The following is a 57,198-nucleotide window of genomic DNA, read 5'->3' as shown; positions in this document are numbered from 1 at the left end:
CGACATGACGATCCCGACTTCCAGCCCGACCGCCCTCATGGCCAACGCAATTCGCGCGCTCGCCATGGATGCCGTTCAACAAGCCAACTCCGGCCACCCCGGCATGCCCATGGGCATGGCCGAGATCGGCGTCGCGCTGTGGTCGCGCCATCTGAAGCACAACCCGTCGAATCCCCACTGGTTCGACCGTGATCGTTTCGTCCTGTCGAACGGTCACGGCTCCATGTTGCTGTACGCGCTTTTGCACCTCACCGGCTACGACCTGCCGATGAGCGAGATCAAGAACTTCCGCCAGCTGCATTCGAAGACGCCGGGCCATCCCGAAGTGGGCATCACGCCGGGCGTCGAGACGACCACTGGCCCGCTCGGCCAGGGCGTCGCCAACGCGGTCGGCATGGCGCTCGCCGAAGCGCTGCTCGCCGCCGAGTTCAACAAGGCCGACGCGAAGATCGTCGATCACCACACGTACGTGTTCCTGGGCGACGGCTGCCTGATGGAAGGCATCTCGCACGAAGCCTGTTCGCTCGCGGGCACGCTGAAGCTGAACAAGCTGATCGCCCTGTACGACGACAACGGCATTTCCATCGACGGCCACGTCGAGCACTGGTTCCACGACGACACGCCGAAGCGCTTCGAAGCGTACGGCTGGAACGTGATTCGCGCCGTGGACGGCCATGACGTCAACGCAGTCGATGCCGCCATCGCCCAGGCGAAGCAATCCGACAAGCCGACGCTCATTTGCTGCCGCACGGTCATCGGCAAGGGCGCGCCGACGAAGGCGGGCGGCCACGACGCGCACGGCGCGCCGCTCGGCGGCGACGAGATCGCGGCCACGCGCGCCGCGATCGGCTGGCAGTACGAGCCGTTCGTGATTCCGCAGGAAGTCTATGCAGCGTGGGACGCGAAGGAGCAAGGCGCGCGCGTGGAAGGCGAATGGAACAAGGCGTTCGACGCCTATCGCGCGAAGTACGCCGAACAGGCCGCCGAATTCACGCGCCGCATGAAGGGCGAACTGCCCGCCGACTGGAAGCAGAGCGCCGCGAAGATCATCGAGGACGCGAACCAGCGTGCGGAAACGGTGGCGACGCGCAAGGCATCGCAACAAGCTATCGAAGGGCTCGCCGCCGCGCTGCCGGAACTGCTCGGCGGTTCGGCCGACCTGACCGGCTCGAATCTCACGAACTGGAAGGCGTCGAAAGCCGTGCGCGCCGCCGGCGACGCGGAGAACGCCAACGCGGGCCACGCGGGCATCCAGTGGGGCAATCACATCAATTACGGCGTGCGCGAATTCGGCATGAGCGCGGCCATCAACGGCATTGCGCTGCATGGCGGCTTCCGTCCGTTCGGCGGCACGTTCCTGACGTTCTCGGACTACAGCCGCAACGCGCTGCGCGTCGCCGCGCTGATGAAAGCGCGCTCGATCTTCGTGTTCACGCACGATTCCATCGGCCTCGGTGAAGACGGTCCGACGCACCAGTCGGTCGAGCACGTCTCCAGCCTGCGCCTGATTCCGCAGTTGCAGACGTGGCGGCCGGCGGATACCGTGGAAACGGCCGTCGCATGGACGCATGCCATCGAGCACGAAGGCCCGTCGACGCTCATTTTCAGCCGCCAGAACTTGCAGTTCTCGCCGCGCAACGACATTCAGATCGGGAACATCGCGAAGGGCGGTTACGTGCTCGTCGACTGGAACGACGACATTCCCGCGCGCAAAATCATCCTGATCGCGACGGGATCGGAAGTGCAGCTCGCGTTGCAGGCCGTCGAGGCGCTCGCGAAAGAAGGCATCGGCGCGCGCGTCGTCTCGATGCCCTGCACGAACCTCTTCGACAAGCAGGACGCCGAGTACCGCGAGCGCGTGCTGCCGAAGGGCGTGGCGCGTGTAGCGATCGAAGCGGGCGTGACGGATTTCTGGCGCAAGTACGTGGGCCTCGAAGGCGGCGTGGTCGGCATCGACACGTTCGGAGAGTCCGCGCCGGCCGGTGCGCTCTTCAAGCACTTCGGCTTCACGGTGGAGCACGTCGTCGAAACGGCGAAGGCCGTTCTGGCCGCGTAAGCATCCGCGTGCAGCGAAGCAGGTTTTTTTAAGCCAAGGAGATAGACCATGACGATTCGCGTTGCAATCAACGGCTACGGCCGGATCGGCCGCAACACGTTGCGCGCCTTCTACGAGAACGGCAAGAAGCACGACATCGAGATCGTCGCCATCAACGATCTCGGCGATGCCAAGACGAACGCGCACCTGACGCAGTACGACACCGCGCACGGCAAGTTCCCCGGCGACGTGTCGGTGGACGGCGACTACCTCGTCGTCAACGGCGACAAGATTCGCGTGCTGGCGAACCGCAACCCGGCCGAACTGCCGTGGGGCGAGCTGAACGTCGACGTGGTGATGGAGTGCACCGGCTTCTTCACGACCAAGGAAAAGGCGAGCGCCCACATCAAGGGCGGCGCGAAGAAGGTCATTATTTCCGCGCCGGGCGGCAAGGACGTGGACGCGACCGTCGTGTACGGCGTGAACCACAACGTGCTGAAGGCATCGGACACGGTCATCTCGAACGCTTCGTGCACGACGAACTGCCTCGCGCCGCTCGTCAAGCCGCTGAACGACAAGATCGGCCTCGTCAACGGCCTGATGACCACGATCCACGCGTACACGAACGACCAGGTTCTGACCGACGTGTATCACGAAGACCTGCGCCGCGCGCGCTCGGCCACGCATAGCCAGATCCCGACGAAGACGGGCGCTGCGTCGGCGGTGGGCCTCGTGCTGCCGGAGCTGAACGGCAAGCTGGACGGCTACGCGATCCGCGTGCCGACCATCAACGTGTCGGTGGTGGATCTGTCGTTCATCGCGGCGCGCGACACGACGGTGGAAGAAGTCAACAAGATCATGAAGGAAGCGTCGGAAGGCGAGCTGAAGGGCATCCTCGGCTACAACGACGCGCCGCTGGTGTCGGTCGACTTCAACCACAACCCGGCTTCGTCGACGTTCGACGCGACGCTCACGAAGGTGTCGGGCCGTCTCGTGAAGGTGTCGAGCTGGTACGACAACGAGTGGGGCTTCTCGAACCGCATGCTGGATACGGCGGTCGCGCTCGCGAACGCGAAGTAACGTTCGGTCCGCTGAAATGACAAAGCCGCTCCTCGGAGCGGCTTTGTTTTTTGCGCGGCGTTATGCGAACCGCTGGCGCAGGAAAGAGATGACGTAAGGCGTCGCGGCGGCCGCAACGGTCGACGCCGTGCCGGGGTCGAGTCCCATGCGCGCGCCGATGGATTCCGCGATGCGCCCGGTCAGCACGCCTTCGCCGCCTTCTTCCAGCGACTTGAAGAAGCCGTCGCCGCGCACGAGTCCCGCCGCGAACGCCGCGAAGAAGCTCTTGCCGGGATGGTCGCCCAGCAAGCCCTGGCTCTGTTCTTCGGCGTGTGCGTGCGCCGTTTCCGCAGCCGTACTAAGCATTTGCTGACTGTCTTCCTGGCTGAAGCCCTGATCGGTCAGCGCCTGCGTGGCTTGCGCCCCGTGCGACGAAGACAGAAATTCTGATACGAGTTGTTGCACGTCCATTGACGTTACTCCTTTGACGTTCGCTAATTGCAGGTCCGCGGAAAGCTGATTGAAGCCACGGAGGGCTAGTGATCGCTGGCGGCCGGTGCTATGACCGCGGCTGTCGCGGGAAGTGCCTGTGTCAGCGGAGACGAGCGTCGTTATCGGAATTCGCCGCATAGGGACGAGAATGGACGAAACAAAACCGCCGTCCATCGAAGCCGATGGACGGCGGCTCATTTTGGTCACTATGCTTTCGCGCCGCCTCGGGCGCGGGTCGCTTAGTGCTTGCGGTGCGGGCAGTTTTCCTTGGTGCAGGCGCCGTAGAGCGCGAGCGCGTGCTCGTGCAGCTTGAAGCCGCGCTCTTTTGCGATGGACTGCTGGCGACGTTCGATTTCGGCGTCGAAGAACTCTTCGACGCGCCCGCAGTCGATGCAGACGAGGTGATCGTGGTGCGAACCTTCGTTCAGTTCGAACACCGCTTTGCCCGATTCGAAATTGCTTCGCGAGAGCAGGCCCGCTTGCTCGAACTGCGTGAGCACGCGGTACACGGTGGCGAGCCCGATATCGAGCTCTTCGTTGAGCAGGTTGCGATACACGTCTTCAGCGGTCAGGTGACGCACCGGACTGTGCTGGAAGATTTCCAGAATCTTGAGGCGGGGCAGGGTCGCCTTGAGCCCGATATTTTTCAGATCGGAGGGATTGGTCATGGCTAGGCATCCCTAGAGTACAATTCAAGGTTCTCATAGTAATGCGTTTTTCCGAATCCTGACATCTCATGCGGAAAGTACGCAAAACCGCGCGGAAGCTACGCAGAAGTCACGCAGTAGTTAGGCAGAAGCGCACTGAGAGCGGAACGAGAAGCGCGGCGTTGTCAGTGTCATCGGCGCTGTGCGCGAAAGGTGAAATGATCTCAAAATTTTTATCGAATTGCAGGGAGAGCCGTCGCATGCGGGGAACCATCATCGCAGCAACCCTCGCCGCGCTGCTCGCGGGTTGCTCGACGTACGACAGCGTCACGCAGAAGATCGCGCAGAGCATCACGCCATACCGCATCACGGTCGTGCAGGGCAACTTCGTTTCGCAGGAAGCGGCGAGCCAGATGCAGGTCGGCATGTCGCGCGATCAAGTCAGGCAACTGCTCGGCACGCCGCTGCTCACCGACATGTTCCACGCGGACCGCTGGGACTACGTGTTCTACTTCAAGCGCGGTTCCACCTCCGTCGTGCAGCAGCGTGACTTCATCGTGAACTTCGCGAGCGATCGCGTCGTGAGCTGGTCGGGCGGCGAGAATCTCCCGTCGAACCTCGAATTGCTCGCTGAAATCGACGGCGACCGGGGCTTGAAGGTTGCGAAGGCGCCAACGGCGCCCGCAGCCGTGGCGGCGGCATCGGCGGCGTCGGCGGCTTCGGCAAGCACAGTGACCGCGCCGCCCGGCGAGCCGTCCACGCAGCCGAACACCGCGGCAGCCTTCGCGGGCGACGCGAATCAGCAGGCCGCGCAGGCAGCGAATCGCGCGACGGCGCAAGTCGAAATGCCGACTGGCCGAACGCAATCCTCCGTGCGCCCGAACGTGCCGCAAAGTGCGGGCGCGGCGCCCGGCGCGGCCAGCGTGGGCGGCAACTCCCAGATCCAGTTGCAGCGCAAGCCGCAGACGATCACGATTCCGGACAGCAGCGCCGTCGGTCCCGCGAGCACGTCGCCGGCTCCGGCCAACGCGGGCGGACAAGCGCAGTTCAGCATGCCGCAGTAATGCTGCGAAGCATCGTCGGCAAGGCGCGCCGTTCGCGCCTTGCCGGACAGACCGGCGTCGCGGGCGCTCGCCGCGTGACGCCGCATCAATCAGCCGCGCTCGCCGCGCGGTCCAACACGAGACAGCCATGAAGATCGCCATCGCCGGGGCGTCGGGCCGCATGGGCCGGATGCTGATCGAAACCGTTCTCAACGACCCCGACGCGCAACTCGTCGGCGCGCTCGACCGTTCCGGCGTGCCGCAGCTCGGGCAGGACGCGGGCGCCTTCCTCGGCAAGACCACCGGCGTCGCGCTCACCGACGACATCGAGCGCGTGTTCGCCGACGCCGACTATCTGATCGACTTCACGCGCCCTGAAGGCACGCTCACGCATCTCGAAGCGGCGCTGCGTCACGACGTGAAGATGGTGATCGGCACGACGGGCTTCTCCGACGAGCAAAAGGCGCAGTTGAAGCAGGCCGGCGACAAGATCGGCGTGGTCTTCGCGCCGAACATGAGCGTCGGCGTGAACGTGACGCTCAAGCTGCTCGAATTCGCCGCGAAGCAGTTCGCGCAGGGTTACGACATCGAGATTATCGAGGCGCATCACCGGCATAAGGTGGATGCGCCGTCCGGCACCGCGCTGGCGATGGGCGAAGTGGTGGCCCGCGCGCTCGGCCGCGATCTGAACGACTGCGCCGTCTACGCGCGCGAAGGCGTGACCGGCGAGCGCGATCCGTCGACCATCGGCTTCTCGGCGATTCGCGGCGGCGATATCGTCGGCGATCACACAGTGCTGTTCGCGGGCATCGGCGAGCGCATCGAGATCACGCACAAGTCCGCGAGCCGTCTGTCGTACGCACAAGGCGCGCTGCGCGCGGTGCGCTTCCTCGCCGCGCACGACAAGGGCTTCTTCGACATGCAAGACGTGCTCGGCCTGCGCTGAGGCGTTCGCGGACGATGGCGGCAACGGGCGTTATCCACTATCTGCAAAGCGGCGATGCCGTCACGCATGCTGTCGCGGGCGTGCTGCTCGCCATGTCGCTCGCGAGCTGGTGCTTCCTGCTCGTGAAGGCGTGGGTGCTGGCGCGCGCCAAATGGCAGGGGCCGCTCGCGCTGCAACGCTTCTGGCAGGCATCGACTTTGAAAGACGGCATCGGCGCCTTGCGCAGCGCGGACCGCGAGCGCGTGTATCTGCCGCTCGCCGAAGCGGCGTGGCGCGCCTCCGAAGCCGAGGTGCCCGGCGCGCTGCTCGCCCGCGTCGAGCGCAACGAGCGCGTGTTGCGCGCGCTGCGCCAGGCGTTGCTGCGCTCGCAACGGCGGCTCGAATTCGGACAGGTGCTCCTCGCGTCCGTGGGCAGCACGGCGCCCTTCGTCGGCTTGCTGGGCACGGTCTGGGGCATTTATCACGCGCTCGGCAGCATTGCGGCGAGCGGGCAGGCGATGATCGAAAACGTCGCGGCGCCGGTGGGCGAGGCGCTCATCATGACCGCGTTCGGTCTGGTCGTCGCGATTCCGGCGGTGCTCGCGTACAACGTGCTCGGCCGCTACGTGCGGCAGATCTCCGAGGAACTCGACGGCTTCGCGCACGATCTGCACGCGTTCGTGTGCGGCGAGAAGGAATAGAAGCGCGCGATGGCCTTCGGCGGACTCGACAACAAGCCCAACGGCTCGCCCATGGCCGACATCAACATGACGCCGCTCATCGACGTCATGCTCGTGTTGCTGGTGATCTTCATCATCACCGCGCCGCTTTTCACGCATGCCATCCGGCTGGATTTGCCGAAGGTTTCGTCGCAGCCGGCGCGCGAGACGCCGCAGACCATCACGCTTTCCATCGACGACGCAGGCAAGCTCTATTGGAACGACGCGCCGATCAGCGCCGCTGACATGCGCGCGCGCTTCGCCGTGGCGGGGAAGGCGGCCGAGAAGCCGGAGCTGCATCTGAGGGCGTCGAGCGGCACGCGCTATGAAATCGTCGCGCAGGTGATGGGCGCGGCGCAGCAGGCCGGAATCGAGCGGATCGGTTTCGTGACGCAGCCCGTGCCGGCGCACTGAGACATTCGCATTCGGCCTATTCCGTTCGGCTGAATTGCCGGACGGCCGCGCGCCGCGCAAACTCGCAGCGAATGTTCCAGTGAATGCCCCGAAAAACGTGCGGCCAGCGGCTTTGCGAATCCAGGACACGGGGAGAGCGGACGGTATAATCGCCCTTTGCCCGTCCAACGCGTCCCGCGTCAATCAGAGCAGGCCCGATTCCGCCGTTGCATGGCGCGAGTCGCGCCGGCCGGTCGACCACGCAGCGTCTGGATTCGCCACCGCAAGCCAGCGGCCAAGCCCAACGAAGCTCGCGCCCGTTCACAGCATCAAGCGTAAAGCCATCACACCATGCACGATAAATACGTACCCGCCGACGTCGAATCCGCCGCGCAGAGCAACTGGCGCGCGAATGACGTCTACCGGACGACCGAGACGTCGGCCAAGCCCAAGTTCTATTGCGTCTCGATGCTGCCGTATCCGTCGGGCAAGCTGCACATGGGGCACGTGCGCAACTACACCATCAACGACGTGATGTACCGTTATCTGCGCATGAACGGCCACAACACGCTGATGCCGATGGGCTGGGACGCGTTCGGCATGCCCGCCGAAAATGCCGCGATGGCCAATGGCGTGCCGCCCGCGAAGTGGACGTACGACAACATCGCGTACATGAAGAAGCAGATGCAGTCGATGGGCCTCGCCATCGACTGGTCGCGCGAAGTCGCCACGTGCTCGCCCGAGTACTACAAGTGGAACCAGTGGCTGTTCCTCAAGATGCTGGAAAAAGGCATCGCGTACAAGAAGACGGGCACGGTGAACTGGGACCCGGTCGACCAGACGGTGCTCGCAAACGAACAGGTCATCGACGGGCGCGGCTGGCGCTCGGGCGCGCTCGTGGAGAAGCGCGAGATTCCGATGTACTACCTGCGCATTACCGATTACGCGGATCAACTGCTCGACGATCTCGAAGGCCTCGGCTGGCCCGAGCGCGTGAAGATCATGCAGCAGAACTGGATCGGCAAGAGCTTCGGCGTGAACTTCGGCTTCCCGTATGAAATCGACGGCGAAGCGAAGCTCCTGCGCGTGTTCACTACGCGCGCCGACACCATCATGGGCGTGACGTTCGCGGCGATCGCGGCGGAGCATCCGCTCGCCACGCGGCTTGCGCGCGACAACCCCGGTTTGCAGGCGTTCATCGAGGAATGCAAGCGCGGCGGCGTCGCGGAAGCCGACGTCGCCACGATGGAAAAGAAGGGCATGGCGACCGGCTTTTTCATCACGCATCCGCTGACGGGCGAGAAGGTCGAAGTGTGGATCGGCAACTACGTGCTGATGTCCTACGGCGAAGGCGCCGTGATGGGCGTGCCGGCGCACGATGAGCGCGACTTCGCGTTCGCGAAGAAATACGATCTGCCGATCAAGCCGGTGATCGCCGTCGAAGGCAAGACCTACTCCACCGCGGCGTGGGAAGAGTGGTACGGCGACAAGACGGCCGGCCGCCTCGTCAACAGCGGCAAATACGACGGCATGACCACCGAGGAAGCGATCGATGCGATCGCCGCCGACCTGAAAGCCAAGGAACTCGGCGACAAGCAGGTCACCTGGCGTCTGCGCGACTGGGGCATCTCGCGCCAGCGTTACTGGGGCACGCCGATCCCGATCATCCACTGCCCGAGCTGCGGCGACGTGCCGGTGCCGGAGAAGGATCTGCCGGTCGTGCTGCCGGAAGACCTCGTGCCGGACGGCACGGGCAATCCGCTCGCGAAGTCCGAAGCGTTCCTGAACTGCTCGTGCCCGAAGTGCGGCGCGGCGGCAAAGCGCGAGACGGACACCATGGACACGTTCGTCGATTCGTCGTGGTACTTCTCGCGCTACAGCGCGCCGGACGCGACGACGATGGTCGACGAGCGCACCGATTACTGGATGCCGATGGATCAGTACATCGGCGGTATCGAGCACGCCATTCTTCACCTCTTGTATTCGCGCTTCTGGACCAAGGTCATGCGCGACATGGGCCTCGTGAAGTTCGGCGAGCCGGCCAAGAACCTGCTCACGCAGGGCATGGTGCTCAACGAGACGTTCTACCGGGAAGACGCGAGCGGCAAGAAGACCTGGTACAACCCGCTCGAAGTCACCGTGTCGCACGACGACAAGGGCCGTCCGACAGGCGCGACGCTGATTGCCGACGGGCAGCCGGTCGTGCTCGGCGGCGTCGAAAAGATGTCGAAGTCGAAGAACAACGGCGTGGATCCGCAGACGCTCATCGACCAGTACGGCGCCGATACGGCGCGTCTCTTCGTGATGTTCGCGGCGCCGCCGGAGCAATCGCTCGAATGGTCGGGCGCGGGCGTCGAAGGCGCGAGCCGCTTCTTGCGCCGCGTGTGGCACTTCGCGCACGACAACGCCGAGGCGCTGCGCCAGCACCGCAAGCTGGATGCATCGAAGCTGAGCGATGCCGACCGCGCGCTGCGCCGCGACATATACACCGTGCTGAAGCAGGCCGATTTCGACTATGGCCGCCTGCAATACAACACCGTCGTGTCTGCCGCGATGAAGATGCTCAACGCGCTCGACAGCGCGAAGAATGCAGGCGAAGGCGTGCTGAACGAGACCTTCGGCGTTTTGCTGCGCGTGCTGTATCCGGTCGTGCCGCACATCACCTTCCAGTTGTGGTCGGAACTCGGTTACGCCGACGAGTTCGGCCCGCTGCTCGACGCGCCGTGGCCGAAGGTCGACGAAGCCGCGCTCGAACAAGCGGAAATCGAACTGGTGCTGCAGGTCAACGGCAAGGTGCGCGGCGCGCTGACCGTGGCGAAGGATGCAACGCGGGAAGCCATCGAACAGGCGGCGCTCGCGCACGAAATGTTCGAAAAGTTCTCGGAAGGCCGCGCGCCGAAGAAGATCGTCGTGGTGCCGGGGCGTCTCGTCAACGTGGTGGTCTGATGGCCAAAACCTGGGGATTCGATGTGAGCGTCAAAGCCGTCGAAAATCGCGCGGCGCGCGTGAGCCGGCGTACGTTCCTCGCGCTCTTGGGCGGCGCGGTCGCGCTGTCCGCGTGCGGCTTCCAGTTGCGCGGCGAGCAGGACTACGCCTTCAAGCGCCTGGCAATCAGCGGCGGCGCGCCGCAGATGGTCGGGCGGCTCGAACGCATGGTGCAGGGCGGAAGCGATACGGTTATCGTAAAGCCCTCGGAGAAGCCAGACGCGACGCTCTATCTCACGGAAGGCCAAGGCCTCAGCACACTCAGCCTCAATTCGCAGGGCGTGATCCAGGAGTACGAGCTCGTCTACAACCTGAGCTACACGCTCGTCGGCGCGGACGGAACCGTGCTGATCCCGCCTAGCGCCATCGCGCTGAATCGCGCGATGACCTATAGCAACCAGTACACGCTCGCAAAGTCGCAGGAGGCCACGCTGCTCTACAACGACATGCGCAACGATGCCGTGGATCAACTGACACGCCGGCTCGCGGTCGTGCGTTCGCTGCATCCGACGCCGGCCGAGCAGACGCCGGGCATCGCGCCGCGGGCCCCGTTGCCCACGCCGCCGCTGTAACGCGCCGCGCGACCGTTCACCATGCAACTGAAGCTCGACGCGCTCGAAGCGCATCTCGCCAAAGGCCTGAAGGCGCTGTACGTCGTCTATGGCGACGAGCATCTGCTCGTGCAGGAAGCGTGCGACCGCATCCGGGCCGCCGCGCGCGCGGGCGGCTTCACGGATCGCACGGTGTTCACGGTCGAGCGCGGGTTCGACTGGAGCGCGCTCATCGGCGCGACGCAGTCGATGTCGCTCTTCGGCGACCGGCAGCTGATCGAGTTGCGCATTCCGACGGGCAAGCCCGGCAAGGAAGGCGGCGAGGCGCTGAAGACGCTCGCCGCCGCCGACAATCCCGACGTCGTGACCTTGGTCACGCTGCCGCGCCTCGATTCGGCAGCGCAGAAATCCGCGTGGTTCACTGCGTTGATCGGCGCCGGTGTCGCGCTGAAGGTCGATCCGGTCGATCGCGCGCAGTTGCCGATGTGGGTGGGCCAGCGGCTCGCGCAGCAAGGCCAGCGCGTCGCCCCGGGCGAAGAGGGCCGGCGCGCGCTAGTCTTCATTGCGGAGCGTGTCGAAGGCAATCTGCTTGCCGCGCATCAGGAAATACAGAAGCTCGGGCTGCTTTATCCGCAAGGCGTGCTCACGTTCGAGCAGATCCACGACGCGGTGCTGAACGTCGCGCGCTACGACGTTTTCAAGCTGAACGAGGCGATGCTGACGGGCGACGTGGGCCGGCTTTCGCGCATGCTCGACGGTCTGAAAGGCGAAGGCGAAGCGGCCGTGCTCGTGCTGTGGGCGCTCGTCGACGAGGTGCGCACGCTTCTGCGCATCAAGCGCGGTGTGACGTCGGGCAAGCCGCTCGCCACGCTGCTACGCGAAAACCGCGTATGGGGACCGCGCGAGCGGTTGATCGGCCCGGCGCTTTCCCGCGTGACGGAAGACGCGCTCGAACGCGCGCTCTCGCTGGCGGCGCGGCTCGACCGGCAGGTCAAAGGGCTTTCGGGTAGTTCCGGCACGAGTGCGCGCGGCAGCGAGCCGCCGCCCGATCCGTGGGCCGGCATGTTCGAACTGGCGATGGCCGTGGCGCAAGGCGCGTCGCCAGCGCCGCGACCGCGTCGCTAAATACGCGGTACGGCTTAGAATGATTCTTTGCGCGTCGGGCCATGCAACCGACGCGACTCCATCTCACTGATGCCGCGCTTTCGCAGCCGGCATACGGAATGATCCAGATGAACATCAACCAGTACATGACCGATCTCGGCCGCCGCGCGCGCGCGGCGTCACGCGCGATGGCGCGGGCGTCGACGGCGGCGAAGAACGCGGCGCTCGTCGCGGTGGCGGATGCGATCGAGCGGGAGCGCGACACGCTCAAGGCCGCGAACGCGCGCGATCTGGATCGAGCTCGCGAAAAGGGCTACGACGCGGCGTTCATCGACCGTCTCACGCTCTCCGACAAGGCGCTCGGCACAATGGTCGAAGGCTTGCGGCAAGTGGCGTCGCTGGCCGATCCGATCGGGGAAATCAGCGGACTCAAGTTCCGTCCGACGGGCATTCAGGTCGGGCAGATGCGTGTGCCGCTCGGCGTGATCGGCATCATCTACGAATCGCGGCCGAACGTGACCATCGACGCCGCCGCGCTGTGCCTGAAATCTGGCAACGCGACGATTCTTCGCGGCGGTTCCGAAGCGCTCGATTGCAACACTGCGCTTGCCAGGCTGATCGGCGAGGGCTTGCGGGCGGCGGGTTTGCCGCAGGACGCGGTGCAGGTCGTCGAGACGGCGGATCGCGCGGCGGTCGGCAAGCTCATCACCATGACGGAGTTCGTCGACGTGATCGTGCCGCGCGGCGGCAAAAGCCTCATCGCCCGGCTGATGGAAGAGTCGCGCGTGCCGATGATCAAGCATCTCGACGGCATCTGCCACGTGTACGTGGACGACCGCGCCGATCTCGCGAAAGCGGCGGCGATCTGCGACAACGCGAAGACGCATCGCTACGGCACCTGCAACACGATGGAAACGCTGCTCGTCGCGCGCGCTGGCGCCGACGCCGCGTTGCCCATGCTCGCGCGTGCCTTTCAGGCGAAAGACGTCGAACTGCGCGTCGATGCGGCGGCGCGCAAGGTGCTCGAAGCGGCGCAGATCGGCGGGCTCGTCGATGCCACCGACGAAGACTGGAGCACCGAATATCTCGCGCCGATTCTGGCGGTGAAAATCGTCGATGGTCTGGACGAGGCCATCGGCCATATCAACACGTACGGCTCGCATCATACGGACGCGATCGTCACCGAAGACCACGACCGCGCCATGCGCTTCCTGCGCGAAGTGGATTCGGCGAGCGTCATGGTCAACGCGTCAACGCGCTTCGCGGATGGCTTCGAGTTCGGGCTGGGCGCGGAAATCGGCATCTCGAACGACAAGCTGCATGCGCGCGGCCCGGTGGGGCTGGAAGGGCTGACATCGCTGAAATACGTCGTGCTCGGTCACGGCGAAGTGCGTCAATAAGACGACCCGAAGAAAAACGATGCTCTGGATCAAATCGCTGCATATCGTGCTGGTCGCCTCGTGGTTCGCGGGGCTGTTCTACTTGCCGCGCATTTACGTCAATCTCGCGATGGAGAAGGACCCGGCAGCGACCGCGCGCCTGCTGCTGATGGCGCGCAAGCTCTTTCGCTTCATGACGTTCATCGCGGTGCCGGCGCTTGCATGCGGGCTGTGGCTGTGGCTGGACGTCGGCATCGGGCGCGGACAGGGTTGGTTGCACGCGAAGCTCGGCATCGTCGTATTGCTGATCGCCTATCACGCGTATTGCGGCGTTCTGCTGCGCACGTTCCAGCGCGGCGAAAATACGCGCTCGGACAAGTGGTACCGCATGTACAACGAGTTGCCGGTGCTCGGCTTGCTCGGCGCGACGCTGCTGGTGGTCGTCAAACCGTTTTGAGCGCTGAGGTGCCGCGGACGAGTCCCAGCACCAAGTCTCCAAACGCTTCCGGCCGTCCCTCGAAAAACCGCTGTACGGCGTTGCTTTCGAGCATCGAGGTGCTTATCGCCTCTCTTTCTTCCCGGTTCGTCGCGAGGCGGACTGCCGCCTCCACATAATCTTCTACCGTCTCGGTGACCAGCCAGGACGGCATCGACGCACGCGCTAACAAGGCGCCGTCGATATGCTCGAACACTTCGGGCCCGGTTTTGCAGACGCCCGGCAAGCCGGCCGTAAAGGCGTCCACGATGCCGTTCGTATTTCCGAAAGGGAATGGACTGAGAAACATGTCCATGCTGGCGAGCTTCTTCACGTATGTCGCGTATGGCGTGAACCCGTGAATCGTGTACGAGCCGGCGGGAAGAATCTGCCTCAGTTCGCATTGCAGCGACAGCAACGTGAATACATTGCTGCCGCTCATAATGAAGTGAAGATGAATGGGCGTCCGCGCCCGCTGCACGATTCGCTTGCACGCGGCCAGAAAAGCCGGGTTCAACTTCATGCAACTTGCCGCGATGGCGATGTCCGTGCGTCCGTTATCGTTCGGTGAGCGAGACGGAAGTTCTGTCAACAACGCCGACGGACGATACGGCTGCCCGTCTTTGGGAAGGCGCAGAAGTTTTTCCGTGAAGCAGGCGGGATCGCCGACGTAATCGTCTTCCACGCTGATGTAATCGATGCGGTCGGATCGCGTGGTCGCGGGGTGGCCAAGCCCGGCGATCTGTAAAGGCGCAAGGCGCATATTCGAGAGAAAGACGGTCAGGACCGACATCCCCACGCTCGGCATATACAAGACGGCGGGACGTTCGGTTTCGGCGAAATCCCTGATTTGCCGGAGCCATTGCGGAACGTGCGCGCCGTCCGGAAGGTCGACCGTCCGATCGAAGATTGCGCGCTGACTGTCGTCGATCGAGCGCGGTGGGCAAAACGCGACCAGTTCGAAGCGGCTTTTGACCGCGGCGAGCGCGGCCGAATGGGTGCGGACGATCGAATGTCCCGTATTGAAGCTTTCCGCTACGACTAACATGAGCGGACGTGCGTCTTTCGGAAAGGCGCGAGTCGTGCCGGTGACATCGACGTCGGCAAGTCCAAGATTGGCCAGCCCTTTGCGCACGAGCGCATTGATGCCTGACTTGACCGCGTGCCGGTTTCCCTCGGCGTAGCTGCAATGCATGTAGAGCGACCACAGACTGGTCAGGTCCTGCGGCGGCGTCTGATCGAGTAGTTCGATGACACCGGCCAGCCATTGCAGCAAGCGATTGCGTTTGCCCTGAGCAAGCGTGCTTGCGGCGAAACGCTCTGCCGCGATCGCTATTGCAAGGCTCAAGGCCGAAGCGCGGTCGGCGTTCCAAAGCTGCGTGATGTCGAGATCGGCCGACGATTCCGGGCTGTAGAGAAGGCTCAGCCGTCTCGCGGCATCCGAGCGGAGCGGCGCAGGACTGGAGGAATCGTCGAGCGCGGCGAGCAACGGGGCCACGAAATGGTCAGCGTTGCGAGGCGGCGTGGCCGCCATGACGCTCCAGATCAGCGGACGCAGCCGCTCCAGCCGTCCGAGTCGACCGTCCGTCAGCGTGAAGTCCGGGCTGGCAATCATGCTGACGGCGGCGTCGGACAGCCGGCGCGCGAACGACTCGTTGCAGCGATGGGCGTCTGCGCCCGACACGAACTGACCCAACCCGATGTACGGAAATCGGTCGAGCAGCTTGTTCAGCTCGAAAAGCATGTCGATCGCGTCGTCGTACTGCGCGCCTTGCACGCATCGGTCGAAACGTTCCAGAGAGAAAGCGTCGCTCATAGGTACAGCCTGACTTCGATTTCATTTGAACCGCACAGCGTCTTAGGAGCTTAGGAGCCGACTCTGCGTCCTTCCAGCACGTCCTTCGCCTCGGCGAGTTTTTCCGCCAATTGCGGTCCGCGCGCCAGTGCCAATCCCACCGCCAGAATGTCGCCGATTGCGAGATGCGAGACGCGCGATGTCATCGGCGAAAAAATATCCGTGTCCTCATCGACATTTGCGAACAGGCCGACGCTCGCCAGCCGCGCGAGCGGCGAATTGCCGTGCGTGATCGCGATCACTTTCGCCCCGCCATTGAGCGCGGATTTGCACGCATCCAGAATGTCCTTCGTGCGGCCGGTGTTCGAGATGGCGACAACCACATCGCCGGGACCGAGCAGCGCCGCCGACGTCGTGTAGGTATGCGGATCGGCGTAGGCGACTGACGGCACGCCGAGGCGGAAAAACTTGTGCTGCATGTCGAGCGCGGCGATGCCCGACCCGCCCGCGCCATAGAACTCGATGCGCCGCGCCTCCGACAGAATCGCGATGGCCGCCGCCACGCTGTCCGACGACAAGCTGTTGCGCACCGCGATCAGCGCGCCGATGGTGCGGTCCAGCACTTTCGCCGCGACGCCGGCGGCGGGCTCGTCGCTGCGGACGTCGCGGTAAACGGTGGGCACATCCCCTGCGACGCTTTGCGCGAGCCGGATCTTGAACTCCCGGAATCCGGAGAAGCCGAGCGCCTGACAAAAACGCGCGATGGTCGGCTGGCTCACGCCTGCTCGCGCGGCGAAATCGGTCATCGAAAGGTCGAGGACTTCGCGCGGCGCTTCCAGCACGTAATCGGCGAGCTTGCGCTCGGACGGGCGCAACTGCTCGCGCATTGCTTCGACTTGGGACAGCAACATCGGAAAACTCGCCTATGCTGGAATTTGCCTGCGACTATAGCCGATGAATCGGTTTGTACAAATACTACATGCTTCGACACTCTGTTCTAAGGGAATTCCCTGAGATGCCGGTCGTTAAAGGCGGTGACTTAGGCGTTCGCTGAATAAGAGAGCGTAGCCGATGCATTGTCACCATGTAGTTTTTCTACTAATATGACGCCAAACGGCCAGCCACATAACAACGACGCAGCCGCCGTTCTTCGCGATTGTCCAATCCACAACTCGACGGCACGCGCGCCGCAGTGAGACAAGGAGCTTCGATGGTTTCCCCGCATTCCCAACTCAAGAAGGTCACCGACCGCGTGATCGAGCGCAGCAAGTCCACACGCGCGGCGTATCTCGCGCGCATCGACGCGGCGCACGGCAAGTTCCCGGCGCGCGGCGCGCTGTCCTGCGCAAACCTCGCGCACGGTTTCGCCGGACTCGAAGGTCAGGAGAAGTTCGCAATCAAGGCGGTGCGCGAGCCGAACATCGGCATCGTGTCTTCGTATAACGAGATGCTTTCCGCGCACGCGCCGTACAAGAGCTTCCCGGACATCATCAAGCAGGCGGCGCGCGAACACGGCGGCATCGCGCAATTCGCGGGCGGCGTGCCGGCCATGTGCGACGGCATCACGCAGGGCAACGCGGGCATGGAGCTGTCGCTGTTTTCGCGGGAAGTCATCGCGATGAGCACGGCCGTCGCGCTCACGCACAACATGTTCGACGCGGCGCTGTGCCTCGGCGTCTGCGACAAGATCGTGCCGGGCTTGGCCATCGGCGCGCTGCAATTCGGTCATCTGCCGACCATCTTCGTTCCCGCCGGCCCGATGACGAGCGGCCTCACCAACGACGAGAAGGCGAAGGTTCGCCAGGAGTTCGCAACCGGCAAGTGCAATCGCGACGCGTTGCTCGAAGCGGAGGCCGCCGCGTATCACGGTCACGGCACCTGCACGTTCTACGGTACGGCCAACAGCAATCAGATGCTGATGGAAGTGATGGGCCTGCATCTGCCGAGCGCGGCGTTCGTGCATCCGCACACGCCTCTGCGCGATGCGCTCACCGCCGAAGCCGCGCGCCGCGTGCTCGATCTCACGCTCGAACGCGGGAACTACACGCCGATCGGCCATGTGGTCGATGAGAAGGCCATCGTCAACGGCATCGTCGCGCTGCTCGCAACAGGCGGTTCGACCAATCACACGCTGCACCTCGTGGCGATCGCGCGGGCGGCGGGCATTGTGATCGACTGGAACGACTTCGACGAGTTGTCGCAGGTCGTTCCGCTGCTCGCGAAGATTTATCCGAACGGCAAGGCCGACGTGAACCACTTCCACGCGGCGGGCGGCGTGGCGTTTCTCGTGCGCAATCTGCTCGAAGGCGGCTTGCTGCACGAGGACGTGCAGACGGTCGCGGGCCGCGGCTTGTCGCACTACACGAAGGAGCCGAAGCTCATCGACGGCAAGCTGCAATGGGTCGACGGCGCCGCCGAAAGTCACGACACGAAGGTGCTGCGCGGCATTCGCGAGCCGTTCCAGCCGGACGGCGGCTTGCGGCTGATGCAGGGCAAGCTCGGGCGCGGCGTCATCAAGATTTCGGCGGTGGCGCCGGAGCATCGCGTGGTGAAGGCGCCGGCCATCGTCTTCAATTCGCAGGAAGAAGTGCAGGAAGCGTTCGACAAGGGCGAGCTGAAGCGCGATTTCGTCGCGGTCGTGCGCTTTCAGGGGGCGCGCGCGAACGGCATGCCGGAACTGCATCGGTTGACGCCGCTTCTCGGCGTGTTGCAGGATCAGGGCTTCCATGTCGCGCTGGTCACTGACGGGCGCATGTCGGGCGCATCGGGGAAGGTCCCCGCCGTGATCCACGTGTCGCCGGAGGCGCTGTTGCACGGGCCGCTCGGCAAGGTGCGCACCGGCGATATGCTCGTGATCGACGCGCCGGCTGGCGTGCTCGACATCGAGATCGATGCACGCGAATGGGCGTCGCGCGAAGTCGAAGCGCCGGCGAATCAGGCGGAGAACGAAGTCGGCTTCGGGCGCGAGTTGTTCGGCGTGTTCCGCAGCGCGGCGTTGCCGGCCGAGGAGGGCGCGTCGGTGTTCGGTCCGCTGATCGGCGCGAGGACCGCGTCGACGGATGGCGGCGCGACGGTGACCGCTGGCCACGCCGATCGTCAAATGGTGCATGGACGCTAGCGAATCAAGCCACAGGTCGAACCTGAAGAAACCCGCGGTCCGACGACAGCGTCGCCGCACACAAGAAGGAGTCGCATCACATGAAGACGGTAAGCGAAATCGTGCGTCTGGGCCCGGTCATTCCGGTGCTCGCATTCGATTCGGTCGAGCAGGGCGAACATGTATCGCGGGCGCTGCATGCGGGCGGCGTGAAGGTGCTCGAAATCACCTTGCGCACGGCGGCGGGCATCGGGGCGATTGAACGCGCGAGTCAACTCGCGGAGGACATCGTCGTCGGCGTTGGCACGATTACGAAGCCGGAGCATTGCGAGCAGGCGAAGAAGGCTGGCGCACAGTTCGGCGTGTCGCCGGGCCTGACGAAAGACATGCATAAGGCCGCGCAGGACGCTGGATTGCCGCTGCTGCCGGGCGTGATGACGCCGAGCGACATCATTACCGCGATGGAACTGGGCTATGAAATCGTGAAGTTCTTCCCCGCGCAGCAGGCGGGCGGCGTTCCGATGCTGCAGGCGTTTTATGGGCCGTTCCCGAATCTGAAGTTTTGCCCGACCGGCGGTATTACTGCGGAGACGGCGTCGCTGTTTCTCGCGCAGCCGAATGTCGTCTGTGTCGGGGGATCTTGGCTGACGCCGAAGGCGGCGCTCGCTGCGCAGAATTGGGAGGAAGTGACGCGGCTAGCGCGTGCTGCGAGTGAGCTTGCACCGCAGAAGTAAGAAGGGTAGTGCGGGGCGGTCTCTCTGAACCTACGCGGTGAGATCGCCTCGTGTGGGACCCGCTACGTTGCGCTGGCGTTGTTCTTATGGCTAGATCGACGTCGCAACTCAATAGAACAAAGGCCTTGCGGGAAAGCTCGTGCGCTGCCCGGAATTCGTTGTCCGGTTCGGTTAACCCGAGCCGGACAACTTTATTACACCTTTAACGCGTGCCAGACCGGCTAGTGCGCTTACGGCGTTCAGGGCAGTATAGTTTGCGACGAGATGTTGATATTGACGGTTGTCGACGAAGTGGAACTGGAACTGCTCTTCGTGGAGCCGCCTGCCACCTGCGCTTGCGTCAACGCGCTGCGATCGATTTTAATCATAACGAGATTCCTGCTAATTAATAAAGGGAACAGCTTGCCTGTGACGGAACTTTAACTCGCATTCGGCGCTGAACTCCGATATGGAAGCTTCAGTTCCGGCGGTTATGCAAGATCGTTCCTGATGAAAATGAACATGACGAGAATTAACTGACTTTCGGTCAGTTGATTCGCTCATCCGGATTAACTACGGACGTCATGCTCGTCGCCATATTAGCAGTGGATGGTTATGTGCCGAATGACGACTATTCCGAATTGCCTAGATAAATAGAATGATAAAAAGCAATTGATTAGCGATTTAATTGTCCAGACGCAAAGATTATCGCCATTCGCCAAGTAATTGTCAGCCTTTGTCTGGCTGAAGTGTGCGGAACTCGGTGCCGCAGGCGGCAGTGACGCGTGCCGTGTACCGGAAGACCGCTACCTCTGCGCTCGAAGCGATAGCGTCCTGTCAAACCTTAACCAATTCGTTCCCTCCGTCTTCTTCTCGCGCACGTCCAGCGGCTGCGCTTCGCTTCCTTGCAGGATTCGAAACACTGGGACTACTCTTATAAATTTCTGGATCGCTGGGAAATTTCGACAATCTTCTATATATTCAAGCGGTAGGCTGCCCGTTCGTCCTTTAGACTCATTGATGCTTCCGCTCGTCCGTGGGGACTTCGGGCCGGGAATGTGTAATTCCGCGGCGCAGCCAAGCTTTGCCGATACAAAGCCGAAACATGCACGTTCATTTCAAAACACGCAGTCCCGCATTTCTGAGATATCAACTGTGACTATTCGAATCGGAATATCTGTCGTCACGCATCAAGGACAAAACATTTGGCAGAATGGTCTCGGCCAGAACGTTGTATTCCTGGGTGAGGCGTTGCAGCGGTTGCCTTTCGTAGAAAGCGTTTCACTCATCGACGTCGGTGATCAGAACATGTTGCCTCCGCAAGTGGATGCGTCGGCGAAAGGCATGCGCATCATGCGGACCCACGACGCGACGGATCACGTCGACGTCATCTTCGAGATGGGTGGCGCGCTCGACACGCAGTGGCTCGACCTGATGCGTGCGCGAGGCAAGAAGGTCGTGTATTACTGTTGCGGCCAGCCGTATGTGGGACTCGTCGAATCGCCGGTGTTCGACAAACCGGTGCACGTAATGCGGCCGGACCGTTACGACGAGATCTGGTTAATGGCCAAAGACCGTCTCTCCATTCCGATGATGCGCACGCTTCACCGTTGCGCTGTGCATCTCGTGCCCTTCATCTGGCATCCGCAGTTTCTGGAGCAGCGCATCGCGGAGGTCAGCGAACATGGACTTCATTACGGATATCAGCCGCGCGCCGAGGGGTCGCTGAATGCTCATGCGCAGCGGCAGGGCTTCCGCGTGTCGATCTTCGAGCCGAATATTTCAGTTGTCAAAACGTCGAGCATTCCCATGCTCGCCTGCGAAGAGGCTTACCGGAGCGATCCTTCCAGCGTGTCACACATGCATGTGCTGAACACATTGCACATGAAGGACCATCCGACGCTCGTGCAGATGGCCAACTCCCTGAATATCGTAAAAGACAGCAAGGCAACCTTCCACGGGCGCAACGATATTGCGGGCTTCATGGCGCAATTCTCCGATGCTGTCGTGTCGCATCAATGGGGCAACGACCAGAATTATCTTTATCTCGACGTGCTGTATGGCGGCTATCCGCTCGTGCACAACTCGCCTTGGCTCGACGCCGGGTACTACTACCCGGGTTTCGACTCGCAGGAAGGCGGGCGCCAACTGTTGCGCGCGGCGCGGGAACACGATGCGTCGCTTGCCGATTATCGAGCCCGCGCGCAGCGTGTCATCGACTCAGTGAATCCCTTCAATCAAGCGAACCTGGACAGCTTTGCCGACCGGTTACTGAACCTTTTCAAAGGTAGCGAGGCGAAGCTCGGCGTATGAACAAGCAAACACATTCCCGTATGCCGGAACGGCTCAATGTCGGCGTATCGATCTTTATCCGTAAAGGCGAGCAGTCGCTCTGGGAAAACGGCATTTTCCAGAATTGCCTTTATCTTGTGATGTTGCTGAAACTCTCGCCGCGCGTGAAGGCCACCTACCTCGTGACGGGCGGCGGAGACGGCGGTCCGGAAGACGCGAAGCGTTTTTTGGTGGATTCGCCGGCGCCGCTCATCGACATGGAAACGGCGATGACCACGCTCGACGTGATGATCGAGATGAGCGCGCAACTCAACCGCGAATGGTCGATCAAGTTCCGAGAGAAGGGCGGCAAGATCATTACGATGCGCGTTGGTAACGATTATGTGATCGACATCGAGCGCATGGTTTTCAATCTCCAGCACGCGTTGCTGATTTCGGGCGCGCCTTACGACGAAGTCTGGACGCTTCCCGAATACGAAAGCAGCTGCGCGCCGTATTTCGAGACGCTTTTCCGCGCGCCGGTCAAACTCATGCCGCATCTTTGGAGCCCGGTGGTGCTGGACCGCGAAGTCGCGAAGTTACCGGAAGGGCAGTCGTTCGGCTATCAACCTGGTCGCCGCCGCTGGCGTATCGGCATTTTCGAACCGAACGTCTGCATGGTGAAGACGAGTTTCATTCCCATGCTCTGCTGCGAGGCGGCGCATCGAGAGAATCCCGACATGATCGAGCGCATGTATGCATATAACACCTTCAAGCTGAAGGAGCATCCGGCGTTCGCGGGATTCGCGCAGAGCCTCGATCTGGTCAAGCACGGACTGGGCTTTTTCGAGGGCCGTTACCCGTTCGCGCAGATCGTGCCGGTGTCGGTGGATGCCGTGGTCAGTCACCAGTGGGAGAACCCGCAGAATTACGTCTATTACGAGGCGTTATACGGTGGTTACCCGCTCATTCATAACTCGCATCTCATCGGGAATTGCGGCTACCGCTATCACGATTTTGACTGCGAGGAAGGCGGGAAGGCGGGAAGGCGTTGCGTCGCGCTTTCACGGTGCACGATGAGAATCTGGCAAGTTACCGTGCGACAGCGAAAGCGTTTCTCCATACGCTCGATCCGGAGAACGAAGACAACGTGCGTATCTACACGCAGGCGATAGAGGCGGTTTACGCGAGAACATGATCGCAGAAACAATTGAACGGACAGCGCGGCACTGGAGTATCGGACGATGAAAAAGCTTCGTGTTGTAATTACGATCGGTCTACATCACGAGGCCGAGACTTTGTGGAACAACGGCATCAAGCAGAACGCGGTCTTTCTCGCTGAGGCGCTGAAGAATTGTCCGAACGTGCAAAGCGTGGTGCTCGTTAACACGACACACGTTCCGATCACGGACAAGCTGCCGTGGGACCTGAATCGCTGGCCGACCGTGACCTTCAGCGCCGCGAAGGACAACATCGATGTGCTTATCGAGTTGGGCGGGCAGATCGACCCGGGCGCGACCGAGTACCTGAAGCAGCGGGGCGCGCGGCTTGTTTCCTATTGTTGCGGATTCGAATATGTCCACACGATGGAATCCATTCTGTTCAACAAGCCCAGCTTCGGGGACAACCTGTTCGTCAATCAGCGTTACGACGACATCTGGATGATCCCGCAGGTCGCCAATATCAGTCAGCCCTATTTCGAAGTGCTGCGTCGACAGACAGCGCGAGTCGTTCCTTTCATTTGGAGCCCGGTGTTTCTGAACGCACGCACGGCTCATTTGCCCGACTCGGGTCAGTACCGTCCATACGGCGGTCCGCGGCGACTGAGCGTGATGGAACCTAACATTAACGTCGTCAAATTCTGCCTGTATCCGGCGATGATTGCGGAGCTCGCCTATCGTGAGCGGCCGGACGCCATCGAGTTGCTCCAAGTGACCAACGCGCAGCACCTTGCAATCAATTGCAGGGAATTTATCTCGCTGATGAACCAACTTGATATCGTGCGCCAACACAAGGCGGTATTTCTCGGGCGCTTCGATACGCCGACTTTCCTGGCAGAAAAGACGGATATCGTTGTCTCTCACCAATGGGAGAATCCGCTGAATTATTTTTACCTCGAGGTGTGCTGGCAAGGATACCCGCTTGTGCACAATGCGACGTTGTGCACGGATCTCGGTTACTACTACCAGGCAAACAACGTGAGTGAAGGAGCGCGCAGAGTCATCGAGGCGATAGACGGCCACGACCAGCAAGCCGCGCAGTATCGCGAGGAGCAGCGTAAAGCGATCTCGCGTTTCCTACCGGACGATCCGAAACTCGTCGCTGACTACAGCCAATTGCTGAATGCCTTGATGGATAAGGCGCTGCGCTGATCCACCTCCGCATACTGATCTTTTCCCCGCTATAAGCTATTGGCCGGCTTTTTCTGACCGGCCATTTAGCCATCTTCGCAGTCCGCCTGTCTTTAGCTTGACCGCCGCCGCGCAGGCGGTGCGTCGCATTGCCAAATGATTTTCTTCCGCGCCTAGCGAATGGCCGCGACTATTTCTGCTTCGTTTTAACAAAATTTCTCGTCGCGCCCGGACCTGAACGACGCCTGAACGCCCTGTTCTTGGCTATTGGGTGCTGAGTCATTCGTATATAGGAATTTGCTGAAAATCTGTGCGGCCGCATTATCGTGGTGTCGATGGAGTTTCTTCGAATTTAGGATGTGTCCGCTTTAAGAAAGGTGCGTGCGTGAATATCCTCTGTCTTGGTCAAAGGTGTTTCTTTCTTTTTTTGTAAAAGACACTCGTTTTTGTGGGTCAATTCGGTTTATGAATAAGTCATACCGCAGTATTTGGAATGAGAAGGCAGGGACGTTCGTCGCCGTCGCAGAAACCGCGATGGCGCGTGGCAAGAAGGTCTCGAGCGGCGCTGTCGCCGCAGGGAACGGGAGCGGCGCAGCGTCGGGGGAGTTCAGCCTCGCCAAGGCCGTCCTGAACGGCCGGGTCACGGCCGGCGTGGCGGCATCGGTCGCGCTCCTGTTCGGGCATGGATCTGCGTGGGCGGGAGTGCCCGTCGTGACGGCGTGCTCCAGTGGAACAGGCACCGGCTTCAATAACACAGCGACGTATTCGGGTTCGCTCTCTACCGGCCTGAGTTCCACCACGAGCACCGTGAGCGGCATTTCGGCGAGCCTCAGCACGACAAACAGCGCAGTCAGCAGCCTCTCGACGGGGCTCAGCACCACGAACAGCGCGGTCAACAGCCTTTCGACGGGCCTTGGCACCGTCAATAGCAACGCGAGCTCGATGTCGAGTTCCGTGAATACGTTGTCCACCGGTCTCAGCACGACGAACAGCGCGGTAACGAGCCTGTCGACCGGCATGAGCACGGTCGGAAGCAAGGTCGACAGCATCTCGACCGGCCTCAGCACGGCGAGCAGCCAGGTTGATAGTCTGTCGACTGGCGTGAATTCGTTGTCCAACTCCATTTCGACTGGCGTTGGTTCGCTGTCCACTGGCCTCAGCACGACCGGCAGTGCAGTGAGCAGCCTGTCGACCGGCTTGAGCACGACCAATAGCCGGGTCGACATGCTGTCGACGGGCCTGAGCACGACGAGCAGCAAGGTCGACAGCGTGTCGACCGCAGTGAACACGCTGTCGACGGGCCTGAGCACCACCAACAGCGCGGTGAGCAGCCTGTCGAGTGGCCTGAGCACGACCAACAGCACGGTGAACGCGTTGTCGACCGACCGGCTTTAGTTCGCTGTCCACGTCGATCTCCACCGGCGTCAACTCGATGTCGACGACCATCAGCTCGATGTCGACCAGTATCAACTCGGTGTCGACAACGGTTAGCACGGTGGTAAGCGACATCACGAGCCTCTCGACCGCAGTCAGCACCGCGACGAACGGCGGCGGCATGAAGTACTTCCACGCCAACTCGGTCCTGATCGACTCGTCGGCGACGGGCAAGAACTCCATCGCCATCGGCGGCAATGCTTCCGCGACGGCCGAAAACGCTGTGGCGTTGGCGACGAACGCGGTCGCCGACCAGGCGAACACGGTTTCGTTCGGCAACAGCACGGACAAGCTGCGGATCACGAACATTGCTGACGGTATCGCCGACAGTGACGTTGCCACGGTGGGCCAGTTGAAGCAGTCCGGTCTGTACGACGGCGGCAACAAGGCGACAAAGACTGCGGTGACGTTCGACACCGGCGCCAGCGGCGAGAACGACTACGGCAACATTACGCTCGCGGGCGCCAACGGCACGCAGATTCACAATGTTCAGGCCGGCGTCGCGCCGACGGACCTGGCCAACAAGGCGCAGTTGGATGCGCTGGCCAGTTCCATCCAGAACGTGACGGCGAACGACAGTCCGCTCTTCGCAGCAAACGGCGACCGCACGACCGAAGCGGCTGTCGCGAGCGGCCCGCATGCAACGGCGGCTGGCGCACACGCTCAGGCAACCGGCATGAACACCGCCGCCTATGGCGCAGGTTCGCTCGCAAGCGGCAACTACGCCACTGCGATCGGCGCGAACAGCCAGGCGACGGCGGACAACTCCGTTGCTTTGGGTGCCAGCTCCGTGGCGGATCGTGCGCAGACCGTGTCGGTGGGTTCGGCTGGAAACGAACGCCAGATCACGAACGTGGCTGCGGGTACGCAAGACACGGACATGGTCAACGTCAAGCAGCTGGGCGACGCGGTGTCGCAGGCCAACAGCTACACCGATAACGCTGTCAGCGGCATGCAGAACCAGGTGAACAGCATCGGCCGCAGCGCCTACTCGGGCATCGCGGCGGCCACGGCGCTGGCGATGGTTCCGAACATCGATCAGGACAAGACCATGTCCGTCGGTGTGGGCGGTGCGTCGTTCCAAGGCTATGCGGCTGCGGCCGTCGCGCTGAACCTGCGCGTCACGCAAAACCTCGTGCTGAAGGCGGGTGCAGGTACGAGCCGCAACGGCACCGTGTACAGCGCCAACGCGTCGTATCGCTGGTAAGCAGCGGCCCGGGGGAAACTCGGGCAGAGCGGGCGATCGCCACGCGCGATCGCCCGATCACCCGATCACCCACCGTCGCTATCCAGCCACTCGCATGAACTGACGAAACCAAGATGTCCAAACTTCTTATCACCGCTCTCGTATGCGCCGGCGCGCTCTCCGCCTGTTCGACGGATACGGGCATGACCTACACCGCCCGCAGAGTCAACATTGCCGGAGAACCGAACGCCTATCGAGTGACGTGCTCGGGTCTTTTCGAATCGCAGAACGCGTGCACGGCAGCCGCTGCAAACATTTGCAAGGAACAGCAGGTCGTCGTGGCGCAAGGCGTCGATAGCGTTCCCGGCGGCGGCAATCCGCGCGAAATGACTTTCAGGTGCGGCGATCCGCGCGCAGCAGCCAAACCGGCTGCATAGTCGCAGAAGCAATCCCAAAAACCGATACTCCAGCGAGTATCGGTTTTTTGCTTTTTGGCGTGAACATTGCGTCGGCTGCCGTTTACCGACGCATTTCCCGCTTACCAGTAGAATTCGGTTCGTCCGCGCCGTGCGTGCGCTTGCCGGACATTGCCCGACAAAGCAGGGCAGCGACGGCAAACGCACGGGCAGCGCAAATAATCTCAACAAAATCAAGGAGGCGTTATGCCAGCCGTCCACGGGAGCATGTTGCTGCTCTACGCGGTGATCGCGATCGCGGTTCTGATCCTGATGATCGCCCGCTTCAAGGTTTACCCATTTCTGGTGCTCATGATCGTGTCGGTGTTGCTGGCCCTCGCGGTCGGAATGCCGATGGACAAAATCGTCAAGTCGTTCGAAACCGGCAACGGCAACACGCTCGGCCACATCGCGGTCGTGGTCGGTCTCGGGACCATGCTCGGCAAGATGATGGCCGAATCCGGCGGCGCCGAGCGCATCGCGAATACGCTTATTAATCTCTTCGGCGAGAAGAACATTCACTGGGCGATGATGGTCGTCGCGATCATCGTTGGCCTGCCGGTTTTCTTCGAAGTCGGTTTCGTGCTGCTTATTCCCATCGCGTTCAACGTCGCGAGACGAACCGGCAAGTCGCTGCTGCTGATCGGCCTGCCGATGGTCGCAGGTCTTTCTGTCGTGCACGGTCTGATTCCGCCGCACCCGGCCGCGTTGCTCGCCGTGCAGGCGTACCACGCGGATATCGGCAAGACCATCGCTTACGGTCTGATCGTCGGCGTGCCGACCGCGATCGTCGCCGGTCCGCTTTTCGCGCTCTTGATCCACAAGTACGTCAAGCTGCCGGATGCCAACGCGCTCGCCGATCAGTTCACGCAAAAGCATGGCGACACCGAGAAGAAGCGTGACCTGCCGAGCTTCGGCATCACGCTGTTCACCATCTTGCTGCCGGTCATTCTGATGCTAGTCGGAAGCTGGGCCGATCTGATCTTTGCGCCGAAGACCTTGCCGAACAATCTGCTGCGCTTCATCGGCCAGTCGGATATGGCGCTCTTGATCGCCGTGCTGGTCAGCTTCTGGACTTTCGGCGCGAAACAGGGCTTCAATCGCGAGCAGATTCAGAAGTTCTGCGGCGAGTGTCTTGCTCCGATCGCAGGCATTACGCTGATCGTGGGCGCGGGCGGCGGCTTCGGTCAGGTTCTGCGCGATAGCGGCATCTCGCAGCAGATCGTCTCGACGGCGGCGTCGGCGAACCTGTCGCCGCTGTTGCTCGGCTGGTTCGTCGCTGCGCTCATTCGTCTCGCGACGGGTTCGGCTACAGTTGCCATGACGACCGCGTGCGGCATCGTCGCACCGGTCGCGGCGGCAGCGGGCGGGCACGTCACGCCGGAATTGCTGGTGCTGGCCACGGGCTCGGGCTCGCTCATCTTCTCGCATGTGAACGATGGCGGCTTCTGGCTGATCAAAGAATATTTCGGGATGACGGTCGGACAGACGTTCAAGACCTGGTCGTTGCTGGAAACCATCATTTCTCTGATGGGACTCGGTTTGACCCTCGCACTCGCGGCGGTCGTGTAAGGAGCTTTAGATGATTCTCATCGCGATGGGCGTGTCGGGCGCCGGCAAGACCCGAATCGGCGAATTGCTGGCGGAGCGCCTGCATTGTCCGTTCACGGACGGCGACGCCTTTCACAGCGCCGCCAACAAGGAAAAGATGCACCACGGCATTCCTCTCACCGACGAAGACCGTTGGCCGTGGCTCGAGACCATACGCGCGGCGATCGAAGAGAAGCAGCGCGCCGGCGAGACGGCGGTGTTCACGTGTTCGTCGCTCAAGCGCTCGTACCGCGACATCCTGCGCGACGGCGACAAGGACGTGTGCTTCGTCTATCTGCACGGCACTTTCGAGACGCTGCAGGAGCGCCTGCAAACGCGCACCGGACACTTCTTCGATCCGTCGCTGCTGGAGAGCCAGCTCAACACGCTCGAAGAACCGGGCGAGGACGAGGCGATCATCGAGAGCATCGAGAAGACGCCTGAGCAGATCGTCGATGACGTGATCGAGAAGCTCAAGACGCGCTGAACGTGCTGCAAAGAATAAGCCCCGCGCTCGCGAGAGCGCGGGGCTTTCTTTTGCTACGCGGCGGCCAGCGTTAAGCGATACGCTTCGCCAGCTGCGCCGCCTTGCCGATGTACGACGCCGGCGTCATGTCGAGCAGCAGTTGCTTCGCGTCGGCCGGAATCGCGAGGCCGCCGATGAACGCTTGCAGCGCCTCGCGCGTGATGCCTTTGCCGCGCGTCAGTTCCTTCAGTTGCTCGTACGGATTTTCGATGCCGTAACGGCGCATCACGGTCTGCACCGGCTCCGCGAGCACTTCCCAGCAGTTGTCGAGGTCTTCGTTCAGCCGCGCGGCGTTCACTTCCAGCTTGTCGAGCCCGCGGATCAGCGCGTCATACGCGAGCAGCGAATAGCCGAACGCGACGCCGATGTTGCGCAGCACGGTCGAATCGGTGAGATCGCGCTGCCAGCGCGAAATCGGCAGCTTGTCGGCGAGGTGGCGCAGCGTCGCGTTCGCGAGACCGAGATTGCCTTCGGAGTTCTCGAAGTCGATCGGATTGACCTTGTGCGGCATCGTCGAAGAACCAATTTCGCCAGCCTTCGTGCGCTGCTTGAAGTAGCCGAGCGAGATGTAGCCCCAGACGTCGCGGTCGAGGTCCAGCAGGATCGTGTTTGCGCGCGCGACGGCGTCGAACAGTTCGGCCATGTAATCGTGCGGTTCGATCTGGATCGTGTACGGATTGAACGTGAGCTTCAGCCGGTTCTCGACGACATCCTTCGAGAACGCTTCCCAGTCGAACTCCGGATACGCCGACAGATGCGCGTTGTAGTTGCCGACCGCGCCGTTCATCTTGCCGAGCAGCGGCACATGCGCGATACGCTCGATCGCACGCGACAGGCGCGCCGCGACGTTCGCGATTTCCTTGCCGAGCGTCGTCGGGCTGGCGGGCTGGCCGTGCGTGCGCGAAAGCATCGGCTGTTCGGCGTGCGTGTGCGCGAGCTTGACGAGGCGCTCGTGCACCGAACGCAGCGCGGGCAGGATCACGTGTTCGCGAGCGCCCGCGAGCATGAGCCCATGCGACGTGTTGTTGATGTCTTCCGACGTGCAAGCGAAATGGATGAACTCGCTCGCGCGCTCCAGTTCCGGCTGGCCCTTGACCGATTCCTTGAGCCAGTACTCGACCGCCTTCACGTCATGATTCGTGACGCGTTCGATATCCTTGATGCGCGCCGCGTCGTGCGCGGTGAAGCGGCTGACGAGGCCCAGCAGAAACTGCTCGGCGGCTTCGGAAAAGCGCGGCACTTCGGCGAAACCCGCACGCGAGAGCGCGATCAGCCAGTGAATCTCGACCGTCACGCGATGACGCATGAAAGCCGCTTCGGAAAGCCAGTCGCGCAGTGCTTCGGTTTTGGCGGCGTAGCGGCCGTCGAGCGGCGAAAGCGCGGTGAGCGCAAAGAGGGTATCGGGGCGAGTATCGGACATGGTGACGTGTCGGCAGCGGCGTGCGGCTGGAGGGAAAAGACGGAAGAACCGCGCATTTTACCATCGGATGCGTCCCATTCCGGGGCGCTCAGCGCGCGCGAAGTTCCTTGTCCAGCGACTGAAGCTGCTGCGGCGTGCCGACGTTCTCCCAGCGGCCTTCGTACAGTTCGCCGGTCGCGCGTCCCTGCGCGATGGTTTCGCGATAGTAGGGCGTCAGCGCGCGCCGTGTGCCGGGCGCGAGATCGCGGAACATGCGCGTGTCATACAGACCGATGTTGCCGAACGTGTAGCGCGGCGAGCCATCGAGCGCGAGCTTGCCGTTGATCAGCGCGAAATCGCCGTTCGGGTGAAACGGCGGATTCGGCGTCATCACCAGATGCAGGCCCGGCTGTTCGCTGCGCGTGAGTTCGCCGGCGCGTTCCCGCAGCGTCGCGTAGTCGAAATCGCAGAACACGTCGCCGCTCACCGCGATGAACACGCCTTCGCCGATCAGCGGCAACGCCTTCGCGATGCCGCCCGCCGTTTCGAGCGCCTCCCCCTCGGGCGAAAAGCGCAACTCGACGCCCCAACGCGATCCGTCGCCGAGCGCCGCTTCGATCTGCGCGCCGAGCCATGCGTGATTGATGACGATGGTTCCGACGCCCGCCGCCGCGAGCCGCTCGATCTGCCAGACGATGAGCGGCTTGCCGCCCGCTTCGAGCAGCGGCTTCGGGCATGTATCGGTGAGCGGGCGCATGCGCTCGCCGCGGCCGGCGGCGAAGATCATCGCCGTCTTCAGGTGTTGGGTCATGCGTGAATGGCGAATCAGAATGTATAGCCGACTTCGACCGCGCGGCCTTCGAGCGAATCGAGCAGGCGCGCGAACGGCCAGAGCGGCGCATAACGCTCCGCGACCTTGCGCGCATAGCCGATGAAACGCGGCAGATCCGCCAGATAGTGTGACTTGCCGTCGCGATAATGGATGCGCGCGAACAGCCCGAGCACCTTGATGTGGCGTTGCAGGCCCATCCATTCGAGTTGACGATAGAACTCGCCGAAGTCCAGATCGACGTCCAGTCCTGCCTTCTTCGCGCGCTCCCAGTAATACGCGATGCAATCGAGCTGAAACTCCTCGTCCCAACTGATAAACGCGTCGCGCATGAGCGAGGCCATGTCGTACGTGATCGGGCCGTACACCGCGTCCTGAAAATCCAGCACGCCGGGGTTCGGCTCGCTCACCATCAGATTGCGCGGCATGAAATCGCGCAGCATGAAGGTCTGCGGCTGCGCGAGCGCGCTTTCTGCGAGCAGCGTGAACGTGTCGTCGAGCGTCTTGCGTTCGTCCGCCGTCACTTCGCGGCCCAGATGCCGGCCGATGAACCACTCGGGCATCAGTTCCATCTCGCGGCGCAGGAACGCTTCGTCGAACGGCGGCAGCACGCCTTCGCGCGCGGTCCGCTGAAAGCGGATCAGGCTGTCGATGGCCGCGCGCATCAAGGGCCGTGCGTTCTTTTCATCGAGCACGGACATGTACGTGGTCGTGCCGAGATCGGTGACGAGCATGAAGCCCGCGTCGAAATCCGTTTGCAGAATCTTGGGCACATGCACGTTCGCAGCCTCCAGCAGGCCCGCGACCTGCACGAACTCGCGACACTTTTCCGGCGGCGGAGCGTCGACGGCGATCAGCGTCTTGCCGTGCTCGGAATCGCAGTCGAGACGGAAATAGCGGCGAAAACTGGCGTCGGCGGAGGCGGGGGCGAGGCTGTCCAGATTCAGCCGATAGGTTTCGGCGAAAGTCTGAAGCCAGGAACGGAGTTGCTCGAAGCGGGTGTCGGCGGGAATGTGCGTCATAAATTCGAGAGGCAAAACATCTTGCCATATAATACCCCACGACTTTTTTAAGCGATCCTTGAGCTATCTGTTCGCGCCTGGCGCCAGGCGCCGACGACCGTGCCGCGTCATCGTTCGATCGAGTGTCGTCCCTGCCTAGCCACGGACCGTCGAATTCACTCCGGCAATGACGCGGGCGAACCGCGGCCGCTCAGTTGGCGGCATCGAGCGCGTCCGACGCGAACGGGATCGAACCGCCACCCATACATGCCGCCACGACAGTTTCCCGCATCGAAGATTCAAGGCGACGCACAGCCACGCCGGCGGCGGCTCGTCGCCGCGCTGCTTTCCGTACCCGGCCTGATGCCCGCTCTCGCGCATGCGCAGCTCGCCGGTCCGGCCGCCGACGCGCAGCCGATCGACGGTCCGGGCAGCCTGCGTCTCGCGCCGCAGTTGCTCGAACGGCCGCTCAAAAGCGGTCAGCAGCCCACGACCTTCCTGCTCGGCGACAAGGCCACCGGCACGTCCGACGAGGACATGGCGGCGAAAGGCTCCGCCGAAGTGCGCCGCACGGTCACGGTCATCAAGGCCGACGCGTTGCATTACGATCAGGACACGGACATGGCCGATGCTTTCGGTCACGTCAGGCTCATCAACAACGGCGTGTCGTTCGTCGGCCCGGAAGCGCATCTGAAGGTGGATTCGAACGAAGGGTTCATGACGAACCCGAAGTACCACTTCAATCTGACGGGCGGCTCGGGCAGCGCGGAGCGCATCGATCTGATCGACAACGAGCGGGCGCGCGTCGATCACGGCACCTATACCGCGTGCCAGTGCGACACGAACCCGGCGTGGTACATCAAGGGCTCGTCGTTCGATTTCGATACCGGCTCGGAAGAAGGCATCGCGCATAACGGCGTGCTGTTCTTCCAGGGCGTGCCCGTGTTCGCGAGCCCGTGGCTCTCGTTCCCGCTGACGGGCGACCGCCGCAGCGGCCTGTTGCCGCCGACGTTCTCGCTCAGTTCGACGACGGGCTTCGAAGCGACGATCCCGTACTATTTCAACATCGCGCCGAACCGCGATCTGACCGTCACGCCGCGCATCATGTCGCGGCGCGGCGTGCTCGGCGAAGCGAACTACCGCTACCTCTCGCCGACGTACTCGGGCTCGCTCACGGTCGACTATCTGCCGAACGACCGCGAAACGCACACGAACCGTTATGCGATCTTCTGGCAGCATCAGCAGAACTTCGGCGGCGGCTTTGGCGGCTACGTCAATTACAACAAGGTTTCGGACGATCAATATCCGGAAGACCTAGGCAACGCGTCGAATCAGTTCCTGAACGGCACGCAGCTGCTGTATCAGCAGGAAGCCGGGCTCACGTACAACAACGGGCCGTGGTCCGTGCTCGCCCGCGAGCAACGCTGGCAGACGCTGCAGCCGTCGATTCCGCCGTACGCGCGCGAACCACAGTTGAACGTGCAGTACAACAAGTACAACGTCGGCGGCTTCGATTACGGCGCGGAAGCGGACTTCACGCGCTTCACGATCACGCAGGAAGGCGCGACCGACGGTCAGCGCATGTACTTGAACCCGTACGTGAGTTACGGGATCAACGCGCCGGGCTACTTCTTCACGCCGAAGGTTCAGTGGCACTTCGCGTCGTACGACCTGAGTCACATCGCGACGGGGCCCATCCCGGGCCAGCCGCTGACGCCGGCCGGGCAGCCGAAGAATTTCACCGAGTCGATTCCCACGGTCAGTCTCGATACGGGGCTCGTGTTCGACCGTTCCGTGCGGCTCTTCGGGCAGGACTACATTCAGACGCTCGAACCGCGGCTCTATTACGTCTACACGCCGTATCGCAATCAGAATTTCGCGCCGATCTTCGATACCGCCGAAGCCGACTTCGGGCTCGCGGAAATCTACACGCCTAACACCTTCGTCGGTAACGACCGCATCGCGGACGCGAACCGCCTGACGGCCGGGCTGACCACGCGCTTCATCAATCCGGCGACGGGCGACGAGCGCGCGCGCTTCGTGATCGCGCAGCAGTACTATTTCACGAGCCAGCGCGTCACGATCAGCCAGGACCAGCCGATCAACGAGGCCAAGCACTCGGACCTGATCGCCGGCGCGGCAATCAAGCTGGGCGCTGGTTTCGCTTCGGAAACCGCGTTCCAATATAATGTCGACAATAACCAGCTCGTGCGCACGAGCGTCGGCTTCGCGTTCAGTCCGGCGGACCGCAAGGTCATCAACGTCGGCTACCGGTACACGCGCTCGAACCAGACCACGCTCGTCAACGAGCCGATCAACCAGTTGCTGGTGTCCGGCGAATGGCCGCTGACGAACCGTCTCTATGCCGTCGCGCGTGTCAATTATGATCTTGCCGGCCACCGGCTCGTCGACGGCCTCGTGGGCTTCCAGTACGATGCCGACTGCTGGGCGCTCGGCTTCGGCGCGCAGCGTTACGCCAACGGCGTGAACACGAGCGGCCAGCCTTCGTCGGGTACGCGCGTGCTTGCGCAGATCACGTTCAAGGGCTTGTCGAAGGTCGACAACGGTCTCGTCAGCGCGTTCCGCGCGAGCGTTCAGGGCTATCAGCCGCCGCCGCCGTCCGCTCCGCCGCTCGCCCGCTTCAGCGACTACGAGTGACAAGCCGTACTACAACGCCAAAGAAGCGCACAGCGCACGAATGGGTCAAGTCTGGATTTGATGGAGTATCTGTGGCAAACATGAAACTGTTTCGATCGACGGCGATTGCCGCGGGCGCGCTGACAGCGGCGCTGATGGTGAGTTCGCCGGCCGGTGCGCAGGCGTTGTCGAACCCGAATGTGCAGGTGGCGGATTCCGTCGTCGCGGTGGTGAACGACGGCGTCATCACGCAACGCGAGCTGGAAGAGCGCACGAGCCTGATCGTGCAGCGGCTCAAGCAGCAGAACGCGCCTGTGCCGCCCATCGAACAGATGCGGCGTCAGGTGCTCGACCAGATGGTGCTCGAACGCATCCAGTTGCAGAAGGCGAAAGAGGACGGCATCGTGATCGACGACGCCACTGTCAACCGCACGCTGCAACGCCTCGCGCAGCAGAATCAGATGACGCTCGACGTCTACCGCTCGCGCATCGAGGCGCAAGGCGTGCCGTGGGCGACGTTCGTGCGCGACGCGCGCACCGAACTCACGCTCTCGAAGCTGCGCGAGAAGGAAGTCGACAGCAAGATCACCGTGTCGGACGGCGAAGTGGCGAACTACATCGCCAGCCAGCGCGGGCCGGGCGCGCGCAACGCGAGCGACCTGCATCTGCAGCACATCATGTTCAAGCTCGCGTCGAACGCGCCGGATTCGGAGGTCGCGACGGTGCAGGCCAAGGCCGACGCCGTGCTCAAGCAGGCGCAGGCCGGCGAAGACTTCGCGAAGCTGGCCAAGCAGAATTCGCAAGACACCGACGCCAGCAAGGGCGGCGACCTCGGCTTTCGCACGCCGGGCACGCTGCCGGCAGGCATCGTCTCGGCGGTGTCGGGGCTGCGTCCGGGCCAGGTTGTGCCGACGCTCCTGCGCACCGACGGCGGCTTCGAGATCGTGAAGCTGGTGGAACGTCGCGCGAGCGAAGGCACCGCAGCCGATGCGCCGAAGCTCGTGCAAACGCATGTGCGCCACATTCTGCTGCGCGTGTCGGACGGCATGTCGGAAGCGAGCGCGCGCCAGAAGCTGCTCGATATCAAGCAGCAAGTGGCCGCGGGCGGCGACTTCGCCAACTTCGCGCGCACGTACTCGCAGGACGGCTCGGCCTCGCAAGGCGGCGACCTCGGCTGGATCAGCCCCGGCGAAACCGTGCCCGAATTCGAGCGCGCCATGAACAACCTGCAGGACGGCGCGGTGAGCGACCCCGTGCGCAGCGAATACGGCTATCACCTGATTCAGGTGCTCGGCCGCCGCGATGCGGAAGGGACCGCCACGCAACAGCTCGACATCGCGCGTCAGGCAATCGGTCAGCGCAAGGCCGAGCAGGCGTACTCCGACTGGCTGCGCGAACTGCGCGACACGGCGTACGTGCAGTACAAGGGCATCGCTGCGCAAGAGGCGCAGCAGTAAGCCGCATGAGCACCGCCGCGCATCCGGACAGGCCGCTTACCGTCGCCATCACGACCGGCGAACCGGCTGGCGTCGGTCCGGAACTGACGGCTGCGGCGCTCGCTCAGGCGCAAGAGCGTTGGCCGTCGGTGCGCTTTGTCGTGCTCGGCGACCGTGCGTTGCTCGAAGCGCGTTCGGGCGCTGCCTGGCCCTCGAACGGCGACCTCATCGAGATCGAACATCACGCGCTTGCCGCGCCCGCCGAAGCCGGCAAGCTGAACGCGGCAAACGGGCGCTACGTGCTCGGCCTGCTCGATGCCGCCATCGACGGCGCAGTGGCGGGCCGTTTCGATGCCATCGTCACCGCGCCGCTGCAAAAGAGCACGATCAACGATGCCGGCGTCCCCTTCACCGGCCACACCGAATATCTCGCGGAGCGCACGCACACGCCGCGCGTCGTGATGATGCTCGCGGGCAGCGGCGAGCGCCCGTTGCGCGTCGCGCTCGCGACCACGCATTTGCCGCTGAAGGACGTATCGGCTGCGTTGAGCATCGACGGCATCGTGGAGACGTTGCGCATCATCGACCATGATCTGCGCGCGCATTTCGGACTCGCCGCGCCGCGTATTCTCGTGACGGGTCTGAATCCGCACGCGGGCGAAAACGGCTATCTGGGCCGCGAGGAAATCGATGTGATCGCGCCCGCGCTCGAACGCGCCCGCGCGCTCGGCATCGACGCGCCGGGTCCGTATCCCGCCGACACGCTGTTCCAGCCGCGCTATCTGAAAGACGCCGACTGTGTGCTCGCCATGTTTCACGATCAGGGCCTGCCGGTGCTGAAATACGCGACGTTCGGCGAAGGCATCAACGTGACGCTCGGCCTGCCGATCATCCGCACCTCGGTCGATCACGGCACCGCGCTCGATCTCGCGGGCACGGGCCGCGCGGACCCCGGCAGCATGATCGCCGCCATCGACGCCGCCGTGACCATGGCGCGCCACAAACGCAGCGCCTGAGCGCATCCAACGAAAACGTATGTCCACACGACACCAGGGCCATCTGGCGCGCAAACGCTTCGGCCAGAACTTTCTCGTCGATCAGGGCGTGATCGATTCCATCGTCGACGCCATCGGGCCGCAGCGCGGCGAGCGCATGGTCGAGATCGGGCCGGGGCTCGCGGCGCTCACCGAGCCGTTGATCGAGCGCCTCGCCACGCCCGAGTCGCCGCTGCACGCCGTTGAACTTGACCGCGACCTGATCGGGCGGCTGGAAAAGCGCTTCGGCGAGCGGCTCGTCGTGCATTCGGCGGATGCGCTCGAATTCGACTTCGGCACGCTCGCGCTCGCGGGCGACAAGCCGTCGCTGCGTATCGTCGGCAATCTGCCGTACAACATTTCGAGTCCGCTGCTGTTCCATCTGACGACGTTCGCGCCGAAGGTCATCGACCAGCACTTCATGCTTCAGGACGAAGTGGTCGAGCGCATGATCGCCGAGCCCGCGAGCAAGGAATACGGGCGTTTGTCGGTGATGCTGCAATACCGCTACGTGATGGACAAGCTGATCGACGTGCCGCCCGAATCGTTCCAGCCGCCGCCGAAGGTCAATTCCGCGATCGTGCGCATGATTCCGTTCGCGCCGCATGAACTGCCGGCGGTCAACGAAACCGTGCTGAGCGATGTCGTCAAGGCCGCGTTCGCGCAGCGTCGCAAGGTCTTGCGCAACAATCTCGCGGCGTATCGCGACAAGGTCGATTTCGATGCGCTCGGCTTCGATCTCGCGCGTCGCGCCGAAGAAGTGCCGGTGGCGGAGTTCGTCGCGCTGGCGCAGGCTCTCGAGCGCAGTTGATTCGCCGGTTCGTCATTGGCATGTCGCCTCGCATTCGTCGGAGGCGAGCAGTTTCATCAAACGGTCGAGCCGCATGCGCTGATCGCGCTGCAAGCCGCGCGTCGCGCTGACCTGCTGCACGCGCTTGCGCCAGTAGGTCTGGCCGAATAGCGAATTCGCGCCTTCAGCCGACAAGACGCGCTCCAGATGCACGATCGCGGCGTCGACGTTATGAGCGGTGTAGGGACTGGTCATCGGGTTACCTCGCTGCGTGTTGACGTTGACGAATTCTGCGTGCGTGTCGGGACATTTCGCGTCTCTTGAGCGCGGGCCGAGGCACCGCGTCGAACGAGACGCGAAATGTCCCGAACGTCTGCAAGCATCGTCGTTCGAACACGCGAGAAGCGCGACCACTCATTCAAAGGAGACAGCGCCATGCGCTTCATTCACGCGGCCGATATTCATCTCGACAGCCCGCTGCACGGGCTCTCCGCCTACGCCGACGCGCCCGCCGACATGCTGCGCAACGCCACGCGCGAGGCGTTTTCGAAGCTCGTGTCGGTCGCCATCGACGAGCAAGTGGACTTCATGGTCATCGCGGGCGACCTGTACGACGGCACCTGGCGCGATCACAACACCGGCATCTTCTTCTGCAAGGAGATGGGCAAACTGCGGCGCGCGGGCATTCCGGTGTATCTGCTCTACGGCAATCACGACGCCGAGAGCGAAATGACGAGCCAGCTTCAGTTGCCGGACAACGTCCACACGTTTTCGACGAAGAAGCCGCAGACATATCGCATCGACGCGCTGAAGGTCGCGCTGCACGGCCACAGCTTCAAGGACAAGGCGGTGACGACGAATCTCGTGACCGCGTATCCGCCGCCTGTCGACGGCTATTTCAATATCGGCGTGCTGCATACGGCGCTCGAAGGCGCGGCGATGCACGCGAGCTACGCGCCGTGCACGGTCGCCGAACTGCATGCGCGCGAGTATCACTACTGGGCACTCGGCCACGTGCATGAATTCGCGATCTGGCAGGAAGCATCGACGATCGTATTTCCGGGCAACTTGCAGGGGCGCACCATTCGCGAGACGGGCCGGCGCGGCGCGGTGCTCGTCAGCGTGTCCGAGGCGGAGGAGGTCAGCGTCGAGCGGCTGTTCATCGACGTATTGCGCTGGGAAGCCGTGAATGTCGATGCTTCCGGCCTCGACACGCTCGATGAAGTCGCGCGCGCGGCCGGCCGTGCGCTGGAGGCGCTGGTGGATGCCGCCGAGCGCCCGGTGCCGCATGCGGTGCGCGTGAGCATCACTGGCGCGACGAAGGCGCACGGCGAACTCTTCGCCAACGAGAAGCAGCTACGCGCCGAAGTGCTCGCGCAGATCGCGGCGATCAGCCATGACCGCTTGTGGCTCGAAAAGGTGAAAGTCGCGACGCAGCCGATCACGCGCGAACGCACCGCAGCGGATCTGGCCGATGGCGGCGACGCGCTCGCCGATCTTCACGCGCTTCTGATCGAAGCCGAATCCGATCCCGAATTCCTCGGCATGCTCAAAGACAGGCTCATCACGCTCGCGACGCAAGCGCCGAGCGACTTGCAGAAGTCCGTGCCCAAGCTCGACTACGTGCGCGATGGCGATCTTGCCAAGCTCGTGAGCGAAGCGCGCTCCGGCCTCATCGCGCAACTGGCGGACGCGGAGTAACGGGATGCGCATCAGTCAGCTCGATCTCATCCGCTTCGGCAAATTCACGGATCACGCCGTCGAATTTCCGCGGGCGGAGCACGATTTCCATTTCGTCGTCGGCCCGAACGAGGCGGGCAAGTCCACCATCAAGACGGCCATTTCCGAACTGCTTTTCGGCATGCCGCATAGCTCGTCGCTCGCGTTTTTGCATCCGCAAAGCGATCTGCGGCTCGGCGCGAAGCTGGAGAAAGACGGCGCGGCGCTCCGATTTCATCGCACAAAGAGCCGCAAGTCGCCGCTCACGACGCCGAACGGCAACCCGCTCGCCGCCGATGCGCTCGCGCCGTTTCTCGGCACCGCCGACAAGAGCTTCTTCGAGCAGATGTACTGCCTCGATCACACCGCGCTGATTCGCGGCGGCCAGAGCATTCTCGACGCATCGAGCGATGTCGGGCAGGTGCTGTTTCAGTCGGCGGCGGGCATCGCGAGTCTGGGAGAGGTGCGCCAGCGTCTCGCCGACGAAGCCGACAGTCTCTGGGCCAAGCGCAAGTCGGGCGAGCGGGCGTACTACGTCGCGCTGAAGCATTACGAAGAAGCCACCGCCGAACTGAAGGCGGCGAGCGTGCGGACGGCGCAGTGGCGCCGGGCGCACGGCGCGGTGGAGGAGGCGCAGGAGCGCAGCCGCGAGCAGGAAGCGCGTCGCGCGGAACTCGAAGTCATGCGCGCGAAGCTCGAACGCATCCGCCGCGCCGCGCCGTATCTCAACGTCTGGCGCGCGAAGTCGGCCGAACTCGGCGCACTCGGCGATACCGCCGATCTGCCCGCCAACGCCGAAGCGACGCTGCAAAACGCGCTCACGCGGCTGGCGTCGGCGCAGACCGCGCATGATCTGCACATTCGCGACGTCGAGCAGTTGCAGAAAGACTTGAGCGAGATTCGCATCGATCAGGCGCTGCTCGCGGTCGAAGCGGATATTCGCGCGCTCGAAGGGACGCGGCATCAATGCGCGAATCATGCGAACGAAATCGCGCGGCTCGAACACGAAGTCGCCGTGCGCGTGCGGCAGATCGCGCAGGACTGCGCGCAACTCGGCTGGCCGCAAGATGAAGCGAGCGCGCGGCAGTCGCTGCCCGGACCGCTCGTGCTTCAGACCGTGTCGAGTCTGATGCTCGATCGCGGCGAACTGGAACTCGCGGCCAGCAACGCCGAGCGCGCGGCGCAAGAGAGCGCGGAGCACATCGCGGCGTTGCAGACGCGGCTCGCCGCGCTGTCCGATTGCGACGTCGCGCCCGGCTTGCGCATGGCGCTGCGGGCCGCACAGAAGTCTCGCGATACCGCGACGACGCAGCGCCGCCTCGACGACGCCCGCCGCGAAGCCGACCACGCCTTGCAGGCGGCGCTCGCATCGCTCGGCAAGTGGACGCTGCCGCTGCCCGAATTGCGCGCGATGACGCTGCCCGCCGCCGAGCGCATCGCGATGCTTCGCGACGAACGGCAGGCGCTGGCCTCGCGGCTCGCGATGGCCGGCGATCGGCTGAAGGAAGCGCAAGACGCGCTGCACGCGACGCAGACCGAACTGGGCGATTTCGTGCAGACGCACGATGTCGTGACGGCTGCCGATGTCCGCGAGGCACGCGATGCGCGCAACGCCGCGTGGCACGCCATCCGCGCGGGCGAGACGCCGCTCGCCGCAGCCGCGCCGCGCTTCGAAACCGCGATGCACGCCGCCGACGGGCTCGCGGATCGTCAGATCGGCTCCGTCGGGCAGGCAACGCAGCTCGTCGCGCTGAAGCGGCGCGTGGCGGCGGAACAGGAAACCGTCGCGCGTCGCGAGCAGGCCGCGCGCGATGCCGCGACGGCGCTCGCTGAATTCGACGCCGCGTGGGCCGCGCTGGCCGCTCAATCGCAAATCGCGGACATGGCGCTCGACGACGCGCCGTCCTGGCTCGCGCGCCGCGATCAGGCGCTTGCCGCATGGCAGACGCTCGACCGCTGCACGGAAGAACTCGCACGCGAATCCGCCGATGCACAAGCGCGCCGGGCCGAACTCGCGCGGCAACTCGCGCAGGCGGGCGTGGCTGCCGATGCATCCGCCGACCTCGACGCGCTATGCGACATCGCCGAGCGCCATATCAGCACCATCGACGAGGCAGCGGTCACGCGGCGCCACGTGAGCGAACAACTGGACGCGGCCCGCGCCGAGAGCATCGCGCGTCAACGCGCCGCGAAGACCGCGCGCGAGTCGTTCGAGCAGTGGCAGCGCGACTGGTCGGCGGCGGTCGGGCGCGCAGGGCTCGCAATCGCGGCGGAGTCGCAGGCGGCGGCGGAAACGGCCATCGGCATCGTGAAGAAAATCGGCGATCAACTCGCGCAAGTCGATGCCATCCGCTCGCAACAGATCGAACCGATGCGCGCGTCGCTTGCCGCGTTCCAAGCGGACGCGGCGCGGCTCGCCACGCACATCGACCGTGAGCTTGCCGCGCTCGAAGCAAGCGGCATTTCGGCGGAACTGTCGTCGCGGCTGGAGAGCGCGTGCGTGGCGCGCGGCGAAGCGGAGCGCATCCGCAAGGAATTGGCGACCGCCAACGAGCAAGCGAGCGCCGCGAAGGCTGCGCTCGACGAAGCGCGCGCGACTTTGCGCCCGCTCTACGAACTCGCGGGCGTGGATACGCCCGAACTGCTGGCCGCGCGCATCGCCGAGTCGCAACGAAAGCGCGACCTGACCGCCGCCGTGAACGAGGCGCGCGACGCGTTCATCAAAGGCGGCGACGGACTCGCGCTCGACGCGCTGATCGCGGAAGTGGACGGCGCGGACATCGCGGACGTGCAGGCGCAACTGTCGCTGACGAGCAGCGCGCTCAACGAATCGGTGAAAGTCTCGACCGCGCTGGCCGCCGAACTCGACGCGGCGGAACGTGAATTGAAGGCGATCTCGGGCGAAGCCAACGCGGCGCGCGCCGAGGCCAAGCGTCAGGAAGCGCTTGCCGCCATGGCCGACGCCGCCGAGCGCTTCATCAAGGTGGAGACGGCATCGACGCTGCTGAAGTGGGCCATCGACCGTTACCGCGAGCGCCGCCAGGGTCCGATGCTGTCGCGCGCGAGCGCCATCTTCGCGGAGCTGACGCTCGGGGCGTTCTCGCGGCTCGTCGTCGATTACGACCGCCAGCCGATGGCGCTCGCCGCCGTGCGCGCGACGAACGGCGCGCATGTCGAGATCGGCGGAATGAGCGAGGGCACGCGCGATCAGCTTTTTCTCGCGCTGCGGCTCGCGGCGCTGGAGGAACACGGCGAGAAGGCATCGGCGCTGCCGTTCGTCGCGGACGATCTGTTCATCAATTTCGACGATGGCCGCGCGCGCGCCGGCCTGCGCGTGCTGGCGCATATCGCCAGGCGCACACAGGTGATTTTTCTGAGCCACCACGATCATCTCGTCGGCATGGTGCGCGAAGTGTTCGGGCCGCAGGTCAACGTGAGATATATGGGCTGAAGGGCGAGGCGTCCTCAGCCGTTCAGCGCGCGATCGAGCCGCAGCAGCGTGTCCTTCGCGCCGCCTGCGATGCCCAAGCCCACGCCCGGCGCAATGCCGTACTCGCGCGGATTGATGCGCACGACGCGCGGGCCGTGCCGTTCGCTGAAGCGCCGCACCGTCGGCAGCGCGCGGCCCGCGCCCAGTTCCACCACGACGAGCCGTTCGACGTTTCGAAGCCAAGCCGCAAGTCGCCGTTCCTCTTGCGCCGATTGCGTGTCGATCCAGTTCCAGTCACCGAACATCAAAATGTTCGGACGCGCGAGACGGCCGCAATGCGGACAAAGCGGCAACGCGTTGACGAGTTCGCAGCGGCCTTCGTCGACGACCGGCTCGAACGCGTCGGCGGGCCAGATGTCGTTCGTGCAGGCGTCGATGCACTGCATCGCGTGGATCGCGCCGTGGCACTGCGCGACGCGCTCGGCGGCGAAACCGGCGCGCTGGAACTGGCCATCGACGTTGCTCGTGAACACGAACGCGCCGTGACGCATGCGCGCGCCCCAGCGCCGCAGCATGTCGAAACCTTCGTGCGGCTGCGTCGCGCGATACAGCGCCAGCCGATGCCCGTAGAAGCCCCACGCAAGACGCGGATGCCGCACGAAGCCCTGGGGATTCGCCATCTCTTCGAATGAAAAGCCGTGATGCCGCAACGCCGGATACGCGCGCCAGAAGCCTTCCGGTCCGCGGAAGTCGGGCAGGCCCGAATCGACGCCCATGCCCGCGCCGGCCGTGACGAGCAGGCCATCGGCGTCGGCGATCCACGCAGCCGCTTGCTGGATGAGCGCTTCGTCGCTCATGCCGCTTCTCCTGCGTGCGCGCGTGCCGTTGCATGCCGATAGCGGTTCGCGAGCTTCAGATAGTCCTGCGCGAACTCATCGCGCAACGCTTGCGGCGCAAGAATCTCGACGCCCGCGCCGAGCGCCCGCAGCCACCAGCGCAGCTTGAGACTCGGCGTGACGGTGCCGGTCACCTTCATGCGGCCGTCGGGCAGGGTGTCGATCTGCTGATCCTTCGACATCGGCGATTCGCGCAACTGATTGCCCGCGCTGCCTTCGAACGCAAGCTCCAGCTTCACGGCCGGTTCCGGCAGAAAGTCGAATGCCTGCTGCGTCTCGATGTACTTGCGCAGCCGGAAGTCCGCCGGATAGCTGAACGATTCGCCCGACTCCGTAACAGACCGGATGCGGTCCAGCCGATACAGCGCACGCGCCGATTCCGGCTCGCCTTCGCCGGCCGGCGGCGCGCGGAGCGGGTCCTGCGCGACCATGTACATGACGCCCGCCGATTCGACGAGCGCGAGCGGCCAGAGGCGCTTCGTCTTCGGCGCATCGCTCTTTTCCTTGCTTTCGCTGCGGTACGCGGCGCGATACTGCACGAGCAATTCCCGCTCGAAGAACGTCGCGGTCGCCACCGTGTTGAAGATCTCCGGACGCAGCTTCGGGCGAATCAGCGTGAACGCGCCATCCACGGAATCGATCTTGTCGGCCCACGCGCGATACATGCGGCTGTCCGCTTTTTCCTGCGACAGCCGCGCTTCTGCCGCCTTGAACAGCGGATCGATGTCTTGGGTGACGGCGGCCGGCAGTTTGTTGCCCGCGAAGCGCTGGAGAATATGAAACGCGACGGCCTCCGACGCGCTCATCAACCCGACGCCTTCCTGAAGGCCGTGCAGCCAAGGCTTGCGCTGCCACAGCAACTCGCGGCCGTTGATGGTGGAGATGACGCGCGACTCGGCTTCCAGCGCGCTCAGATGGCGCTGCACCTTTTTCGTATATCCGACGCGATGCCCGCGCTCTTCGAGCCGGCGGCGCACTTCGGGCGTCGAGAGCCACGAGACGGCGTCCCGTTCCGTCGGCAGCACGCGGAGAATGGCTTCGTCGAGACTGGAGGTCATGGCGCGGTTCCTTGAGGCGTTATCGCCTCATTATAGGAACGACCGGGACACAAGGTGTCTCGAACGACAAGTCGCAAGCGATGCCTACTGAATCAGCTCCTGCTTACGCACCCAGACCATCGCGTCGTAACGGCCCGATACGCCCAGTTTGGCGAAGATATTGCGCAGGTTCCATTTCACGGTTTCGAGCGTGACGTTCAGCGTAAGCGCGATGCGCTTGTTCGACATGGCCTGCGCGACCAGCCCGAGAATTTCGACCTCGCGTTGCGTGAGCACCGCAGCCGTCTTCGACGTGTTCGCGCGCCGCAGCATCGACGCGGCGTCGTCCGCGCTGGCGCTATCGGCGAACTTCGCGACCAGCTCTTCCAGATAGCGCAGGCTGAATGCGTCGAGCCGCTTCTCGCGCAACAGAGCGCCGAGTTGCTTGCCGACGATATGCGCTTCATCGACGAACGTCCGCATGAACATTCAGGCCGCCAAAGCCTGTGGCTCACCGCCAACAAGCCCGGGATCTACTGGGGCATTTTGCAGACAGCGGAACAGGTCGCTCAGCGCTACGGCGTTTCGCGCGAGCGTCAGGACGAGTACGGCGTGCGCAGCCAGCAGCGCGCGGCAGCGGCGCGCGGAGGCGGGCCGCTTCGACGACGAGATCGTGCCGATGACCGTCACGACGGGCGTCGTCGATCGCGCGACCGGCGATATCGTGAGGCGCGAAGTGACCATCGCCGCCGGCGAAGGCATTCGCGCGGACTCGACGCTGGAAGGCGTCGCGAAGATTCGCAGCGAGCTGCCGGGCGGCGTCATATCGGCGGGCAACGCGTCGCAGTTCCCGGATGGCGCGTCGGCGTGCGTGGTGATGGATGCGCGCGTCGCCGCATCGAAGGGCATTGCGCCGCTCGGCGTGTTTCGCGGCTTCGCGGTGGCGGGCTGCGAGCCGGACGAAATGGGCATCGGACCGGTGTTCGCGGTGCCGAAGCTATTGAAGAAAGCGGGCCTGACGGTTGACGACATCGGCTTGTGGGAGCTGAATGAGGCTTTCGCCGTGCAGGTCTTGTACTGCGCGGATACGCTCGGCATTCCGATGGAGCGGCTCAACGTGAACGGCGGCGCCATTGCGGTGGGGCATCCGTTCGGCGTGTCGGGCGCGCGGCTCGTCGGACACGCGCTGATCGAAGGCAAACGCCGCGGCGTGAAGCACGTCGTCGTGACGATGTGCATCGGCGGCGGACAAGGCGCGGCCGGCCTCTTCGAAGTGCTTTGACAGGGAAGAGAGGCATCCGGTGATCCTCACCCGGCGCGCCTCCGCGATCCTTCCGGCTGACGCAGCGCATCGGCAAGCTGTCCATGATCCCGCGCCGCTATGGACGCGTCATCAACGTGGCGTCGATCTCTGGGCTCGCGGGCAACGCGCCGGGCACGATGGAGACGATCGCGTACAACACGTCGAAAGGCGCGGTCGTGCACTTCACGCGAACGCTGGCGGGCGAGTGGGGCGAGCACGGCATCACGGTGAACGCGCTCGCGCCCGGCTTCTTTCCGTCGAAGATGACGCAAGGTTCGCTCGACCGGATGGGCGTCGAGCGCATGTGCGAGAGCATTCCGCTTCGCCGTCTCGGCCACGACGAAGATCTGAAGGGCGCGGCTGTGTTCTTTGCCAGCGATGCGGGCAAGCACATAACCGGGCAGGTGCTGGCCGTGGATGGCGGGGTGAGCGCGGTGTAGGTGCGGTGTCTCGACTGCGGCTGTGTGCAGAAGCGTCCGTTCGTCGAGAGAACTATCGAGCGAACTAATTAGCAGAAACGACAAAGGGTTACAGGCTTGCGCCTGTAACCCTTTGAATTCTTTGGTAGGCCGTGCGGGATTCGAACCTGCGACCAACGGATTAAAAGTCCGCTGCTCTACCAGCTGAGCTAACGACCCGAGAGAGGCAAAATTATAAGCGGCGATCTCGAAGACTGTCAACCGTATATCGCCGTTACTCGCTCAAGAAAAACGCCCGCGGCATGCGTGCCCGCGAGCGTTCTTCAACGAGAGGCGCGGAACCGGAGAACCCCGAAGCTCCGCTTACTTCACCTGCGACATCTTGCTTTGCGCCGTCTGCGCGACTTCAGTGCCCGAATACTGCGAGATGATCTGTTGGAGCGTCTGCTTCGCAGCCGATTTCTGCCCCTGCTCGATCTGGTTATTCGCGATTGCGAGCAACGCTTCGGGTGCTCGCGGATGCGTGGGGTACGTCTTCACCAGATTCTGCCAGATCGCCGTCGAGCCCTTGTAGTCGCGCTGCGCATACAACGCGTTGCCGAGCCAGTACTGCGCGGTCGGCTGATACGGGCTTTGCGGATACTTCGCGACGAACGCCTTGAACGACGCCGCGGCACCCTTGTAGTCACCGTTACGGAACTCCGTCGACGCTGCGTTGAACGCTTCCGTCTCGCCAGGCTGCACCGAACCCGTCACGCCGTCGATGGTCTGCTGCTGCGGCTCGAACTTCTTCAAGCGCGTATCGAGATCGGCGTAATAGTCCTTCTGCTGCTTTTGCAGCGTGGCCACCTGGTTCGCCAGGTCCTCGTTCTGGCCGCGAACCGTCGCGAGCTGCTGATTCAGCTGGTCGAGGCGGTTCTGCTGATCGAGGATCGTGCGCTGCGCAGCCTGCAACTGATTGGTGAGGCCATCGGTCTTGGTGCGCAGATCGAGCACGGCTTTGCGCGCCTCGTTGTCGTCGAAGACGCCGGCGTGCGCGGGCACGCCGAGCATTGCCGAACCGGCTACACACGCGGCTGCGGCAGCGCGCAGCAAGGGAAAGCGATACAACATAGGGCGAGTCACCCGTGACTGGTTACGTTAGTTCGATTACTGCTGGTACACGAGATCCGCACGGCGGTTCTGCGCGTACGACGATTCGTCGTGACCCGTCGCCATCGGCTTTTCCTTGCCGAGGCTCACGGCTTCCATCTGCGAATCGGCTACGCCCATCAGCGACATCGCGCGACGCACGGCTTCCGCACGCTTCTGGCCGAGCGCGAGGTTGTACTCGCTCGTGCCGCGTTCGTCGGTGTTGCCCTGAATCAGGACGTGACGCTCCGGATGGCTCTTCAGATACGACGAATGTTGTTGCAGCAGCGGCTGATAGTCGTCCTTCACGGCGTAGCTGTCGAAGTCGAAATAGATGCTGCGCTTGGCGAGCGGGCTGTTCGGATCGTTCAGCGGGTCGATGTTGACTTGCTTCACGTCCGTCGGGTTGGGCTGCGTGCTCACTGCACCCTTGTTTGCGCCTTCATCGAGCTTCACGCCCGAATGACACGCGGCCAATGCGCCGACCATTGCAACTGCCAGGCCGATACGGAGTTTCGACATCATGGTACCTCTCCTTGTGTTGTAGCTGAACGTTGTAGGTGAAACGTATTGCTGGACTTATTGCATGAACGGACCCCAGGACGGCTCGCGCACCGCGCCGCCCTGTACGGACAAGACTTGCCGGGTGCGACCATCGGTCGATACGGCTGCCAACACGCCACGTCCGTTCACTTGGGTGGCGTAGAGGATGTACTGACCATTCGCCGCGAAGCTCGGCGATTCGTCATGCGTCGTGTCGGTCAGCCCCGTTGCCGTGCCGGACGCGAGGTCCTGCAAATACAGCTTGAAGCCGCCGCCGGTGCGCGAAATGTACGCGAGTTGCTTGCCGTCCGGGCTCACGCGCGGGCTCGTGTTGTAGCTGCCCGTAAACGTGACCCGCTGGGCCGCGCCGGCAGATTCCCCCGCCGCCGGCATTCTGTAGATCTGCGGTTGGCCGCCGCGATCGCTCGTGAAATAGATGGAGTTGCCATCGGGCGAGTAGGCCGGCTCGGTATCGATGGAACTGCCTTGTGTCAGACGGCGCAGGCCGGTGCCGTCCGCGTTGACTTCGAAAATCTGCGTATTGCCGGTGCGCGACAGCGCGACCGCGAGCTTGCGGCCGTCAGGCGACCACGCCGGCGCACTGTTGTTGCCCTTCTGATTCGACACGACGATGCGGCGCCCCGTCGGCAGGTCGTGAATGTAGACGACCGGCTTCTTCTTCTCGAAGGACACGTACGCGACCTTCGTGCCGTCCGGCGACCACGCCGGCGAGATGATCGGTTCCGGGCTGGAGAGGGCGATCTTCGCGTCCTGGCCGTCCGAATCCGAGATCTGCAACTGATAGCGCCCGCCCGTCTGAATGACATACGACAGGCGGGTGGCGAACACGCCCCGGCCGCCGAGCAGCTTGGCGTAGATGTAATCCGCGATCTTGTGCGCGCTCATGCGCAGGCCGCTTTCCGCGCTGACGAGCGACAGGCCGCCGAGATTCTGCTGCTTCACCGTGTCATAGAGGCGAAAGCGCACTTCGTACTGGCCGTTCGACAGGCGCGTGACGCTGCCCGACACGAACGCGTCCGCGCCCTTGGCCTTCCACGCGCCGAGATCGACGGATTCGGTTTCCGAGACCGGCGTGCTGCCCGCGTCGATGTTCGTGAACTTGCCGCTCCTCTGCAAGTCCTGACGAATGATCGCGCTGATCTGCTGCGGCGAGCTCGCCTCGTTGGCGAAATTGGCCGTCGCGATCGGGAACTGCGTCGAACCGACGCCGGTGACGAGCACGTTCAACTGGGCGTGTGCGGCGGTGCCGGCTGCGATCAGGCAGGATGCGACCAGCGTTCTCAGGCCAAGCTTCGTCATCAAACTCATGCTGTTTAGGTTCCGAAAAAAGCGTTTTCAAGTGTCTGGGGAATGCAGAAACAGACCCCCGGTTGCACGATTCGTTCCCACGTGGCAGCGGCCGTCAGCCGGCCGAATCAGCCTCCCGCCGGGCGCAGCGTGATGGTGAAATGATCGGGCGCCTTGCCGTCGGTATCGACGGGCATCGGGTCCGAACGCTGCACCGCGCGAAGCGCCGCCTGATCCCATTGCTCGTTGCCGCTCGACCGGCTGATGTTTGCCGAGAGCAGCGTGCCCGACGGCGAACAACGGACCGACACGACGGTTTCGAGTCCTGCGGTCTCACCCGCCCACACGATGTTCGGCCGCACGCGCCGCTGCACTTTCTCGGCATAACCCGGCGATGTCGCGTTGCCGCCCGCGCCCCGGCCCGTGCCGCTCTTCGCGAGCCCTTCGCCGCTCGAACTCGTGCCGCCGCCCAACTGGCCTTGCAGCGCGGCGAGCCGCGCACGGCGCTCGGCGTCGACCTTCGCCTTCGCTTCCGCGTCGGCCTTCGCTTTTGCCTGGGCCTTGGCTTTCGCTTCGGCGTCGGCCTTCGCGCGGGCTTCCTTCTGTGCCTGCTGTTGCTCGGCCTTGAGCTGTTCCGCCTTCTGCGCCTCGGCTTGTTGCTGGCGTTCCTTCTCCTGCTGCGCCTTGGCTTGCTGTTGCTGCTTTTGCACTTCGGCCTGACGCTGCTTCTCGATCTGCTTCTGCTTGTCCTGCATCGCCTTCTGCGCCGCGGCGGCCGCGGCTGCTTGCGCGGCGAGTTGCTGCTGGCGTTTCGCCTCGGCTTCTTGCTGCGCCTGCTGCTGCTCGCGACGCTGCTCGGCAAGCTGCGCCTCGCGCGCGGCGGCTTCCTGCTGCTTGCGCTTCTTCTCCTGCAACGCGATGTCCGCCTGCTCGTCTCGCGCGGGCGGCGGCGCGGGCTGCGCCTTTGCGGGTGCCGGCGGCGGAGGAGCGGGGCGCGGCGTAGGCGCGGACATGTCGGGGATATCGGTCCAGATTTCCGCTTCGGCGCCGGCCGGCGTGTTGTTCTGCCAGTTGATGCCGTGATAGAGCAGCCAGCCGAGCAGCAAATGCATGACGGCCGCGAGCGCGAACGCCTTGCCCGTGCCTCGCTCGCGCGGCGGACGGATGGGCCGCGCGGAACGCGCGCGCGCCTGCTGGGGCTGGCCGGTGCGACGATCGATCATTGCGATTTGACGAGCAATCCAACGCGCTTCACGCCGCGCGCTTTCATATCGGACATCACGTCCATGACGACTTCATACTTCACCGTTTTGTCCGCCGCGATCACGACCGGCTGATCCGGGTGCGACTCCTGACGATTGAGCACGAATGCGTTGAGATCGCCCTTCGTCATTTTCTGCTCTTGCGTCGCGCCGCCTTCTTCCTTGTAGCGCACGTTCATGCTGCCGTCCGCCTTGATGTTGATGACGAGCGGCGGCTGCTGTTCCTGCGGCTGCGCATTGCCGACGGTCGGCAGGTTGATGATCGAAGGCGACACGAGCGGCGCGGTCACCATGAAGATGACGAGCAGCACGAGCATCACGTCGATATACGGCACGACGTTGATGTCGGCCATTGCGCGGCGCGAACTGCCGCGCATGCTGGAACGGATCGGGCCTGCCATCGCGGACTCCTGTTAGTGCGCCTGACGCTGCAAGATGTTCGAGAACTCTTCGATGAAGGTCTCGAAGCGGATCGCCAGACGGTCGATGTCGTGCGCGTAGCGGTTGTACGCGACCACGGCTGGAATCGCGGCGAACAGGCCGATCGCGGTGGCGACGAGCGCCTCGGCGATGCCCGGCGCGACGTTCGCGAGCGTCGCCTGTTGCACGTTGGCAAGACCGCGGAAGGAATTCATGATGCCCCAGACGGTGCCGAACAAGCCGATATACGGACTCACGGAGCCGACCGACGCGAGAAACGCGAGGTTCGCTTCCAGCACGTCCATCTCACGCTGGAACGCGGCGCGCATCGCACGGCGCGAGCCGTCGAGAATCGCGCTCGGATCGGTGATGCGGCGCTCCTTGCCCTTCAGGAATTCGCGCATGCCCGACTCGAAGATACGCTCGAGCGCGCCGATGGTGTGACGGTTGTTCGCCGCGCTCTGATACAGCGCCTGCAGGTCGCCGCCCGACCAGAAGTCACGTTCGAAGCGCTCCGTCTGCGCGCGCGCGCGGCGAATGGCGAACCACTTGCGGAAGATGAAGGTCCACGACAGAAGCGACAGAACCAGCAAGAGCGCCATCACGGCCTGCGCGAGCACGCTGGCATGGACGACGAGAGATACGATCGACAGGTCTTGTGTATTGTTCATAAAGGTCCGCTGTTACTTCCCGCAAAACGGCGTCCGGTCGGGAGCGTCAGGCTTTCGTGAATGAAATGTGAACGGAACGAAAGCCGCGCCTGAAGCCGGTTCTTTCTCGATTGTCTTGCTCTGCTAACCACGGCTGGGTCCGCCATGCGGCGCAATGAGTGCACCGGCTGACTGCGCCGCAGGAGGGCCGCGTCGGAGTCCGTCGAGAACGGCTGCCGGAATGCCGGCCGGCCGAATGGATGCGCGATCCACCGACGCCACGCGAATCTCGCCGCTCGCGAGCAGCACGCCGTCGCGCCACGCTTCCTGATGGAAGTCCACCGACGCGCGCCCGAGCCGCCCGATACGGCTCACGACGCGGATCACGTCGTCGAGGCGCGCGGGCGCTGAATAATCGACGGACGTCCTTTTCACGACGAACACGATGCCGTCCGATTCCGCGAGGCGTTGCTGGTCGATGCCGCACGCGCGCAGCCATTCGGTACGCGCACGCTCGAAGAACTTCAGGTAATTCGCGTAGAAAACGATGCCGCCGGCGTCGGTGTCCTCGTAGTACACGCGAATCGGCCACTCGAAAACGGACGGATTGCTCACCTGCGCGCCGCCCCGCTTGCGCCGGGCCTTCTCAGACCGCTGCGGCTCGCTTTTTGACAGATATTCATCCGCGGCATTTTACCGGAACCCGCTAAGTGCTCGCCAAATCCTCAGTCAGTTTGCCGTTCAGCCGCGGTGAATTTGCAACGGTCCGAACGTCTGCGCGACCGGCATCAGTTCGATCGTGTTGATGTTCACGTGCGCAGGCCGCGTGGCGATCCAATAGATCGTGTCCGCGATGTCCTCGGCCGTGAGCGGCTGCACGTCCTTGTAGACGGACGCGGCTTTGTCGTCGTCGCCCTTGAAGCGCACGTTGGAGAACTCGGTTCCGCCGCACAGGCCCGGCTCGATATCCGTCACGCGCAATGCAGTTCCAGCGAGATCGGCGCGCAGGTTCAGGCTGAACTGCCGCGCGAACGCCTTGGTCGCGCCGTAGACGTTGCCGCCGGGATAAGGATAAGTGCCCGCCACCGAGCCGAGATTGAGCACGTGGCCGCGATTGCGCTCGACCATGCCCGGCAGAACGGCGTGCGTGACCGCGACGAGACCGGCGCAGTTCGTGTCGATCATGTTCTTCCAGTCGTCGAAGTTCGCGCGCTGCGCCGGCTCGAGACCGAGCGCGAGGCCGGCGTTGTTCACGAGCACGTCGATCTGCGCGAACCCGTCAGGCAGCGATGCGATCGCGTTTCGCACGGCGCTTTCGTCGCGCACGTCGATTTCGACGGGCAATAGCGCGTCGCCGAGTTCCTTCGACAACGCGTCGAGGCGTTCCTTGCGGCGCGCCGCCGCGACGACGCGATGGCCGCCCTTGACGAAAGCGCGCGCGATGGCGGCGCCGAAGCCGGCTGACGCGCCGGTGACGAAGACGATCATGGTCGAGCTCCGATTGGAGATAAGCGATAGGCCGGACCGGGCGGTGCACGGGCACGCGTCCGGCAACGGCGCAAAGAGTACTTCCATTGATGCCAGGCGGCAAGCGACCGCGCACGCGAACGACCGTGCTTCCGGGGGCAGCCAGGCACCGCGAAAGAGGCCCGCGGACGGGCCCGGAGTCCGGTTGCCTAAAGCCCGGCCGCCCATTAAACTACAACGCTCAAACCCCGCGTGACTGGCGATAGAATCTTCGGATTCAAGGTGGAACGACCCACTAGGAAGCGCGGAGCGTCGTTTTGCCGTTCGCCTGGGCAGCTGAGATCCGCGCGCCGTCGCTGCGTTGCCGGTGGCTGTCCGTTCTGCGAAACCGGATTCTTCCCTCATCCGCCGCGTCTGGACTTCATCGGTGTCCAGCCTTTCGTGCGCCCGCGCGATCCGGTCAACCTGTTTTGATCTCACGGAAAACGTATGTTCGACAGAGCCGAAAGTACCCTTGCCAAAGTCGATCCCGAATTGCTCAAGGCCATCGAGCAGGAAAACCGCCGACAGGAAGAGCACATCGAGCTGATCGCCTCGGAAAACTACACGAGCCCGGCCGTCATGGCCGCGCAGGGTTCGCAACTCACGAACAAATACGCGGAAGGCTACCCGGGCAAGCGCTATTACGGCGGTTGCGAGTACGTGGATATCGTCGAGCAGCTCGCCATCGACCGCGTGAAGCAACTTTTCGGCGCCGAAGCCGCGAACGTGCAGCCGAACTCCGGCTCGCAGGCGAACCAGGGCGTGTTCTTCGCCGTCCTGAAGCCGGGCGACACGATCATGGGCATGAGCCTCGCCGAAGGCGGGCACCTCACGCACGGCTCGCCCGTGAACATGTCGGGCAAGTGGTTCAACGTCGTGAGCTACGGCCTGAACGAAGCCGAAGACATCGACTACGAAAAGACCGAGGCGCTCGCCAAGGAACATAAGCCGAAGCTGATCGTCGCCGGCGCGTCGGCGTTCGCGCTGCGCATCGACTTCGAGCGTCTTTCGAAGATCGCGAAGAGCGTCGGCGCTTACTTCATGGTCGACATGGCGCACTACGCCGGTCTCGTCGCCGCCGGCCTCTATCCGAACCCGGTGCCGCACGCGGATTTCGTCACGACGACCACGCACAAGAGCCTGCGCGGCCCGCGCGGCGGCGTCATCCTGATGAAGGCGGAATTCGAGAAGCAGATCAATTCGGCGATCTTCCCCGGCATTCAGGGCGGCCCGCTGATGCACGTGATCGCCGCCAAGGCCGTCGCGTTCAAGGAAGCGCTCGCGCCCGAGTTCAAGACGTATCAGCAAGCCGTGATCGACAACGCTCGCGTGCTGGCGGAGACGCTCGTCAAGCGCGGACTGCGCATCGTGTCGGGCCGCACCGAAAGCCACGTGATGCTGGTCGACCTGCGCGCGAAGAAGATCACGGGCAAGGCCGCGGAAGCCGCGCTCGGCGCCGCGCACATCACGGTGAACAAGAACGCGATCCCGAACGATCCGGAGAAGCCCTTCGTCACGAGCGGCGTGCGTCTCGGTTCGCCCGCCATGACCACGCGCGGCTTCGGCGTGAAGGAAGCCGAAATCGTCGGCAACCTGATCGCGGACGTGCTGGACAATCCGGAAGACCAGGCGACCATCGAGCGCGTGCGCGCGCAAGTGGCCGATCTGACCAAGCGTTTCCCGGTCTACCGTTAATCCTCTAGCCCAGTCCCGAGACACGCCGCGATGCGCTGCCCGTTCTGCCGACACGAAGACACTCAGGTCGTCGATTCCCGCGTGTCGGAGGACGGCGCGGCCATCCGGCGGCGTCGGCGCTGTCCTGCGTGCGACAAGCGTTTCACCACGTACGAGCGCGTGGAGCTTGCGTTGCCGTCCGTCGTCAAGAAGGACGGCAGCCGCACCGAGTTCGATCGGCGCAAGATCGTCGCCAGCATGAAGCTCGCGCTGCGCAAGCGCCCGGTCGCGGCCGACGCCATCGACGCAGCCGTCGCTCGCATCGAATATCAGTTGCTCGGCAGCGGCGAGCGCGAAGTGCAGAGCGAGCGTCTCGGCGAACTCGTGATGAACGAACTGCGCCAACTCGACACCATCGCCTACGTGCGGTTCGCTTCCGTCTACAAACGCTTCGAGGACGTTTCCGAGTTCGAAGACGTGCTCGAGGAATTCCGCCGCGCCGCGCCCAAGAAATCCGCTTCCCGTAAGCGTTGATTCGTTCTGCATTCGCCCTCCGCAAGGTTTTCTCGCATTCCCGCGCAAAGTCTGCCCGCCAAAAACCGGCCTGAACACTAGGCCGTTCGGCTAATGGCGGCGCGCGTCGCTTCCCGATAGAGTCGGCGTTCTTCAACTCGAATCGTTAAGGGATGCAGATGAATCGCGCTCACTTACCCGGTTTCAGCGGCTTCACGCTGGTCGAACTGTGCGTCGTGCTGGCCGTCATGGCGATCATCGCGACATTTTCCGCGCCGTCGTTCTTCGCGTGGCAGCTGCGTGATCAGGTCGATGCCCGGGCGCGCTCCTTCTTTTCGACGCTTTCGCTAGCACGCGCCGAAGCGCTCCGGCGCGGCGCGCGTGTGACGCTGTGCCGAATCGACGCCGCGCGGCATTGCCTGGCATCCGGCAAAGGCTGCGATGGCGGCATCACGGACTGGTCTTGCGGCTGGGCGCTCTATGTCGATCGCGACGGCGTGCCTGCGTTGCTGCGCGTTGAGCCGGCCATGTCATCCATTGCCATCGCGGGCGCGGCCACCGATCTTTCGTTCACGCCGCCGTCTGGTCAAGTGATCGGCGGCTTTCGCAGCTTCGACTTTTCCCCGCGCGGCGCCGATCCCGCTCCCAATGCCGCAGCGCGCCGCTGCATTCGCATCGCGGCGGGCGGGCGGCCGCGCATCACGCCGGGCGGCTGCGGAGCATCGGCATGAAGACGGTCCAAAGCGGCGATTCGCTGATAGAAGTGATGATCGCGCTGGCGCTCGCCGCCGTGACGGCGCTCGGAATCGTCGCGGTGCAAAGCGCGCTCGCGAGGGGCGAGCGGCTAGCGTTGCTGCGCGAGCGCGCGACGCTCATCGCCGATTCGGTCGCCGAAGGCATTCGCAGCGACGCGGATCGCGCGGCGGTCCTGTCGCAATGGCAGGCAACGGCTTCCTCGACTTTGCCCGATGGCGACGTGGCGGTGCTCGATCGCGCAGACGGCGTGCGCGTCGCGACCGTCAGCTGGCGCGCC

Annotated in this window: 49 protein-coding genes, 1 tRNA gene, 3 pseudogenes and 1 riboswitch (1 of these 54 only partly in view); of the genes and pseudogenes, 33 read left to right on the top strand and 20 right to left on the bottom strand. The window is 63.8% G+C overall.

What is annotated here, in order from left to right:
* The first annotated feature begins 4 nt into the window (after positions 1–4).
* Both tkt and gap read left to right on the top strand, forming a co-directional pair.
* The gene (gene tkt, locus LDZ26_RS10740) at positions 5–2,056 is read left to right on the top strand and encodes a transketolase (RefSeq protein ID WP_244847226.1); all 2,052 of its coding nucleotides are present in this window, start codon (positions 5–7) and stop codon (positions 2,054–2,056) included.
* Positions 2,057–2,104: 48 nt separating this feature from the next.
* Positions 2,105–3,115, top strand: coding sequence for a type I glyceraldehyde-3-phosphate dehydrogenase (gene gap, locus LDZ26_RS10735; RefSeq protein WP_244847225.1), 1,011 nt, complete (start codon positions 2,105–2,107; stop codon positions 3,113–3,115).
* Positions 3,116–3,175: 60 nt separating this feature from the next.
* Here gap and LDZ26_RS10730 read toward each other — a convergent pair whose 3' ends face one another.
* Both LDZ26_RS10730 and fur read right to left on the bottom strand, forming a co-directional pair.
* Entirely contained in the window at positions 3,176–3,565 is a 390-nt protein-coding gene (locus LDZ26_RS10730) for a hypothetical protein (protein ID WP_244847224.1), read from the bottom strand.
* 260 nt (positions 3,566–3,825) lie between these two features.
* On the bottom strand, positions 3,826–4,254 hold the full coding sequence (gene fur, locus LDZ26_RS10725; protein WP_159836963.1) for a ferric iron uptake transcriptional regulator: 429 nt from the start codon (positions 4,252–4,254) through the stop codon (positions 3,826–3,828).
* 239 nt (positions 4,255–4,493) lie between these two features.
* On the opposite strand from fur, the gene LDZ26_RS10720 reads away from it, so the two are divergent.
* The 9 genes from LDZ26_RS10720 to LDZ26_RS10680 all read left to right on the top strand — a co-directional run bounded on the left by LDZ26_RS10720 (position 4,494) and on the right by LDZ26_RS10680 (position 13,789).
* The gene (locus tag LDZ26_RS10720) at positions 4,494–5,297 is read left to right on the top strand and encodes an outer membrane protein assembly factor BamE (protein WP_244847223.1); all 804 of its coding nucleotides are present in this window, start codon (positions 4,494–4,496) and stop codon (positions 5,295–5,297) included.
* A gap of 127 nt (positions 5,298–5,424) precedes the next feature.
* The gene (dapB, locus tag LDZ26_RS10715) at positions 5,425–6,222 is read left to right on the top strand and encodes a 4-hydroxy-tetrahydrodipicolinate reductase (RefSeq protein WP_244847222.1); all 798 of its coding nucleotides are present in this window, start codon (positions 5,425–5,427) and stop codon (positions 6,220–6,222) included.
* Between the two features lie 14 nt (positions 6,223–6,236).
* Positions 6,237–6,902, top strand: coding sequence for a MotA/TolQ/ExbB proton channel family protein (locus tag LDZ26_RS10710; protein ID WP_244847221.1), 666 nt, complete (start codon positions 6,237–6,239; stop codon positions 6,900–6,902).
* A 9-nt stretch (positions 6,903–6,911) separates the two neighbouring features.
* Positions 6,912–7,334, top strand: a complete 423-nt coding sequence (locus LDZ26_RS10705; RefSeq protein WP_244847220.1) for a biopolymer transporter ExbD — start codon at positions 6,912–6,914, stop codon at positions 7,332–7,334.
* 330 nt (positions 7,335–7,664) lie between these two features.
* Positions 7,665–10,259: a leucine--tRNA ligase gene (gene leuS, locus LDZ26_RS10700; protein WP_244847219.1), complete on the top strand. Its 2,595-nt coding sequence runs from the start codon at positions 7,665–7,667 to the stop codon at positions 10,257–10,259.
* Between the two features lie 59 nt (positions 10,260–10,318).
* Entirely contained in the window at positions 10,319–10,870 is a 552-nt protein-coding gene (lptE, locus tag LDZ26_RS10695) for an LPS assembly lipoprotein LptE (RefSeq protein ID WP_244849157.1), read from the top strand.
* 21 nt (positions 10,871–10,891) lie between these two features.
* The gene (holA, locus tag LDZ26_RS10690) at positions 10,892–11,974 is read left to right on the top strand and encodes a DNA polymerase III subunit delta (protein WP_244847218.1); all 1,083 of its coding nucleotides are present in this window, start codon (positions 10,892–10,894) and stop codon (positions 11,972–11,974) included.
* 107 nt (positions 11,975–12,081) lie between these two features.
* A complete protein-coding gene (locus LDZ26_RS10685; protein WP_244847217.1) occupies positions 12,082–13,353 on the top strand; it encodes a glutamate-5-semialdehyde dehydrogenase in 1,272 nt (423 codons plus the stop codon).
* Positions 13,354–13,372: 19 nt separating this feature from the next.
* The gene (locus tag LDZ26_RS10680; protein ID WP_244847216.1) at positions 13,373–13,789 is read left to right on the top strand and encodes a CopD family protein; all 417 of its coding nucleotides are present in this window, start codon (positions 13,373–13,375) and stop codon (positions 13,787–13,789) included.
* Here LDZ26_RS10680 and LDZ26_RS10675 read toward each other — a convergent pair.
* Positions 13,776–15,623 (bottom strand): hypothetical protein, encoded by a 1,848-nt coding sequence (locus LDZ26_RS10675; RefSeq protein WP_244847215.1) that lies wholly within the window; start codon positions 15,621–15,623, stop codon positions 13,776–13,778. The two genes, LDZ26_RS10680 and LDZ26_RS10675, sit on opposite strands and share 14 nt — an antisense overlap.
* A 50-nt stretch (positions 15,624–15,673) precedes the next feature.
* A complete protein-coding gene (locus LDZ26_RS10670; RefSeq protein ID WP_244847214.1) occupies positions 15,674–16,513 on the bottom strand; it encodes a MurR/RpiR family transcriptional regulator in 840 nt (279 codons plus the stop codon).
* Positions 16,514–16,812: 299 nt separating this feature from the next.
* Here LDZ26_RS10670 and edd point away from each other — a divergent pair, with 299 nt between their 5' ends.
* The 10 genes and pseudogenes from edd to LDZ26_RS10620 all read left to right on the top strand — a co-directional run bounded on the left by edd (position 16,813) and on the right by LDZ26_RS10620 (position 29,186).
* Positions 16,813–18,720, top strand: coding sequence for a phosphogluconate dehydratase (gene edd / locus LDZ26_RS10665; protein ID WP_244847213.1), 1,908 nt, complete (start codon positions 16,813–16,815; stop codon positions 18,718–18,720).
* 80 nt (positions 18,721–18,800) lie between these two features.
* On the top strand, positions 18,801–19,433 hold the full coding sequence (gene eda, locus LDZ26_RS10660) for a bifunctional 4-hydroxy-2-oxoglutarate aldolase/2-dehydro-3-deoxy-phosphogluconate aldolase (RefSeq protein WP_175945030.1): 633 nt from the start codon (positions 18,801–18,803) through the stop codon (positions 19,431–19,433).
* Between the two features lie 999 nt (positions 19,434–20,432).
* Positions 20,433–21,725, top strand: coding sequence for a DUF2827 domain-containing protein (locus LDZ26_RS10655; RefSeq protein WP_370650614.1), 1,293 nt, complete (start codon positions 20,433–20,435; stop codon positions 21,723–21,725).
* Positions 21,722–22,881 (top strand): annotated as a pseudogene (locus LDZ26_RS10650) (DUF2827 domain-containing protein). The gene LDZ26_RS10655 and the pseudogene LDZ26_RS10650 overlap by 4 nt, the downstream one beginning before the upstream one ends.
* Before the next feature lie 46 nt (positions 22,882–22,927).
* Entirely contained in the window at positions 22,928–24,055 is a 1,128-nt protein-coding gene (locus LDZ26_RS10645; protein WP_244847212.1) for a DUF2827 domain-containing protein, read from the top strand.
* A 444-nt stretch (positions 24,056–24,499) separates the two neighbouring features.
* Complete coding sequence (locus LDZ26_RS25660) at positions 24,500–25,429, top strand: ESPR-type extended signal peptide-containing protein (protein WP_370650613.1); 930 nt, start codon at positions 24,500–24,502, stop codon at positions 25,427–25,429.
* A gap of 37 nt (positions 25,430–25,466) precedes the next feature.
* Positions 25,467–26,675 (top strand): YadA-like family protein, encoded by a 1,209-nt coding sequence (locus LDZ26_RS10635; RefSeq protein WP_244847210.1) that lies wholly within the window; start codon positions 25,467–25,469, stop codon positions 26,673–26,675.
* Positions 26,676–26,788: 113 nt separating this feature from the next.
* A complete protein-coding gene (locus LDZ26_RS10630; RefSeq protein WP_244847209.1) occupies positions 26,789–27,091 on the top strand; it encodes a hypothetical protein in 303 nt (100 codons plus the stop codon).
* A 225-nt stretch (positions 27,092–27,316) separates the two neighbouring features.
* Positions 27,317–28,681: a GntP family permease gene (locus LDZ26_RS10625; RefSeq protein ID WP_244847208.1), complete on the top strand. Its 1,365-nt coding sequence runs from the start codon at positions 27,317–27,319 to the stop codon at positions 28,679–28,681.
* Between the two features lie 10 nt (positions 28,682–28,691).
* Positions 28,692–29,186, top strand: coding sequence for a gluconokinase (locus LDZ26_RS10620; RefSeq protein WP_244847207.1), 495 nt, complete (start codon positions 28,692–28,694; stop codon positions 29,184–29,186).
* Positions 29,187–29,256: 70 nt separating this feature from the next.
* Here the strand turns inward: LDZ26_RS10620 and purB are convergent, their stop codons facing one another.
* The 3 genes from purB to LDZ26_RS10605 form a co-directional block, all read right to left on the bottom strand.
* The gene (gene purB / locus LDZ26_RS10615) at positions 29,257–30,645 is read right to left on the bottom strand and encodes an adenylosuccinate lyase (RefSeq protein WP_244847206.1); all 1,389 of its coding nucleotides are present in this window, start codon (positions 30,643–30,645) and stop codon (positions 29,257–29,259) included.
* Positions 30,646–30,733: 88 nt separating this feature from the next.
* A complete protein-coding gene (murU, locus tag LDZ26_RS10610) occupies positions 30,734–31,435 on the bottom strand; it encodes an N-acetylmuramate alpha-1-phosphate uridylyltransferase MurU (RefSeq protein ID WP_244847205.1) in 702 nt (233 codons plus the stop codon).
* A 14-nt stretch (positions 31,436–31,449) separates the two neighbouring features.
* Positions 31,450–32,475: an aminoglycoside phosphotransferase family protein gene (locus LDZ26_RS10605; protein WP_244847204.1), complete on the bottom strand. Its 1,026-nt coding sequence runs from the start codon at positions 32,473–32,475 to the stop codon at positions 31,450–31,452.
* A 246-nt stretch (positions 32,476–32,721) separates the two neighbouring features.
* Here LDZ26_RS10605 and LDZ26_RS10600 point away from each other — a divergent pair, with 246 nt between their 5' ends.
* From LDZ26_RS10600 to rsmA, 4 genes are all read left to right on the top strand, one after another.
* Entirely contained in the window at positions 32,722–35,112 is a 2,391-nt protein-coding gene (locus tag LDZ26_RS10600) for an LPS-assembly protein LptD (RefSeq protein ID WP_244847203.1), read from the top strand.
* A 71-nt stretch (positions 35,113–35,183) separates the two neighbouring features.
* Positions 35,184–36,548, top strand: a complete 1,365-nt coding sequence (locus tag LDZ26_RS10595; protein ID WP_370650612.1) for a peptidylprolyl isomerase — start codon at positions 35,184–35,186, stop codon at positions 36,546–36,548.
* 5 nt (positions 36,549–36,553) lie between these two features.
* Complete coding sequence (pdxA, locus tag LDZ26_RS10590; RefSeq protein WP_244847201.1) at positions 36,554–37,543, top strand: 4-hydroxythreonine-4-phosphate dehydrogenase PdxA; 990 nt, start codon at positions 36,554–36,556, stop codon at positions 37,541–37,543.
* 19 nt (positions 37,544–37,562) lie between these two features.
* Positions 37,563–38,372, top strand: coding sequence for a 16S rRNA (adenine(1518)-N(6)/adenine(1519)-N(6))-dimethyltransferase RsmA (gene rsmA, locus LDZ26_RS10585; RefSeq protein WP_244847200.1), 810 nt, complete (start codon positions 37,563–37,565; stop codon positions 38,370–38,372).
* A gap of 12 nt (positions 38,373–38,384) precedes the next feature.
* On the opposite strand, the gene LDZ26_RS10580 is transcribed toward rsmA, so the two are convergent.
* Entirely contained in the window at positions 38,385–38,606 is a 222-nt protein-coding gene (locus tag LDZ26_RS10580) for a hypothetical protein (RefSeq protein WP_244847199.1), read from the bottom strand.
* 180 nt (positions 38,607–38,786) lie between these two features.
* Here LDZ26_RS10580 and LDZ26_RS10575 point away from each other — a divergent pair, with 180 nt between their 5' ends.
* A complete protein-coding gene (locus LDZ26_RS10575; RefSeq protein WP_244847198.1) occupies positions 38,787–40,052 on the top strand; it encodes a DNA repair exonuclease in 1,266 nt (421 codons plus the stop codon).
* Between the two features lie 4 nt (positions 40,053–40,056).
* Positions 40,057–43,521 carry a YhaN family protein gene (locus LDZ26_RS10570; protein WP_244847197.1) on the top strand — a complete coding sequence of 1,155 codons (3,465 nt, stop codon included), beginning with the start codon at positions 40,057–40,059 and terminating at the stop codon, positions 43,519–43,521.
* Positions 43,522–43,535: 14 nt separating this feature from the next.
* Here the strand turns inward: LDZ26_RS10570 and LDZ26_RS10565 are convergent, their stop codons facing one another.
* The 3 genes from LDZ26_RS10565 to LDZ26_RS25655 all read right to left on the bottom strand — a co-directional run bounded on the left by LDZ26_RS10565 (position 43,536) and on the right by LDZ26_RS25655 (position 45,922).
* Positions 43,536–44,357 carry a Sir2 family NAD-dependent protein deacetylase gene (locus LDZ26_RS10565; protein ID WP_244847196.1) on the bottom strand — a complete coding sequence of 274 codons (822 nt, stop codon included), beginning with the start codon at positions 44,355–44,357 and terminating at the stop codon, positions 43,536–43,538.
* Positions 44,354–45,454 (bottom strand): YafY family protein, encoded by a 1,101-nt coding sequence (locus LDZ26_RS10560; RefSeq protein WP_244847195.1) that lies wholly within the window; start codon positions 45,452–45,454, stop codon positions 44,354–44,356. The genes LDZ26_RS10565 and LDZ26_RS10560 overlap by 4 nt, the downstream gene beginning before the upstream one ends.
* A gap of 84 nt (positions 45,455–45,538) precedes the next feature.
* Entirely contained in the window at positions 45,539–45,922 is a 384-nt protein-coding gene (locus LDZ26_RS25655) for a response regulator transcription factor (RefSeq protein ID WP_370650611.1), read from the bottom strand.
* An 18-nt stretch (positions 45,923–45,940) separates the two neighbouring features.
* Here LDZ26_RS25655 and LDZ26_RS10550 point away from each other — a divergent pair.
* Positions 45,941–46,715, top strand: a pseudogene (locus LDZ26_RS10550) (acetyl-CoA C-acyltransferase); the annotation flags it as partial.
* Positions 46,716–46,765: 50 nt separating this feature from the next.
* Positions 46,766–47,176: pseudogene (locus tag LDZ26_RS10545) on the top strand (SDR family oxidoreductase); the annotation flags it as partial.
* A 122-nt stretch (positions 47,177–47,298) separates the two neighbouring features.
* On the opposite strand, the gene LDZ26_RS10540 reads toward LDZ26_RS10545, so the two are convergent.
* The 9 genes from LDZ26_RS10540 to LDZ26_RS10500 form a co-directional block, all read right to left on the bottom strand.
* A tRNA-Lys gene (locus LDZ26_RS10540) sits at positions 47,299–47,374 on the bottom strand.
* 144 nt (positions 47,375–47,518) lie between these two features.
* Entirely contained in the window at positions 47,519–48,268 is a 750-nt protein-coding gene (gene ybgF / locus LDZ26_RS10535) for a tol-pal system protein YbgF (RefSeq protein ID WP_175945299.1), read from the bottom strand.
* A gap of 36 nt (positions 48,269–48,304) precedes the next feature.
* Entirely contained in the window at positions 48,305–48,811 is a 507-nt protein-coding gene (pal, locus tag LDZ26_RS10530; RefSeq protein WP_244847193.1) for a peptidoglycan-associated lipoprotein Pal, read from the bottom strand.
* 54 nt (positions 48,812–48,865) lie between these two features.
* Positions 48,866–50,158 carry a Tol-Pal system beta propeller repeat protein TolB gene (gene tolB, locus LDZ26_RS10525; protein WP_244847192.1) on the bottom strand — a complete coding sequence of 431 codons (1,293 nt, stop codon included), beginning with the start codon at positions 50,156–50,158 and terminating at the stop codon, positions 48,866–48,868.
* 107 nt (positions 50,159–50,265) lie between these two features.
* A complete protein-coding gene (gene tolA, locus LDZ26_RS10520) occupies positions 50,266–51,360 on the bottom strand; it encodes a cell envelope integrity protein TolA (RefSeq protein ID WP_244847191.1) in 1,095 nt (364 codons plus the stop codon).
* Positions 51,357–51,800: a protein TolR gene (gene tolR / locus LDZ26_RS10515; RefSeq protein WP_175944941.1), complete on the bottom strand. Its 444-nt coding sequence runs from the start codon at positions 51,798–51,800 to the stop codon at positions 51,357–51,359. Before tolR ends, tolA begins: the two co-directional genes overlap by 4 nt.
* A gap of 12 nt (positions 51,801–51,812) precedes the next feature.
* Positions 51,813–52,490 (bottom strand): protein TolQ, encoded by a 678-nt coding sequence (gene tolQ, locus LDZ26_RS10510; protein WP_175944939.1) that lies wholly within the window; start codon positions 52,488–52,490, stop codon positions 51,813–51,815.
* 123 nt (positions 52,491–52,613) lie between these two features.
* Positions 52,614–53,084, bottom strand: a complete 471-nt coding sequence (ybgC, locus tag LDZ26_RS10505) for a tol-pal system-associated acyl-CoA thioesterase (RefSeq protein WP_244847190.1) — start codon at positions 53,082–53,084, stop codon at positions 52,614–52,616.
* Between the two features lie 126 nt (positions 53,085–53,210).
* Positions 53,211–53,957 carry an SDR family NAD(P)-dependent oxidoreductase gene (locus tag LDZ26_RS10500; protein ID WP_244847189.1) on the bottom strand — a complete coding sequence of 249 codons (747 nt, stop codon included), beginning with the start codon at positions 53,955–53,957 and terminating at the stop codon, positions 53,211–53,213.
* A gap of 221 nt (positions 53,958–54,178) precedes the next feature.
* Positions 54,179–54,277: riboswitch (ZMP/ZTP riboswitch) on the top strand.
* A 148-nt stretch (positions 54,278–54,425) separates the two neighbouring features.
* Between LDZ26_RS10500 and glyA the strand changes: the two genes are divergently transcribed.
* From glyA to LDZ26_RS10480, 4 genes are all read left to right on the top strand, one after another.
* Positions 54,426–55,673 carry a serine hydroxymethyltransferase gene (gene glyA / locus LDZ26_RS10495; protein ID WP_175944933.1) on the top strand — a complete coding sequence of 416 codons (1,248 nt, stop codon included), beginning with the start codon at positions 54,426–54,428 and terminating at the stop codon, positions 55,671–55,673.
* Positions 55,674–55,703: 30 nt separating this feature from the next.
* On the top strand, positions 55,704–56,186 hold the full coding sequence (gene nrdR / locus LDZ26_RS10490) for a transcriptional regulator NrdR (RefSeq protein WP_175944931.1): 483 nt from the start codon (positions 55,704–55,706) through the stop codon (positions 56,184–56,186).
* Positions 56,187–56,338: 152 nt separating this feature from the next.
* Positions 56,339–56,896, top strand: a complete 558-nt coding sequence (locus LDZ26_RS10485; protein ID WP_244847188.1) for a GspH/FimT family pseudopilin — start codon at positions 56,339–56,341, stop codon at positions 56,894–56,896.
* Positions 56,893–57,198, top strand: partial view of a prepilin-type N-terminal cleavage/methylation domain-containing protein gene (locus LDZ26_RS10480; protein ID WP_244847187.1) — the 5' portion only. It continues 78 nt past the right edge of the window; the window shows 306 of its 384 coding nt (coding positions 1–306); it begins with the start codon at positions 56,893–56,895; the stop codon falls past the right edge of the window. The genes LDZ26_RS10485 and LDZ26_RS10480 overlap by 4 nt, the downstream gene beginning before the upstream one ends.

This window comes from Caballeronia sp. SL2Y3 (assembly GCF_022879575.1).
GTDB lineage: Bacteria > Pseudomonadota > Gammaproteobacteria > Burkholderiales > Burkholderiaceae > Caballeronia.
Note: the sequence above shows the minus strand (reverse complement) of the source record. Positions and strands in the feature narration are given on the sequence as shown.

Bases quoted from the DNA above. Each gene is read 5' to 3' on its own strand.
- tkt (WP_244847226.1), top strand. From the start codon at position 5: ATGACGATCCCGACTTCCAGCCCGACCGCCCTCATGGCCAACGCAATT.
- gap (WP_244847225.1), top strand. From the start codon at position 2,105: ATGACGATTCGCGTTGCAATCAACGGCTACGGCCGGATCGGCCGCAAC.
- LDZ26_RS10730 (WP_244847224.1), bottom strand. From the start codon at position 3,565: ATGGACGTGCAACAACTCGTATCAGAATTTCTGTCTTCGTCGCACGGG.
- fur (WP_159836963.1), bottom strand. From the start codon at position 4,254: ATGACCAATCCCTCCGATCTGAAAAATATCGGGCTCAAGGCGACCCTG.
- LDZ26_RS10720 (WP_244847223.1), top strand. From the start codon at position 4,494: ATGCGGGGAACCATCATCGCAGCAACCCTCGCCGCGCTGCTCGCGGGT.
- dapB (WP_244847222.1), top strand. From the start codon at position 5,425: ATGAAGATCGCCATCGCCGGGGCGTCGGGCCGCATGGGCCGGATGCTG.
- LDZ26_RS10710 (WP_244847221.1), top strand. From the start codon at position 6,237: ATGGCGGCAACGGGCGTTATCCACTATCTGCAAAGCGGCGATGCCGTC.
- LDZ26_RS10705 (WP_244847220.1), top strand. From the start codon at position 6,912: ATGGCCTTCGGCGGACTCGACAACAAGCCCAACGGCTCGCCCATGGCC.
- leuS (WP_244847219.1), top strand. From the start codon at position 7,665: ATGCACGATAAATACGTACCCGCCGACGTCGAATCCGCCGCGCAGAGC.
- holA (WP_244847218.1), top strand. From the start codon at position 10,892: ATGCAACTGAAGCTCGACGCGCTCGAAGCGCATCTCGCCAAAGGCCTG.
- LDZ26_RS10685 (WP_244847217.1), top strand. From the start codon at position 12,082: ATGAACATCAACCAGTACATGACCGATCTCGGCCGCCGCGCGCGCGCG.
- LDZ26_RS10680 (WP_244847216.1), top strand. From the start codon at position 13,373: ATGCTCTGGATCAAATCGCTGCATATCGTGCTGGTCGCCTCGTGGTTC.
- LDZ26_RS10675 (WP_244847215.1), bottom strand. From the start codon at position 15,623: ATGAGCGACGCTTTCTCTCTGGAACGTTTCGACCGATGCGTGCAAGGC.
- LDZ26_RS10670 (WP_244847214.1), bottom strand. From the start codon at position 16,513: ATGTTGCTGTCCCAAGTCGAAGCAATGCGCGAGCAGTTGCGCCCGTCC.
- edd (WP_244847213.1), top strand. From the start codon at position 16,813: ATGGTTTCCCCGCATTCCCAACTCAAGAAGGTCACCGACCGCGTGATC.
- eda (WP_175945030.1), top strand. From the start codon at position 18,801: ATGAAGACGGTAAGCGAAATCGTGCGTCTGGGCCCGGTCATTCCGGTG.
- LDZ26_RS10655 (WP_370650614.1), top strand. From the start codon at position 20,433: ATGCTTCCGCTCGTCCGTGGGGACTTCGGGCCGGGAATGTGTAATTCC.
- LDZ26_RS10645 (WP_244847212.1), top strand. From the start codon at position 22,928: ATGAAAAAGCTTCGTGTTGTAATTACGATCGGTCTACATCACGAGGCC.
- LDZ26_RS25660 (WP_370650613.1), top strand. From the start codon at position 24,500: ATGAATAAGTCATACCGCAGTATTTGGAATGAGAAGGCAGGGACGTTC.
- LDZ26_RS10635 (WP_244847210.1), top strand. From the start codon at position 25,467: ATGTCGACGACCATCAGCTCGATGTCGACCAGTATCAACTCGGTGTCG.
- LDZ26_RS10630 (WP_244847209.1), top strand. From the start codon at position 26,789: ATGTCCAAACTTCTTATCACCGCTCTCGTATGCGCCGGCGCGCTCTCC.
- LDZ26_RS10625 (WP_244847208.1), top strand. From the start codon at position 27,317: ATGCCAGCCGTCCACGGGAGCATGTTGCTGCTCTACGCGGTGATCGCG.
- LDZ26_RS10620 (WP_244847207.1), top strand. From the start codon at position 28,692: ATGATTCTCATCGCGATGGGCGTGTCGGGCGCCGGCAAGACCCGAATC.
- purB (WP_244847206.1), bottom strand. From the start codon at position 30,645: ATGTCCGATACTCGCCCCGATACCCTCTTTGCGCTCACCGCGCTTTCG.
- murU (WP_244847205.1), bottom strand. From the start codon at position 31,435: ATGACCCAACACCTGAAGACGGCGATGATCTTCGCCGCCGGCCGCGGC.
- LDZ26_RS10605 (WP_244847204.1), bottom strand. From the start codon at position 32,475: ATGACGCACATTCCCGCCGACACCCGCTTCGAGCAACTCCGTTCCTGG.
- LDZ26_RS10600 (WP_244847203.1), top strand. From the start codon at position 32,722: ATGCCGCCACGACAGTTTCCCGCATCGAAGATTCAAGGCGACGCACAG.
- pdxA (WP_244847201.1), top strand. From the start codon at position 36,554: ATGAGCACCGCCGCGCATCCGGACAGGCCGCTTACCGTCGCCATCACG.
- rsmA (WP_244847200.1), top strand. From the start codon at position 37,563: ATGTCCACACGACACCAGGGCCATCTGGCGCGCAAACGCTTCGGCCAG.
- LDZ26_RS10580 (WP_244847199.1), bottom strand. From the start codon at position 38,606: ATGACCAGTCCCTACACCGCTCATAACGTCGACGCCGCGATCGTGCAT.
- LDZ26_RS10575 (WP_244847198.1), top strand. From the start codon at position 38,787: ATGCGCTTCATTCACGCGGCCGATATTCATCTCGACAGCCCGCTGCAC.
- LDZ26_RS10570 (WP_244847197.1), top strand. From the start codon at position 40,057: ATGCGCATCAGTCAGCTCGATCTCATCCGCTTCGGCAAATTCACGGAT.
- LDZ26_RS10565 (WP_244847196.1), bottom strand. From the start codon at position 44,357: ATGAGCGACGAAGCGCTCATCCAGCAAGCGGCTGCGTGGATCGCCGAC.
- LDZ26_RS10560 (WP_244847195.1), bottom strand. From the start codon at position 45,454: ATGACCTCCAGTCTCGACGAAGCCATTCTCCGCGTGCTGCCGACGGAA.
- LDZ26_RS25655 (WP_370650611.1), bottom strand. From the start codon at position 45,922: ATGTTCATGCGGACGTTCGTCGATGAAGCGCATATCGTCGGCAAGCAA.
- ybgF (WP_175945299.1), bottom strand. From the start codon at position 48,268: ATGTTGTATCGCTTTCCCTTGCTGCGCGCTGCCGCAGCCGCGTGTGTA.
- pal (WP_244847193.1), bottom strand. From the start codon at position 48,811: ATGATGTCGAAACTCCGTATCGGCCTGGCAGTTGCAATGGTCGGCGCA.
- tolB (WP_244847192.1), bottom strand. From the start codon at position 50,158: ATGAGTTTGATGACGAAGCTTGGCCTGAGAACGCTGGTCGCATCCTGC.
- tolA (WP_244847191.1), bottom strand. From the start codon at position 51,360: ATGATCGATCGTCGCACCGGCCAGCCCCAGCAGGCGCGCGCGCGTTCC.
- tolR (WP_175944941.1), bottom strand. From the start codon at position 51,800: ATGGCAGGCCCGATCCGTTCCAGCATGCGCGGCAGTTCGCGCCGCGCA.
- tolQ (WP_175944939.1), bottom strand. From the start codon at position 52,490: ATGAACAATACACAAGACCTGTCGATCGTATCTCTCGTCGTCCATGCC.
- LDZ26_RS10500 (WP_244847189.1), bottom strand. From the start codon at position 53,957: ATGATCGTCTTCGTCACCGGCGCGTCAGCCGGCTTCGGCGCCGCCATC.
- glyA (WP_175944933.1), top strand. From the start codon at position 54,426: ATGTTCGACAGAGCCGAAAGTACCCTTGCCAAAGTCGATCCCGAATTG.
- nrdR (WP_175944931.1), top strand. From the start codon at position 55,704: ATGCGCTGCCCGTTCTGCCGACACGAAGACACTCAGGTCGTCGATTCC.
- LDZ26_RS10485 (WP_244847188.1), top strand. From the start codon at position 56,339: ATGCAGATGAATCGCGCTCACTTACCCGGTTTCAGCGGCTTCACGCTG.